This is a genomic window from Salibacterium salarium (genome assembly GCF_030813635.1).
GTDB lineage: Bacteria > Bacillota > Bacilli > Bacillales > Marinococcaceae > Salibacterium > Salibacterium salarium.
The window spans coordinates 230,687-288,357 of the sequence record NZ_JAUSUM010000003.1 but is presented as its reverse complement, the minus strand read 5'-3'; the positions used below and the strand labels follow the sequence as shown (position 1 = coordinate 288,357).

Below are 57,671 nucleotides of genomic sequence, written 5' to 3'. Positions count from 1 at the left end.
CTAACAACATTTGTTACCATGGCTTACATTATAGCGATACAGCCAAGTTTGATGAGTGATGCTGGTATGCCGGCAGGCTCTGTCATGGTTACGACCTTACTAGTTTCTGCAATATTTTCGATTATTATGGGTCTATTTACAAACCGTCCATTTGCAATGGCGCCTGCTATGGGTGGAAATGCCTTTTTTGCTTATACGATTGTAGCAAGTGGTGTAGCGACTTATCAGACGGCGCTGGGTATGGTATTTATTTCAGGAATGGCATTCTTTTTGCTTACTATCTTTGGTATAAGGGAAGCTATAGCTAATATGCTTCCTAAAAATATTAAACTAGCAGTTGGGGCAGCGGTGGGAATATTTATTACCGCAACAGGATTGAAAAACGCAGGGTTGATTACGGCTAATGATAGTGGAGACGGTCTCACTTTAGCTAGTCTTCACAATAGTTCTATTATGCTCTCCATCATTGGGTTAGTTATCATTTTAGGATTAATGGGTCGTCAGATTAAAGGAGCTGTACTTTATGGAATTGTTATAACAACTGTTATAGGTATCCCGCTTGGGTTAACGACAATGCCAGAAACATTTTTTCAAGCACCGCCTAACCCAGCCCCTATAATGTTTCAGGTAGACTGGCTGCAAGCTTTGCAATTTGCATTCATTCCGCTTATCTTTACATTTTTTACAGGAGACTTCTTCTCATCAATGGGAACGTTACTAGGTGTGGGAGCAAAAGCGGACTTGTTGGATAAAAATGGGGATTTACCAGGTATAAAAAAGCCGTTTCTTGTAGATTCGCTGGCAACGGTATTTGGTTCGATGGCAGGGTCTACTACTGTAACTACGTATATTGAATCAGCTAGCGGTGTTGATGCAGGAGGTAGAACAGGTCTTACAGCGGTGTCTACGGGAGCATTGTTTTTCGTTTCACTGTTAGTGACACCGCTATTTCTCATGATTCCAGGAGAAGCAACGGCACCGGCTTTGATTGTAATCGGGCTAACAATGCTCTCTTCCTTAAAAGATATTAACTTTGAAAATACGGAAGAATCTTTAGTTGCTTTTTTAACTGTCTTAATAACCGGTTTTACTTTCAGTATTGCGAACGGAATTGTCTTTGGGGTTTTGGCTTATGTTGTTATTAAAATATTAACTGGAAAAATAAAAGAGATACCAATCGGTTTATTTATTCTTTGTATACCGCTTGTTTATTATTTATGGCTTGTTTAGAGAAAAATCCATAAAAAGGAGGGTGTTGGATGGTCCAATATACGACTGCCGCAAGAGGTGGCGTGGAGTTAGATATTGCTATTGAAAATATTCAATTGGTGAACGTTTTTACCGGAGAGATTTATCCTGCGGCTATTGGCATGAAAGGTGAAAAAATTGCTCACGTTACGCAGCCGGGTGTGACGGAGTTAGCTGCTGCTAAACGTGTTGATGGTAAACAGCAATACGCCATTCCAGGGTTGATTGACACCCATGTGCATATGGAGAGCAGTATGTTAACTCCGGAAGCTTATGCAAAAGCAGTACTTCCACAAGGAACAACAACCGTGGTAACGGACCCTCATGAGATTGGTAATGTATTAGGAGAACGCGGCATTCGATATATGATTGAAGCAAGCCGTGAACTTGATTTACGGGTACTGACATTTTTGCCTTCCTGCGTTCCATCTGCCCCAGCTGTAGAAACATCAGGCGATGACTTCACCCCTGAGAAAGTAAGGGAATTATTGAAGATGGATGGCATAGATGGGCTGGCTGAAGTGATGAATTACTACGGGGTTATTCATGAAGATCCTCGTATGACAGGAATTTTAGCAGAATCCCGTCAGGCTGGAATGCTTGCTCAAGGGCATGCTCCCACTGTGAGTGATCGGGAATTGTCTGCTTATCTCATGGCCGGAGTTGATTCCGATCATGAAAGCAGGACAGGAGATGAAGCATTGGAAAAAGTTCGTGCTGGTATGTGGCTTGAAATTAGAGAAAGTTCTTTCGCTCATAATGCGGCGCCAATTGCTGAAAAGATACGTCATCTAGGATATATGCCTAATATTTGCCTCTGCTCAGATGATGTGAAGGCGAATCATCTTCTTACTCCAGGACATATGAATCACGTTGCTCGTACCCTGATTAAGAATGGGATTGATCCTATAACTGCGATTCGATTCGGAACCATTAACGCGGCCAATCGCTTGCGGCGAAGTGATATTGGAGCAATCGCACCTGGCCGGGATGCGGATGTTGCATTAGTGAATGATTTAGAAAACATGACCGTCACTGCAACATGGGCCCGGGGAAAGTTGGTGGGATCAGAAGGGATTTGTGTGAGATCGCAACCTCGCATAAATCCGCCTGAAGATTTTTTTAATACCGTGAAGGTGGAAAAAATAGTTCCCGAAGACTTTCATATTGGAATAGGTGATGGTGCAGAAAAGGCATCGGTTCGTGTCATAGAGTATGATTATGCGCCGGGCATACCGACGAACTTTTTTGAGACAACGTTGCCTGTTGAAAATGGTTTGTTGAAAATAGGTGCTTATGAAGGACGGAAAGCTCCTTTGAATGTGATTGGCGTGTTTCATCGTCATGGCAAAAATACTAATCGTACTTTAGGTGTCTTGGCCGGTTACGGTATTACGGATGGAGCGGTTGCAACAACGGTTGCCCATGATAGCCACCATCTAGCTGTTTTAGGTGTTGATCCGGGTGATATGGCTATTGCCGCGAATCATCTGCGTGACAGGCAAGGCGGAATGGTTGCTGTAAAAAACGGTGAAGTTATCGCTGAACTTGCTCTACCTGTTGCAGGATTAATGAGTCAAAAATCAGCAGATGAACTGGCACCTCTTATAGAAACGTTTGTAGAACGCATCCAAGAAACTATAATGCCTGGCTTAAATCCGATTCATCGATTGATTGCTGTAACGCTGCCGGTCATTCCAAAGGCAAAAATTTCGGATCAAGGATTAGTAGATGTAGATGAACAAAGACTTGTTTCACTTATCACAGAAGTTTATCCATACTAAATCTGACAGATTCCCTTTGTTTATACAGCAAGGGGAATTTTCATTTAGAAGGTATTGTGGTGGTTCACGAACCTTGTGCTTTTCTTGCTGATATTAAATAAGTTTAAAATGTTTAGTAAGAAAGAAGGAGGGGAATATAATACTGATTCTCTAATAGAAAGGTTGATTATTAGTATGTCAGTAAATATAGAAGATAAAGTAGTGATTCTAACGGGAGCTTCGAGTGGTATTGGAGAAGGTACGGCAAAAGAGCTAATCGAAAATGGAGCTAAGCTTGTACTTGCAGCACGTCGGGAAGATCGGTTGAAAGAACTGACAAACGAGATAAAAGAAAACGGAGGAGAAGCTATTTATAAAGTCACGGATGTAACGTCACGTGAACAAATGGAAGATCTCGCTCAAACGGCGTTAGAACATTATGGAAAAATTGATGTTTTGGTTAATAATGCTGGATTAATGCCACTTTCATTTATGAATAAACTAAAAGTAGATGAATGGGATAAAATGATTGATGTGAACATAAAAGGCGTTTTGTATGGTGTTGCAGCAGTACTTCCATCTATGAGGGAGAAACAATCCGGGCAAATTATAAACATTTCTTCTGTTGCTGGTCACACGGTAGGACCTGGCATGTCTGTTTATAGTGGAACGAAGCATGCGGTTCGAGTTATTACAGAAGGGTTGAGACAAGAGGAAGCCCTTGCTGAAAGTAATATACGGACGACAATTATCTCACCGGGAATGGTGGAAACCGAGCTTCCTCAGACAATTACTGACGATGATATTTTGCAAAGCATGAACTCTACAGAATTTACCCCGATTAAGCCCAAAGATATTGCAAGTACTATCCGTTATGCTATAGAGCAACCACAAGAAGTCGCTATTAACGAAATTTTGGTTCGCCCGACTGCTCAACAAGGATAACTGATGAAAATCTGCCTTTAAAGGCAGATTTTTTTTTATGTCTTCTCCATTACTTGGATATGTCGGAGAAGCGACAAACCTAAATCTAATTTCTGCTTCTATCTAACACTCAATAATCAGTTCCGCATGACGTAGTTCTTTTAAATGGTGAGAAATTATGTTCACACCCTTCAACGCTCGTACGCATTTCCTCCTATAGAATGAAAGGAGAATGGGAAGAGCAATAAGGAAATCATCTTTTGCAAATAAGTTGACTGTTAAGTCGAAACGGTCTAATATATACAAGGTGACTATATAATCACTTTAAGTGACTGGTTGGTCAAAAGGGGATTTTTCCATGTCTGACAGAAAGACAGAGATTATGGAGACAGCAATTAACCTGTTTTCAGACAAAGGCTATCATTTTACTTCTGTTCAAGAAATAACCGATGCATGTGGAATATCAAAAGGGGCATTTTATAAACATTTTGCTTCAAAAGAAAGTATGATGTTGGCATTGCTCCAAAGACACCATGATCATTTGCTAGAAGAAGCGAATGCTTACCAATTCGGTTACGGGCTTAACGCTCAAGATCGACTAATTCGAAAGGTCCAAGTGGAGTTAGAAAGATCTGTAGAATACCGTTCCTTTTTCAACGTGCTATTTACCGAATTTTTGCCGAATGAGTATAGTGAGGTCAATGTCAAAATGAAGCAAATTCAATATGCGCTTCGGAGTTGGCATGAACGTTCTTTAGTGGAAGCATTTGGTAATAGAGTGAAACCATATTTAAGTGATTTAACGACAATCATGGAAGGTATTATAAAAGAGTATTTAATGCTTATTTTATGGCAGCAACAAAAGCTCTCGGTAAAAAAACTTGCGGAATTTATCGTTCAGCAGTTAAGCGTGATTGTACAACACGATCAAGAGATTAACCCCGTACTTCCTGCTGATTTCAGCAATACATCGAACCAGTTGGAAGGAAAGGCCGCGGTTCAACATGAGGTGGAATCCATGTTGGTAGAAATAAAAACAAAGACAGCTGATGATGAAACAGTCGCACATGCTTTAAAACAGCAAATAGAAACGACAGAAATGTTGTTAAAGGAATTGCAGAGCGATATCCCAAGAAGTTTTTTAATAGAAGCTTTAACCAAATATTTAAGTCACTATCCTTCCTTAAGAATAGAATCAGAAAAAATATTAGCGCTTTGGAAAGATTGGAAAGGAGATTAGTAAAAATGAATTCACTTACAAACGACTCATGGAGTTTACCACCTGTACAAAAAGGTCTCATGATAGCAGCACTAATGGCTGGGGCTTTTATGGGTATAATCAATGAAACGTTATTAGCGACAGCACTTCCAACCATTATGGACGTTTTTAGTTTAGAAGAAAGTACGGTCCAATGGTTAACGACTGTTTTCTTACTTACAAATGGTATTATGATTCCGATTTCTGCTTTTTTAATCGAACGCTTTACAACAAGAGGATTATTTTTAAGTGCAATCGGACTCTTTGGGATAGGGACATTGGTTGCTTCATTGGCACCAACTTTCTCAGTCCTGTTATTGGCACGGGTGATTCAGGCAGCAGGATCTGGTATTATGCTCCCATTATTAATGACGGTGTTATTGGCTATTGTTCCGATTGAGCGACGTGGTTTAGCGATGGGGTTGGCTGGTGTTGTTATATCTTTCGCACCGGCAATCGGACCGACATTGTCTGGCTGGTTGCTCGAGCATTTTGAATGGCGCGCACTGTTCTATACTGTCCTTCCTATTGTGGCAGTCACGATAACATTAGCTTTCTTATGTATTAGAAATGTTACAGAGTTAAGTAAACCAAAAATTGATATCTTATCGATCATTTTGTCCTCATTTGGTTTCGGTGGTATTCTATATGGATTTAGTACAGTAGCAGAAATGGGATGGAACGGTTCGACTGTGTTATTGAGCATTATTGGAGGTTTTATCGTACTCTTCTTTTTCATCCGTCGTCAATTGCGGATTAAAGTGCCAATGTTAGAGTTTCGTATCTTCCAATTTCCGATTTTCACGATATCCATGCTCATTACGATGGCTGTTCTTATTTCAATGATTGGTGCGGAAACGCTGTTGCCATTATATATGCAAACGGTGATGGGTTTTTCCCCACTGGAATCAGGTCTTATGTTATTGCCAGGTGCGATTGTAATTGGAATTATGTCGCCGATTACCGGGCAATTGTTTGATAAATTTGGAGCAAAATGGTTGGCGATTTTTGGATTAACCATTGTGACTATTACTACGTTTTTATTCACAAATATTACCCTTGATACGTCATTCAATTATTTAACTACCATTTATGCGATACGGATGTTTGGTTTGTCATTTGCTATGATGCCGGTTGTGACATCAGCATTAAACCAATTGCCGAAGAAATGGTATGCTCACGGGTCAGCGATGATGAATACGATGCAACAAGTATCGGCATCGTTAGGTACAGCTATGCTGGTTACATTTGTTGGAATTGGGGCATCTCGATATAGTGAAGGGTCCGCTGTAGATGGTTTACCGCAAGAAGGAGCGGAGACACAAGCGATGTTGCTCGCCCAGTTAAATGGTTATCAGTGGGCCTTTATGGGAAGTACAATTTTAGCACTTGTTGCTTTACTATTATCTTTTCTACTACGTTCAAGAAAAGAAGAAAAAGCAGCGAATTATCAGGAAGATGAAGAACAAGCAACGGCAAATGGATAAAACCGTTGAAGTATAAAATAACCTCTTGCCTATCGTTAGGCAAGAGGTTATTTTATTTATTTTGTCCTCCCGTTCATGATGTACATTAAGAGACCGTATTTACATAAAAGTTAATTCATGTAGTCACATTGTGGTACTTTCGTGTGATAGACTACTAATAAATATGAACTACAACGGTGATGGTGTCTTAATCGAATGAATGTTGCTCTAATAGGGTGGGGGTCAGAATGAAGAATATAATTTATTTTTGGATTCTTTGTATAGGAAGTCTTTTGATCTCTGGATGTGGATTATTGGATAACAGTCAACAGACGCAAGCAGAACAAGGTGTACTTGATTTACAAGATACAACTATGCAACAAGATGATACTTATATTTTAGACGGAGAATGGGAGTTTTATTGGGAACGCTTGATGGAACCGTCAGAGTTGGATGATATTCAACCTAATGTTTTTTTGAACACACCGGGAAATTGGTATGATGATAATGTCCAGTTTTCAAATCATGGCTATGCAACATATCGACTGAAAATTCTGCTTCCGGACGGACAAGATGAAAAAGTACTGGGGATGCATATACCGGATATGAATACGGCCTACACAATTTGGGCAAATGGAAAAGAGTTAACATCTAGTGGGGCGGTTGGAACAAGTCAATCGGAAATGCAGCCTAAACATCACCCAGAAGTCACTTACTTTAAAACAGACAAAACATTAAATTTAGTTGTTCAAGTGTCTGATTTTCACCAAAGAAAATCGGGATGGTCCGATTCCATTCATATAGGACGCCCTGAAGCCATTCAAAACATGAGAGATGCAAATGTAGCAATGGAAGTGTTTCTTGTTGCCAGCTTATTGATGATGGGACTTTATCATATTGGAATATTTATTTTAAGACCTAAAGATAAATCTACTCTCTATTTTGGTGGTGTTTGTCTTGCAATTTCCATGCGGACGCTTTTGTTAGGGGAAGTATTACTGGTTCGTTTTATACCATCGATAAACTGGGAGCTATCATTAAAGTTAGAGTATTTGGGCTCATGTGTGGGAATGATTTTTTTCCTTTTATTTATACATACCCAATATCGAGAAGATATGAATAATCGAGTTAGAAATATATTTCTGTTATTTTTTGCAGGCTTTGCTGCATTTATTTTAATTACGCCAGCACGAATATATACTGAAGCGATGGTAGTATTACAATTTTTCTCAGGGTCTGCCCTTGTCTACTTGATTTTTGTGCTAATAAAAGCGCTGCGAAAGAAAAGAAGAGGTGCTTTGTTGCATATAACGGCTATGATTATTTTATTGTTTTTTGTCCTGAATGATATTTTATATTATAACCATGTGCTGGATACAGGTGAAACCGTCTCTTTAGGATTATTAACTTATTTGTTCGCCCAATCTTTTATTTTATCGAACGTATTTACTCGTGCATTAAACCAATCAGAACAATTGTCAAAGCGGTTAGAAAAAGTTAATCAGACATTGGAAGTGAAAGTAGAACAAAGGACACAAAAACTTTCCGAAACAAATAGGGAGTTGGAACAGGCAAACAGAAGATTAGAAAGTATGTATAAATCCAGACAAGAGATGATGTCAAATATTTCTCATGAATTGGGGACGCCGTTAACGTCCATTCAGGGGTATATAAAAGGGATGATGGATGGAGTGGTAGATCGAAATCATCCAAAATATTTACAACTCGTATATAATAAAACGTTGTTTCTTCGGCAAATCATTCAAGACTTAAGAGAGCTTGCACGACTAGAATCGGATAAAATGAAGTACCGATTTGTGAAGGAAAGCATTGGTACATTTGTTCAAAGTCTTGCGGCAGGCTACCGCCATGAAATAGAAAGAAAAGATATAAGCTTCTATTTTGAGAACCAGCTCGATTCGGATGAAGTAATGGTCTCTTTAGATTACATTCGAATGGAACAAGTCATTACAAACTTATTATTTAATGCACGCAAATTCACGCCGAGTGGCGGACGTATAAAGATGGTTCTAAGTACCATAATACAGAATAATGAATCGATGGTTAAAATAGCTGTACATGATACAGGGAATGGTATACAAGAAGATGATCTTCCAAAAGTATTTGATCGGTTTTATAAAGGGAAATCAAATGAAAATAGAAGCGAAGAAGGGGTTGGCCTGGGTTTAGCCATATGCGCAGAGATTGTTCGTGCACATGGAGGGCGAATGGGAGCAGACAGCCAGGAGAGAAAAGGAAGCACATTTTATTTTACTTTACCAATATTAGAACGGAATGTATAAAAAAGTGCGGGCGAGAAGAAATTTATTTTTTCTTCCTTTACGTATTTTATTTTGTGTCAATCGTGTGGTAAGGTCTTGGTTGATAGTACAAATGGGAGGGTTATGCCAGTGACGGACAAACAGCCGGAAGACATTGAAAACGTTCAAAGACAATTCGTAGAAAAGATTGCTGACAATATGCATTCTTTTGGAGTTTCGACAACAGTAGGACGTATTCTTGGCATTATTTATATGAATCGTGACCCGATGACATTGGATCAACTCTCAGAACAGACAGGCATGAGTAAAACTCGAATGAGCCAAGTGGTTCGTGATATGATTGACTTAAACATTGCAGAACGAGTGTTTCGAGCTGGGGTTCGTAAAGATTTATATCAGGTTGAGCAAGATTATTATCAGACCTTTATTTCACTTTTTACTTCAAATTGGAGAAAAGCTATATATAAAAGCAGGCATTTTGAGCAGAAACTGAAGGGGAAATTGGAAAATATTAGGGAATCAGAAACGTTAGAAGAAGGGATGGAAGAAGAAATTAATTCACTGCTTGCAGAAATTCATGAGTGGATGGATTATTATGACTGGATTCAACGATTAATTGAGTTTTTTGAAAGCGGCGAGGTTTTCGAACATGTGCCAAAGCGTCGATAAAATAATAGAATATTTGGAGGCTCATAGGTTGTTTTTGCAACTTGTGGGTCTCTTTTTATTATTTTAATGATGAAAAATCACCTTATTTATAGGGAATGAAACATCTATATTCTTATAAGAGTCGTTTTTAACAATTCACGTCAACGTATCTCCCTAATGCACTTGAATATCTTCTTAATACGCAAAATTTTCTGATATTTAATTGTGTTCACAAGAACTTGGTGTTATCATGTTCTTTAAATGAACATGTTCATAATAAAATCAAATTTTTTGGAGGTATTTTTTTGAGTATTCCAGTAGAACAAGTGAATCAACGCTTAAAATTATTTCGTGAACGAATGGACAAAAAAGAAGTAGGAGCAACGGTTTTATGGGATCCAGACAATCAATATTATTTAAGCGGATTTAAGGCCATTTCTTACTCTCGTCCTATTGTTTATTGGATTTATCCGGATAAAACGGCATATATAATTCCGGAATTGGAAGATTTACATGCTGAAGAAAACGCACATACAAAAGAGTTTTATGTGTACCACGAACGTTATAACAAAGGCAGTGAGGATACGTCATTTTTAGACCCTTTTAAACGTCTTATAAGAGATCTTCCAACCGGTACAAAGGTGGGGGTTGAACTTGAAATGATACCAGCCTATGTTTATCAGTTAATTATTGATAATGGATGTGATGTGATAGATATCGGGCAGGACTTAATTCAGTTACGCAGTGTGAAGGATGAAGAAGAACAAAAATGGTTGTATGAAGCCGGAAGATTGTCTGATGTAGCGTTGGAAGCTTCTTTTCGTCACCTAAGTACAGGAATGAGCGAATTAGAATTTGATTCATACGGCGATCAAGCTTTATTAAAAGCGGCTTCAGAAAAATATCCCGAGATAGTAGTGGGCTATGAAAACTGGACTTGTTCTGGAGTGAAACGCAGCGCGATGCCGCATCTATATTCTAGTACACGAACATATGAAAAGGGAGACCCAGTTGTTCATAGCAGGCAAGTTTGGATTAATGGATATCGTGCGGAGAATGAACGTACATTTTTATTTAAAGATGGGGCTAGTGATGAACAAAAGAAATTGTTAAGACTAGCTATTGATGCACAACAAGCAGGGATGGATGCGGTGAAACCCGGTGTTAGAGCTTGTGATGTTGACTTAGCAGCATATCGAGTAATACAGGAAGCTGGATATGAAGCGTATATAGACCATCGTATTGGTCATGGTCTGGGTCTTTCTGAACATGAGGAACCTTACCTTCGGTTTGATAATGATCTTATTCTTCAAGAAGGAATGGTATATACCATTGAACCAGGTATATATATTCCTGGTACGGGCGGCTTTCGACATTCGGACACCGTTATTGTTACAAAGCATGGTTCAAGAAGTATTACACATTATCCACGTTCTTATGAAGACATGTTAATAGAATAAAAGGAGGAATTATGAAACATAGTAAAATTGATCATTCGATATTTTGGCCAGCTATTATTCTCACGGTAGTAATTACGATTACATTATCTATATTTCAAAGTAGCGCAGAACCTATTTTAACAAGCATTTTAAATGATCTTACTTTTCGATTGGATTGGGTTTTTGAATTGCTGACGATTGGTCTGTTTATTCTACTCATTTGGCTCATTTTTGGTAGATTCGGTAAAGTACGTATGGGTGACGCGGATGATAGACCAGAATTTTCAAGATTTAGCTGGGGAGGTATGTTATTTTGTGCCAGCATGGGCACTAGTATCATGTTCTGGTCGATTGTAGAACCACTTTATTATTATACAGGTCCTCCGTTCGGTATCGAAGGAGAAACAGAAGAAGCAGCGGAATGGTCCGTTGCCTATGGGCTATTCCATTGGGGAATATCGGCTTGGGCTTTATATGCTTTGCCAGCAGTTGTTATAGCTTATTCCTTTTTTGTGAGAAAAGATCCGTCATTAAAAATTAGCGCAGCTTGTCGTGGCATACTAGGAAACAAAGCAGATGGATGGCTGGGGAAGGTTATAGACATACTTGTTATTTGGAGTATGATAGGAGGGCTTTCCACGTCTCTTGGTCTGGGTGTTCCTATGGTATCTAATGTGATGGCTGATTTATTAGAGATAGAGCCGACGCTACCATTAAATATTATTATCATTGTTATTTGGACAATAATTTTTAGTGCCAGTGCTTACATGGGACTTTATAAAGGAATTCGTAAATTAAGTGATTGGAATATATATTTGGCTATTATGATTGCGTTATTTGTTCTCATTACTGGTCCAACACTGTTTATTCTCACTTATTTCACTGATAGTTTGGGACTTATGATGAACAACTTTTTGCGAATGAGTTTATATACAGATTCGATTAATGAAGGTGGATTTCCTCAAGCATGGACTGTCTTTTATTGGGCTTGGTTTGCAGCCACGGCTCCATTTATAGGACTGTTTATCGCGCGTATTTCAAAAGGACGGACGATGCGGGAAATGATTACAAATATTTTACTATGGGGTTCTTTGGGGAGTTATTTATATTTTGCTGTTTTTGGAGGCTACGCGATTGACTTAGAATTGTCAAGCAAAGGAGCCTTGAGTTCAGTGCTTGCAGAAAGTGAACCTCAAGTTATTGTGGAAGTCTTACATTCCATGCCGCTTTCGACTCTGGTTATGATATTTTTTATGGTACTTGGTTTTATCTTTTTGGCTACATCTTTGGACTCGGCAACCTATATTATCGCAGGGATTGCTACTACGGACATACAAGCTGGCGAAGAACCCGCACGTTGGCATCGCTTATTATGGGGGATTGTACTTTCTGCATTAGCCATTTCTTTAACGATTGTCGGAGGACTTGATGTTGTACAAACATCATCGGTGCTGGTGTCTGTGCCTGTTTTAATTATGTACATTTTGTTGGCAGCATCATTAATTAGATGGCTTCATGAAAGCGAACGCACTGTAAAAGACTAGCCCTTTTCGATATAATCGAGTAAAGAAGGTGAATAGAGAGAAAGAAGGGACTGTCAATGGCCAAGACGAGAAAAGAGATTCAACGAGATCGTATGTGGCATTATTTCATTGATGCAACAGCTGCTTTGATCGAAGAAGAAGGTTTAGAACAAGTGACGATAAGAAAAGTAGCGGAACGCGCTGGTTTCACAAGTTCTACCGCTTATAATTATTTTGGTGAGTTATCACATTTAATATTTTTTGCGTCTATGCGTTTTATGCAAGGATATATTCAAGAACTGCCAAATTACATGAAAAAGGGAAATAATAAGGTAGAGACGTGGCTGCACGCGTGGCGTTGTTTTTCGAGCCATTCTTTTCGCAATCCTCATACGTATGCAGCTGTTTTTATTAATAATCTTGGAGCGTTTCCTGGTGAACTGCTACAAGAATATTATAACCAGTTTAGTAGTGAGTTGGTGGGGGTGCCAGATGAAATTATCCCTTTTTTGATGGAACATAACTTAGAAAAAAGAAGCAGTCTGTATTTGCAGGGAGCCGTAGAAGAAGGACTTATTTCTGCTGAAAATGTTGATATGATTTCTGATGTTACACTTATGATTTGGCGCGGCATGATGACAACCCTCTTAAATAATCGCCTTAGGGTAAGCCCAGAAGAGGCAGAAGAGCGAACGATGTCTTATGTCATTCATGTCACCACTCAGGCACTTAAACCCGGGATGGCACAATATATTGTAGATGAATTTTGATTAATGCCCCCCTTTTTGGTAATGACCGAAGGGGGTTTTTAAATCAAAATAGCGCGTAAAAGGGTATTAATTAAATTTAAATACAGACATAGATGTTTGGATAACTTGACAATCAAAGGATAAAATGTGAAATGATAGAGACGTTATGAACAGCTTCTAAAATGAGAACCATTTAAAAGGATAATCCTAGAAAGGGTAAGAATATGAAATGGAACGCGGGCTGGGATGTAGCATTATTAGTCTTATTTGCCGCTGGTCTGTTTTTTTATTGGCATAAAGAACAAGAACAAATAACGGAACAACTAGCAGAACAGAAGAAGCTGCATCCAAAAGTGGTGGAGATGAAAGAAGAACTTGTAGATCGGGCTGATAGTCAAGATATACAGGTTGTTGTCACAGAAGGTTATAGGTCAGAAAAGAAACAAAACGAACTTTACGAAGAAGGCCGGTCTAAAGAAGGATCGGTTGTTACTCATGCAAAGGGCGGAGAATCGTACCATAACTATGGATTGGCCATAGATTTCGCGCTCGAGCAAAACGATGGTGAGCTAACTTGGGATACAGAGTATGATGGCAATGAAAATGGCCGATCAGATTGGATGGAGACGGTTGATATTGCTAAAAATCTGGGTTTCGAATGGGGAGGGGATTGGAATCATTTTGAAGACCCCGTTCATCTTCAATGGAATCCTGGTGTGAGCATAAGAGAACTTCAACGTGAAAACAATAAATGACAAGTGAACCTGCTATAGGAGCGTTGGATGTATCGTTGATATCTGAAGACTTCAGTATAGTTTAGGAAAGCCCCCTTCAAAGGATAAATCCTTTCTGAAGAGGGCTGTTTTTTTAGCGTTTAAAAGCCGAATCCTCCACCGCCGCCAAATCCCCAAGAAGCGCCGACGATAATAATCAAGATAAACAATACAACAATTAACGCAAAACTACTTCCGTATCCACCACCTGCATAACTCATACCAATCTCTCCTTAATAAATTGTAGTATCCACTGACTCTATATGCATATGTAATAAATGATAATCGGGTAGGGCGAATGTCAGTGAGAAAGAGTAAAGAAATTTCGGAAGATGAAAGAGAATTAATGTTACATATGCTGCAAAGAGTTGCTGATAATGCGGTGGATTATATTCACTCAACGGAGTAATAAGATTTCAAAAACACTTTCGTTTATTGGAAGAAAGATAGTAATGTATGGTATAGTTTTCATTCATGCATATTTAGGGTAAAATGACATGTATCCTTTGTTACTAATTTGTTACGCAGCGAAGGGAAAGCAATGGAAACAATGTGTATGCTATACTCTTATATGTAAGTAAATAATCGGAGAGGTGGGTGTACTTATGAAGTTTGTAACTTTAAATAATGGTCTGGAAATGCCTCAACTTGGATTCGGCGTGTGGCAAGTGGAAGAAGACGCGGCAGTACCAGCTGTGAAAAAAGCTCTCGAAACCGGCTATCGTTCTATTGATACAGCAGCTGTTTATAAAAATGAGAAGGGCGTAGGGCAAGCTATTGCAGAGAGTGACGTACCGCGCGAGGACTTGTTTATTACGACAAAGGTTTGGAATGGAGATCAAGGTTACGACAATACATTGAAAGCTTTTGATGCAAGCCTTGAAAAATTGGGGTTAGAGTACGTTGACTTGTACCTCATTCACTGGCCGAATCCGGCTTATGACGATTATGTCGATACTTATAAAGCGATGGAAAAACTTTATCGCGATGGAAAAGTAAAAGCCATTGGAGTATGTAATTTTGATACAGACCACCTCCAACGCCTGCTTGATGAATGTGAAGTGACACCAGCAGTTAATCAAGTTGAGTGCCATCCTTATTTAGCACAGAATGAATTGAAGAAGTTTTGTGCAGACCACGATATCTATGTGGAAGCATGGAGTCCGCTTATGCAGGGGAAAACGGTTCTAAATGATGAAACCGTTAAGGAAATTGCCGAAAAGCATGCGAAAACCCCAGCACAAGTCATCATTCGCTGGCATCTCCAAAACAACTCGATTGTTATACCAAAATCTGTCACACCTTCTCGGATAGAAGAAAACTTTAATGTACTAGATTTTGAATTGTCGGAATCTGATATCGAAAAAATCAACACACTCGACCGTGGAGACCGTCAAGGTCCAGTTCCAAGTGAAATGAATCATCGATAGTATCCGAAAAATTTTATAAAAAGACAGGTATATTTCCTGTATATGTTGAAAGAATAGTAGGCAGAAAGTATTTTAGGAGGGATATTATGAATAAAACAGAACTTATCAATCAAGTATCAGAACAAGCAGGCCTAAGTAAAAAGGACACAGAAGCTGCAGTTAACGCAACATTAGAAACTATTGAAAATTCTTTAAAATCCGGAGATAAAGTCCAATTGATAGGATTTGGAAACTTTGAAATCCGCGAACGTGCTGCGCGCGAGGGACGCAATCCGCAAACGGGAGAAACGATGAATATTCCTGCAAGCAAAGTACCAGCTTTTAAACCAGGTAAAGGTTTAAAGGATGCTGTAAACAAGTAAAAATGAAAGCTGCTTTCCGACTATATTGGAAAGCAGCTTTTTGTCATTTTGGAATAATGTACATAAGGGTAAACGGGTTTTCGATCGATATCAATGGCAGCAAACTATTATCAATTCTAAATAGTAAATGATTACGATTTTCGTTGCTTTTCGCAGCATTTTATTAAATTTGAACATGTTTTTTCGATAATAATAAGTAGGCAGAACTTTTTTTATGTTACTTGCGATATGGTACTATGTAAGTAATATGAAGCTGAATGTAAGGGTAATTATTATTTTTAAGAAATCACAAATTAAAATTATTATAATTTAGTATTGATTTTTCATTAATAAATGTTATCATAGATTTGTAGAAAATAATGATGAGGTGATCATGTATGAGTGAAGATAACAAAAAGAATCTTACCACAGGCTCAGGTCAACCGGTTGGAGACAACCAACATTCAATAACAGCAGGATCTCGAGGACCAACAGTTATTCAAGACGTACATCTTTTGGAAAAACTAGCTCATTTTAACCGTGAACGTATCCCGGAACGTGTTGTTCATGCGAAAGGTGCTGGCGCACACGGTTACTTTGAAGTAACGAACGACGAGATTTCAAAATACACTAAAGCTGATTTCTTAAGTGAAGCAGGAAAAACAACGCCAATGTTTATCCGCTTTTCTACCGTTGCTGGTGAAGCAGGGTCTGCCGATACAGTACGTGATCCTCGCGGCTTTGCGGTTAAGTTTTATACCGAAGAAGGTAACTATGACCTAGTTGGAAACAATACACCGATTTTCTTTATTCGCGATGCTATTAAGTTTCCTGACTTTATCCACACGCAAAAGCGTAATCCAAGAACGCACTTGAAAGATCCGAACATGGTATGGGACTTCTGGTCTCTATCTCCGGAATCCTTGCACCAAGTTACTTACTTGCATGGCGACCGTGGTCTTCCAGCAACATTACGTCATATGAATGGTTATGGAAGCCATACCTTTAAATGGGTAAATGCGAATAACGAAGCATTCTGGGTGAAATACCACTTTGTAAGTGAACAAGGAGTTAAGTCATTGGATGACGCTACCTTCAATAAAATAGCAGGTGAAAATCCTGACTACCACACAGAGGATCTTTTCAACGCTATTGACGAAGGTGACTTCCCAGCATGGAAACTTTATGTACAAATCATGCCTTACGAAGATTACAAGACTTACAAATGGGATGCATTTGACGTAACAAAAACATGGTCTAAAGAAGACTATCCAAGAATCGAAGTTGGTCGCATGGTTCTAAACAAGAACCCTGAAAACTATTTCGCAGAAGTAGAACAAGCTGCGTTTTCACCAGGTCACTTTGTTCCAGGAATCGAAGCATCTCCTGATAAAATGTTGCAAGGTCGTTTGTTTGCTTACTCTGACGCACATCGTTACCGTCTAGGTGCAAACCACGAACAAATTCCAGTAAACCGTCCAGTTAGTGGTGCAAACAACTATCAACGCGATGGTTTCATGAGAACAGATGGCAATGGCGGTGGTTCTGTGAACTATGAACCTAATAGTTATGATGGACCTACTGAAACAGACAGAGGAAGAATTGACCCATTTGAAGTAGAAGGTCAAACAGATAGTGTGAACTATGACAGTGAAGATCACTACACTCAAGCTGGGGATTTATATCGTCTTATGGATGAGGATGAAAAGTCCCGTCTTATCGACGCTATCGTAGGCGACTTGGGCGCAGTAGAAAAAGACGAAATTAAGCTTCGTCAAATCAAGCACTTCTACAAGGCAGACCCTGATTATGGTCGCCGTGTTGCAGAAGGCGTTGGTCTACACGTTCCAGAAGAACAAGAAGTATAAGCAAGAAAAGATAAAACGTTCTCGATTTATTCTCACAAAAGAACCGGGCACTCGTTATAAAAAGGCGGGTGCTCGGTTTGTTTTATAATATCGCGGTCCCGCACTTTTTTTTAAAATTATTGTAAGGGGAGCATACCAAATGAGTAGGAAACTACCGGTATTTGTTTATGGAACACTAAGAAATGGATTGCATAACTATGAAAATATTTTAAAAGATCAAACGGCTGCAGAAAATAATGCCACCAGTGTTGGAAGTTTATATGCAGTGGACCACGAATCTTTTCCTTGTTTAGTCAGAGAAGGGCGCACTATCGTTCAAGGTGAAGTAATGTATATAAAAGAAGATAGATACGATGATATTTTAAAAAAACTAGATTACTTGGAAGGTTATGATGAAAGCGATATCCAAGAAAGTGATTATGTTCGCGAAGTCACAACGGTCACAGATGATAATGATCAAGATGTAGAAGTATATATTTACTATTGGAATCAGCCGCGCGGTCTTGGTGAATACATAACAAGCGGTTGTTGGAAAACCTATTTAAAAGAGAAGAGAAAAATACCAGACGCATAAAACAATCTGAAGGAATATGGATTCTTACCAAGTACTTTCATTAATAGTGAATATGAAACAGTGGTTGTACGTTGGTATAGCTGCTTTTGCACAGCACTACCACATACATTTACTTGTCTCCCTATGTGGCAATTGAGTTTAGAGAGGGAGTTAAGCGTTTTCCATTAGGGAGCGCTTTTTTTATAAATAAGAAAATATTGTGACTTTTTTGTAACATTTACAATATCATCACGACTCAAGGGTAGAAGATGAAGTTATTTATTTCTATGTTTGAAAGGAAGGAATTATCGTATGATGAAAAAAAGAGTGTATCAGGTGTTAGGTGTGATGTCAGCTGTGGTTGCTGGTGGGTTTCTTTATTCGGCTACATTTGGAGGGGATTCTGTTGATGAAGTTGATTTAGCTGCAGCTCAAGAAACTGTTCAAGAAGGGACATTGATTGTTAGAGGAGAAGGTAATGTCACGGCGGAACCAGATTTAGCACAACTACGGTTAGGAGTAGAAGCGACAGATACATCAGCAGACGCGGCTCAGAGTACAGTTAGTGAGAAAATGCAAACTGTTCGCGAACAACTGAATTCTTATGACATTCCAGAGGAAAATATTGAAACCGCAACCTTTGGGGTTCACCCCTACCGAACTGGTCAGGAAGGAGAGGAACAATTTCGCGCACAACATATCCTGTCTGTGGAATATAGTGAAATTGACAAAATCGGTGAACTGCTTGATGATGTAGCTGCTGCTGGGGCTAACCAAATCCAACAAACTCGGTTCACACTACAGGATAAATCTGAGTTGGAACAGCAAGCTCTCCAGCAAGCGATTGAAAATACGAGTGGAAAAGCGCAGGCCATGGCTGAAAGTGCCGGAAAATCAAGTGGAGATGTAATCCAGATATCTGAAAGCGGAACGCAAGTCGATATACCAATGCAGACGTATGAAACAGAAGAAAGTGCAGCCCAGGATTCTGCTTCTGGTGCTGGAACGTCGATTGAAGCGGGACAAGTTGAAATTACTCAAGAAGTAGATGTCGTTTATCAATTGAATTAAGGAAGAAAGGACTGCCCCCTTGAATGGATATGGGGCAGTCCTTCCTATGGGATAAGGTTTTTTTATTTTGAAGGAAGCAACAGTTGAAGTCCGATAAGTGTAAATAACACTCCTTGAATAATATTCATTTGACGGGAGACATTGGGATTATTTCTGATAAATTGACTAGCCTTATGAGCGAGGATGCTGACCGTTAAAAAAATAATAAGCGCTTGGGTAAGGAAAATAAATCCAAGCAACAGCATCTGCAATGCAATGGGTCCGTCAGAAGCATCGGTGAACTGTGGCAAGAGTGCGAGAAAAAATAAGGATACTTTAGGATTCAACAGGTTCATGATAATTCCTTTTTTATATAAATCTTTATAATGACTGACTGATGTACTCCGTGCAGAAAAAATAGCCTGTTCTTTGTTTCGAAAAGCTTTCCAAGCCAGGTATAAGAGATAAACGGCACCTGCATATTTAACAAACGAGAATGCGGCAGAAGATTGATAGATGACAGCGGAAACACCGATGGCCGCAGCAGTGATATGTACGAGGAGGCCTGTACAAAGACCACAAGCTGTTGTGATACCAGCTTTTATATCTTGAGATATGCTTTGTGCAATCACAAAAATAATATCAGGTCCTGGGGCAAGTGTTAAGGCAATAGATGTAGTAAGAAAGCTGATAATAACAACAAAATCCATGGGGTTATCCTTCCTTTACGTCTATTTTTCTTCTTTGGAGGAACGGGTTTGTAAGAATTGTTGGGAAAAACGACTGAATTGATCAATCGAATCCTTGGCAAATCGGCCATTTCACCAACTGGTCCTTTTTCTTACTTATTTTCAATTGTGAATTCCCTCCTTCCCATTTATAGCACAAAATAGTGTAAAACATAAGGAAGGAGAGGAATCGGAATAACGTATAACAGTTTGAAAGAAGAAAAATTACTTCCTTATTTCAATCTTCTACTTGTTGGTTAAGATGTTAATGTAATTCTTTTGTTAAAGTTTGCAAAATCCCATAATGAAAGTGTTTTAAATGCCTCTTGAACAGGCTCTCTTAACTGTTTAAAAGCAGTTTTAAACGGAATTCTTGAAGGGGGACCTTACCATAACGTGCAGTATGATATGTTATAAAAAGGAGATTGTCATTTTTGTCCTAACTTGAGAATTATGAGAAAGAACAGGAAAAGGACTGAATTTTTATCAGCCCTTTTTCCGTTAATCTTCTATCCATTTTTATTTGATTTCCAGTAATGGTAATCGTGTACCGCCACTCCTCCGTATCCTGGATGCCCTGAAAAATGGTTATCGAGTAAGTTCAATTCATGTTTCATGTATCCAATTGAATTATCATAGAAGGTAGTGTGGCTGCCTTCCTCTGTTTTAATGACATTTACTGCTATGACGACAGATTTACTGCGATTGGCTGCCTGTTCAACGAGGGGGGAAACGATTCCTTTTATTCCATTTTCCCCATCTGTGCGGTCCCGGTAGGCCATAATGGTGAGAGAGTCTAGTGTTGATATCATCCAGTCTCCAACATACCGATTTTTCCCAGGTATCTTCACTTGATTAATCCAAAATGGCACATCACCACTGACATTGAGTTCTGTATCGGCTTTTATTTGGTTTGTTAAATGGTTTATATTGTTCATCCACTGGGTGATAACTTTCTCTTTGTCAGTTTTCCAATCCGGCAACAGGTAGGGCTCAATATCGACATGGACGCCCTGGAACCTCTCCTCTTCTGATGATTGACGATTATAGTTTTTGACGATCGACATAAAATCATCCAAGCTTTTCTGATTTTTCGTCAAAGCCCAGTTGGGATCGCCGCCAAGCGCATAGACGTCAATATCTTTCTTAGATGCCTTTTTGATGAAAGATTGAAAGTCTTTTTTGCTAAATTCCTTTAGGTCAACGTGTAAATAAATTAAGTTAACACCTTGATTACTTGCGAAGGAAACGGCATCCTCATGGTTTTCGTCTAAATTCTCAATATCCCATATCCATGTTGCTTTCACTTGGTTGTTCTGATCCATGAATATTCCAAAGTACAACAAGATCGTCACTATGATGATAATTGTGATGATACTCTTTTTAGTGAAAAATAAAGATAAAACACGTTCTTTAACAGTAAATCCTCCTTCAGCCAGTGATGTGTTTTTTGATATTTAATTAACATAAGGAATGGTATGGGTATCATCGTTTGAAGGAGAATTAGGTATTTTTGTTTGATCAGTAGCCTTAAAGTCTATTAGGTCAACATTAGGACCAACGATACAATACTCTCCAATTTGTGTAGTTCCTCGTAGTTGGGTTCGAGGTTCGATGACGGTGTGTTTGCCTATTGTAACCCCCGCTTCTATCGAAGTAGAAGAGGGGTCGGTAATTGTAACGCCATTTTGTCTATGGTACTCCATGATCCGTGTTTGATAGATTTCTTCGACATGGGCAAGTTGTGAACTATCATTAATGCCGAAACTTTCTTCTACATTCTCCGCGCTGACAGCCGATATTTTTTTTCCTTGCCGTTTCAAAATTTCAATGACATCAGGTAAATAATACTCCTGCTGTTGGTTGTCCGTTGATACTTGGTCAAGAGCATGAAACAGGAGGTTATTATCAAAACAAAAAATACCTGAGTTAACTTCATGGATCGCTGTTTGTTCCTTTGTTGCATCTTTATGTTCGACAATTCGTTCGACTTGTCCATTTTTATCCCGGACGATCCGTCCATATCCCGAGGGATCATCCGGGACCATTGTTAAAATGGTAGCCGCTGAATTTGAGCTGCGATGGTATTCCAGGCATTTCCTGAGAGTTTTCCCTGTAATCAGGGGAGTATCCCCGGTGATGATGAGGGTGGAACCTTGTTGATCAGCAAGCTGTTTCTGGCACATCTTTACAGCATGAGCCGTGCCAAGCTGCTCTTTCTGATAAGCAAATTCAGAAGAGGTATCCAGTTGTTGTTTAATCATCTCCGACTTATGACCGACAACTGTAAAGATTCGATCTGCAGAAATGAACTGCAGCTGATCGATTACGTGCTGTACCATCGGTTTTCCACAAACTTTGTGGAGAACTTTTGGCAAATCTGATTGCATTCGTGTTCCTTTGCCGGCAGCTAATACAACTGCAAATGTCTGAGCCACTTGATGTTCCTCCTGTTCTTAGTTATTGGAGTTTGGGTAGGGTAGCAGCGGTTTAAGTCCATTTCTTACTTCAGTCATCAATTGTTGATCTGTTTCAATAGTTTGATCTTCAACCTTTTGATAGATGTTGAGCATGAGATCTATTAATTCATTTTCGTCCAACTTGGTTTCCTGCTGCTTTATTGTCTTCATTCTCAAGTACCCTCCTATTCCACCGTGACACTTTTGGCAAGATTTCTAGGCTTATCGACATCATTGCCAAGTGCCAGAGAAGTATAGTAAGAAATTAACTGTAATGGAACGACCGTCAATAATGGAGTTACAAGGGATAAAGATTCAGGAATGTAGCAGCCATCATCCACGTACTCCAAGATATCCATGTTTCCTTGCATGGAAACGCCAAGTACCTGGGCACCGCGTGCTTTCACTTCTTTTATATTGCCCATCATTTTCTCGCTAACTTCTTCCTGGGTGATAAGGGCAATGATTGGTGTTCCTTCTTCAATTAAAGCAAGGGTGCCGTGCTTCAATTCTCCTGCTGCATACGCTTCGGAATGAATGTATGATATTTCTTTGAGCTTTAGGGAACCTTCAAGAGCAACTGCATGATCCAAACCTCTCCCAATGAAAAATAGACTCGAGGCGTCCTTAATTGATTCACTGTAGCGGCGAAGGGCAGCTGAGTGTTCCAGTAATTCTTCCATTTGATTTGGAATGTCGAGAATCGATTGAAGCAGCTGTTGGCGATAGTCTTCGGTTATCGTTTGTTTTATTTGAGCAAGGTAAATGCCCAGTAAATAGAAGGACAGTACTTGGGTCGTATAGGCTTTTGTAGAAGCGACCGCAATTTCGGGACCTGCCATTGTTAATATCACTTCATCAGCTTCTCTGGCAATGGAGCTCCCTACCACATTCGTAATAGCAAGAACGTTGGCTCCAAGATGCTGACTTTGACGCAAGGCTGCTAATGTATCAGCCGTTTCCCCGGATTGACTAATAACTATAACCAGTGTTTTCTCATTAACAATCGGTCGACGGTAACGAAACTCAGATGCCACTTCTACATCAACCGGGATGCGGGTTAGTTCTTCAATCACGTGTTTTCCTATTAAACCAGCATGATAGGCTGTCCCGCAGGCAACGATTGTAACTTTATCCCATTGTTCTATACGATCTCGGGACCACTGCAATTCATCAAATTTCACCGTCTTTCTTTCTTGATTCACTCGTCCTGCCGTTGTTTTTTTCAGTGCCTCCGGCTGTTCATGAATCTCCTTTAGCATAAAATGGTCATACCCATTTTTTTCTGCCTGTTCTACATCCCAATCCACGCGGAATATATCACGACTTAACTGTTCGCCCGTACTGGTTTGCAGAAGCGTGATATCATCTTTCGTCAGAATGGCCATTTCTCCGTCCTCTAAAATGTAAATGTCGCGGGTGTGATCAAGAACAGCGGGAATATCTGAGCTGATTAATGCTTCTTCTTCTCCGGTTCCGATAATAAGAGGGCTAGCTTCTCTTACCGCATAAAGACGGTCTGGTTCATGTTCAGAAACTATCCCTAATGCGTAAGCTCCTTTTAATCGTTTGACTACCTGTTGAATGGTTGCAACCATGTCTCCGTCGTATAAGTGATAGAATAGGTGGGAAATGACTTCAGAATCTGTTTCTGAACTAAAGGTGTATCCTTTTTCTATAAGCTCTCGTTTAATTTCTAAATAGTTTTCGATGATGCCATTATGAACAATGGCAAAATCCTTATTTGCATCTGTGTGAGGATGAGAATTTTCATCCGACGGATGGCCATGGGTGGCCCAACGTGTATGGCCGATTCCCAGCATACCAGAAAAGGAGTGTTGATCGAGCTGCTGATGCAGCTCTTCCAGTCTCCCTTTAGATTTGTTTACTTGAACGGAGTCACCATTATGAACTGCGATGCCTACTGAATCATAACCACGATACTCTAATTTCTTTAGTCCTGTCGTTAATACTTTTTGAATATCTTTTTCTCCGATATAGCCAATGATTCCGCACATGTTAAATCTCCACTCCTTTATATTTAATTAATTTACAATGCAACGGATGTATGTTGCTTCTTGTGCACTTTTGAGGCGGTACCTAGTTTGTGAATGTGTGGTTGATCATAGTTTTTGAAAGCATTTCTAGTATCGACAATGGGGATACCAACGTTTGCCAATTCATCGTAATCAAACCCACTATGATTCGTAACCAGAACCATGCAATCATACTGTTTCAACTCTTCTTTACTGTATGATATCGAGTGAACGATATTATCATCTTTATCTATGAAACTATGAGCATGTGGATCGTAATAATTTACATTTGCCCCGTGTTCTTTATAGAGTTCATAAAGGTAAAGACCGGGAGACTCTCGTAAATCACTGATATTTGGTTTATATGCCATGCCTAATATAAGGATTTTAGAGGTGTTAATAGATTTGCCGTAGATGTTTAGTGCTTGAGATGTTTTGCTGACGACAACATCCGGCATGTTATTATTAATGGATTGAGCAAGATCGATAAACCTGCTGTAGAAGCGAAAACCTTTTGCTTTCCAGGAAAGATACATAGGATCTAGTGGTATGCAGTGACCGCCGATACCTGGTCCTGGTTGAAATTTCATAAAGCCGAATGGTTTGGTCGCGGCCGCATCAATGACTTCCCAAACATCGATATCCATACGCTCACTCATCATTGCAATTTCATTTACAAAAGCGATATTAATGCTGCGGAACGTATTTTCCAAAAGCTTGGACATCTCAGCAACTTTTGGGGAAGAGACCGGTACGACATGTTCAATATAATTACTGTAAAGAAGTTCACCGACAGCATTACAATTTTCTGTCATGCCTCCCATTACTTTAGGCATATTATTTGTACGAAATGACTCGTTGCCGGGGTCTACTCGTTCTGGAGAGTAACAAAGGAAAATATCTTTTCCAGCTTCATACCCTATTCGCTTAAATTCTTTTAAGATTAGTTCTTCTGTTGTTCCTGGATACGTCGTGCTTTCCAAGGTGACAAGCATACCTTTCTTCATAAAAGGCTTGATATTCTCTATCACTCGAGTAATAAAGGAAGTATCTGGGTCCTGATTTTCACTAAGCGGTGTTGGAACACAAATACTAAGGGCATCTAGTTCCTTAACAATTTCGTAGTTATTGGTGGGATAGAAATGATCTGTATTTAAGCTCTCTTGCAATTCTTGATTAGAAATATCATTGATATAAGAACGTCCTTTTCTTAAGGAGTTGATTTTTTCTTCGTTTAAATCTATTCCACATACGGAGAATCCTGATTTTACCATTTCCATCGCAAGCGGGAGGCCGACATAACCCAAACCAATAACACCAATGTGCGCTTCTTTCATTTCAATTCTTTGACTCAGCTGTTCAAAATATCCCATCTTAACATCCCTCTTTTTCATAGAATTTAAGTACGTTTATTCCATAACTTCAACGAGTCGTTTAATCCGTGCTTCTAGTTCAATCAGTGAAAATGGTTTAGTAATATATTCTGCCACTCCATATTCAAAGGTTCGTTTAATATCGTCTTCCAGCTGTTTATTTGTCAACACCATAATTTCTGAATGACCGTTCGACTGTTTATCAATGTTTTTTATTTCATGAATAAATTGATATCCACCGATGCCGGATAAGTTTATTTCTGTGATGACAAGATCGGGGAGCAATTTTTTATATTGTTCCAGCCCTTTTTTGCCATCTGTTGCAACATGAACAATGTAGCCTTTTCGCTGTAAATAATTACCTAAAAGATGAATTATACTAGTATCATGGTCTACAATAAGTACGGAGTTTTTTTCCGTTTTCTTTATTGTTTGGTTATCAAACACTCGAATTTCCTGTTGATTTCTTTGATCAATAACCATTTCGTTAATCATGCGAGAGAGCATCTGCTCTGCCTGATCGCTGTTTTCAGGGAAATTACCCACGATCATCTCACCGATTAGCCGATCTTCGCCATCTAAAAAGTCTTTCACATGTAAGGCATAAAAATGAGTGTAACCGAGGTTACAATCATCCAGTAATAGACCGAGAATGTTGTTTTGGGCATCATAGTTTATTTGAAAGGCTGTAGCAGGTTCTTCTTTCTCTAAGTGTGCTTTCAGGGAGTTGATCGATGGTTGGTCAAGTGTTGCATGAGCAATAATCACACCGCAGGGCAAGTTACTTGCCTGATAATAATGCAGAAATTGTTTAAAAGATTGTCGAATACTGGAACTCGCATGTGTCTCTGTCATTTCTGATTCCTCCTTAGTATTATGCAGCTTCATCTTTTTCCTCATCATTCCAACTGGTTCGGGTCATGGTGCCCCAAGAATTATTTTTCCGCATGAAATCAATGTGACCCAGAAATCTCCACAATATCCCGAGTTGTCGATAACCAAAGAACATTAAAATGGTATAGAATACCATTTTGAAATAGTCTCTGATCCTCGGGAACCGTCGGAATGCCAATTCCTCAATCAATAAAGAGCCCATTCCAAGCAATGTCCCATATAATACGTTTATGAGCATAAAAACAGCTACAATTTTCCATCCAGTCATATCAACCAAACTGTAACCAACAAGGGATAAAAAACCAGTGATTCTAAAATAGGGGCTTAATGTTTCAAAAATGATGTTATAAGGAATTGTCAGCCATCCCATTATTTTATATCTGGGACGCATGAACATGCCTGCTCCTTCTTCCATCATGTTTTTTAAATTTCCTCTGCCCCAACGTTTGCGCTGACTGCCTAGAATCTTAAAAGTGTCAGGTGCTTGCGTCCAACATACGGCATCCGGACAAAAGTCGATTTTGTAAGGAAGTTTATTATCTAGCATGTAGCGGTGCAGTTTGATGATGATGTTCATATCTTCTCCCGGGTATCCTCCTCGATAACCCCCGACTTTGACGACATAGTCTTTTCTAAAAACCCCAAAAGCACCGGATACGATGATTAATCCATTAATGTCACTCCAGCCGATTCTTCCTCCCAAAAATGCTTTCAAATATTCAACCGTCTGGAGCATAGGTAATAGTTTCCTTGGCAATCTAGCTTTTTGTACCATGCCGTTTGAAATCTTGCACCCGTTAGCAATCCGTACATTTCCACCGATGGCTACGTATTCATCTGGATTCTCCATATACTTTCTTGCGATTCGAATCAGAGCATCATTCTCCAGCAACGAATCCGCATCGATAGAAGAAATAAGCGAGTAGTGGGAGAAATTAATTCCTGCGTTCAAGGAGTCTGCTTTTCCTCCATTTTCTTTATCGATAAGATAAAGATTAGGGAATTCAGGATTATAATAGACACCTTTTACCTCTGCCGTAGCCACGGTATTATGTTCAATGGGAGTTGGTTTATAATAACTCAAGCGGAATTCATCAATTAATACTTTGGATGTGTCGTCTCCAGAACCATCATTTACGACAATCACTTCGTGTGTAGGATAATGCAGGGCCAACAACGATTGAACGTTTTCTTTAATAGTCAGCTCTTCATTAAACGCCGGTACAAGAATTGAGATGGGCGGCATATGTTTAGAGCCTGAAAGAAAATCATATTTTGAATAGAATGTTTCCTTCATGATTCGAGTTATTTTTCTGAAGGAAAACAAAATAATTCCAAAATAAATGGTATTAATCACGACTACGTAATACATGGCGAATATCCCATAAGCTAGTAGCAAATCTCTCACTGTCGTTCCTTCTTTCTATAGAGCTTTGGTCAAATCATGACGTTTCCCAAAAAACTTCTGATAGATAAATATTTTTTGATTATATTCCGTAATATCATCTACATGGGAAAAGGTATTTATTGTTTGTTTGAGTTTTTCATCGATATATTCTTTAGCCACTTCTCTTCCTTGCTCTCCATGGATTCCGGCTGCTAGTTCGCAGAGAATCTCAAATCCGTATTCTCCTAATTGTGCCAAGCTTTTTGCACTGGTACGAGAAACAATCCAATTGGACTCCTGAATTGGTACTTTTAATAATCCAGTATATTGGGTTAGTCCTGAATAACCGATCCAATCCGCCAACATGTTGCGAATCTCCCAATCTGGAAATTGAAGATAGTAGTGGACGTCCTTTTCTGTTAGATCCATAGCAAACATAAGTAATTGTACGGCAAGAATTCTTGTTTCCTTGTCATCGGAGTGAACGAATGAGCGAACTGTTTCTGGTATATTCTGGTCTACCTGGTCCTGGAGACCAATCAGCCCGATCTTATTTAATTTTGAGTGATCTTCATAAAGAAAGCTGATGTATACCGACCTTAAATCTAAAGAAGATTCTTTAGAGATATCTGCGATTAAGTGGAGGTGATATTTTGTATTATTAACAAGATATTGAATAAGATTTTTAATTTCATTCGGGTATTCCGATGTTTGGGCAATCGAGCGAGCTATGATACAAATGGAAGAATCAAAATTGCTGCGATGTAACATGGAAATTAATTGAGATGTCACCTCCTTGTCCCGAAGTATTCCGAGGTGGTACGCAGCATCAAGACGAACAATGGACCAGGGACTTTGCAGCCGTTTTTTATTGTATTCATTTAATCCAATGGCTTCACATAAAATAAGAAGTTTTTCCCTGTGCACGCCTTTCAATCGCTCAACCCATGGTAATAATGTTTTTTGTAGTACCTTCTTTTCAAAAGAGCGTAGCGATTTGTTAGGTGGTCTCAACATTGCCTCATTATCCAACTCAACTTGGAGATAATAAAGATAACTATGGAAATTGGCCAGGCAGTCTTTTTCTTTTTTAGCGCTTATTATCTTACTCATTTTGATGCTTAAAGTAAGGGACATAAAGATTATCATTAGAATGAGTAAGATTGCTATCATCCAATAAGCAGCTTGTAAATTAATAAACAAAGATGATCCCTCCCTCCTTTAATCTTCGATGTTTTCGAAGATGTCTTGTACGATATAGTAGCTTTGTTTTAACTGTTCGTCGTATTCTACCTCCTGCCAGTTCTGCCAGTCATAAAGCGGATAGTCTTTTACGGAAATAGGGGAGGATTGATTTTCTAATCCATGCGCCGTATCGGATTCGTTATTAACGATCCATGGAATGAAGCGAATCCCATCAGTATTCTCTACAGGCATTTGTTCTGCCTCTTCTTTTACAGGACTGTAACTCACCACCTCCTTGGTACTGGGATCCGTGAAACCAAGTAACGCCCAAGGAATTTTCATTTCGATGACTTCCCCCTGATGCTCCCAGGCTGCCTGGGAATTTTGAGAGGAAGAAGCTTGATTTATTTGGCCTACAGGGACTTCTTCAAATGGTAAAACGTTATTTGTGTTAGGAAGTTCCATCTCATGATTGACGACAAGCTGCCATGGATGCATGCTTTCGTCCTCATCTATTTCAGCAGCATAGCCATACAGCCGTTGATGAAAATCATAGCTCGGGGCAATGAGAACTTCACTTTCGGTTTCTTCTCCCAGCCGGACTACTGTCTCCATCCCTTCATCAAGGCTTTTACCTTGCAAAAGGTCTGGTTTCTTCGCCCCTCCGGAGGTTGTATTTACACCAAGATAAAATGTATCCTCTGCCAAATCGAAATTTTCAGGAAGTCGAGCTGCTACATAGATGTACCCTTCATCCTTGGTAATTGTTAAATTAGTAAGAGGTGTCGGGAGTTTTTCAATTTCACTCTGCTCTAACGTTTCCCAATCTTCTAATTCTCCATCTATGGTGAGGGTATTATTTTTACTCGGATACATTCCCAGCAAGCCGTAGGACATTTCAGCAGATAATGGATTAAACCAAAAAGGCCGACGATTTGCATTTTCAAATGGCAAAGTGTTCCAAGTGTTTTTAAACCATTCGTCCTGCCATGTGAAAACGAGTGCGCCTGCATAATTTTCTTGATGGATATGCTGCAACATATCTGCGTTGTATTTCCCTTGTTCTGTTTCGGTATGCCCTCCCTGATCCCGTCCGAGCGGTCCGAGATGGGCATTGCCCCGAGAAGAAGGGACTCCGAACTCTGTGATCATAACTGGCATATCTTTGTGATAATTTTTAAGTTCCTGCAAGTAACCTTTGTATGTATCGATTTGCCCCTCCTCGTTTTTGACATCATCATACTTATCAGTAATTCTTAAGAAATCCGGATAATAAGGATAAGCATGGAAGGATGCAAAATAACCGGCTTCTCCGATCTTCCTCTGAATTTTTGTTGCATCTACACTGACAGCATCCTCCAGTGCCAACGGTTCATCGGGGTGACTGAGTGGATCGGTTGTTATCCAATTGGTAAATGTAATCGGATGCTGCCACCCTATTTTTTCTTCTTCCTCCGCAGTATAATTCATAAGTTCAGCCAACCAACTTTCAAATGGGGAAGCATCCGAGGCTGTTTTAAAATAATCACCGTCGAAATCTGTACTGTTGTTGTGCTGCTGATTCGTATTCTCCACTATTTCAGGGTTCCACTCTGTACCAAGGTGCCAGGCAACTAAAAAGGAACTCGCATCTGTCGTATATTCACCACTTGCTTTACCATTTTCAGACGGAATGGTGGTTTCCCCGTTAATGGCTCCGATTGCACGAGATATTTCTTCTTTGAATTGTTTCGTCACTTCAGGCGACCATGCATCTTTTTTCTCTTCCAGCACGTTAACTGGTGACCACACCCCCTGCATAAAAAAGAGAGGGTTCTTTGGGTTGTCCTGATTGTGTTCTACCAACGCCTCGTAAAATTCCGGCTCGTGAATAGTGTATATTCGAATCGTATTAGCTCCCAGCTGTTGAATCATGTCAAACCAACGGAGATAATCTTCTTTTTTAATCGACAGCTGACCAGGAAAGTGTCCGGGTAAAGAGGCTCCTAAGTTAACACCTTTCACAAAAAAAGGGGACCAGCTGTTATTTTTGTAAATTTCGATTTGATTTTCATTGGTACGGAATTTAATATGTGTTCCATTGTCTAATTGTTCGCTTTCAGCCTCTGTCAAGGAATTAGATGAGTCACACCCCCCGAGAATAAGAAACAGAAGGAGCATTAGAGGTACGTTAACTTTCCATTGCATCCTTAAAAAAATACCTCCTTCAGTATTTCAAATTTGTGTCACGAAAATACTTTTTTTGTTGAAAACTTAAGGTTTAAGTGATTAAATAGTTATGTGCTTTGTCCCCCTACGTTTTTCACGCTAACATGAGGGCATTCTGTCTTCATCGAAAACTATATTTCGGAATTACGAATATATCTTTCGGTAACCCCTGGATTTTTCGGCAAGATGTTATATTTATGCTCCCTAATTAATCATCGAAAGTGTGAACCGGAAAGGCTGGCTCACATTTATAAGGGACGTTGTATAAACACGCGAAAAATGGTTGCGCGATACCCTTAAAACACTGGGATGTACCCCGGGGTCAAGTAGTAAAACATAGGGAGGACTAGAAATGAAGAAACAAGTATCGTACTATCTGCTAACTATTACTGCCCTCATACTTCTAATGGGCTTTTCTGATTCTGATGAAGTTCAGAAAGCCATGTGGGTGGAAAACATAGACATTAGTGAAAAGAGGGATTCAATCTTAAATGAAGCGGAAGAAAAGGGTTTCAACGTGTTGTATGTGAGAATGGACCCAGAAACACCTTCCAATGCGTACTCCAGTCTCATCCGTCAGGCAAATGAGAACGATATAGAGATTCATGCCTTAGGAGGGGAGCCTTCATGGGCTCTGGAGAAAAACCAACAGCAAAACCTTGACTTTATTCAGAGGGTGAAGAATTACAATGAAGACGTCTCTAAAGAGGAACGATTTGAAGGAATACACCTGAAAATACAGCCTCAATATCTACCTGAATGGTATGAGGGACAAACCACTGTTATTAAGGAATGGAAACAAAACCTGAACGCTGTTTTAGACACCTTTCCTGAAGATGATTCTCTGGAGCTAAGTAGTTCTATTCCTTTTTGGTTGGACGAAGTGGAAACGCCGGGTGAGCCTGAGACACCATTTAGTACATGGTTGATAAGTCAATTTGATCATACGACAATTCTTGCTTACCGCGATACACTAGAAGGGCCAAATGGCATTGTAAACTTAACAAAAGATGAATTCGAAGCTGCTGATAACCTTAATAAACAAATTTTAATAGGAGTAACAATTTCAGATACAGGGCAGGACTACACTACATTTTTCGAAGAAGGTATTTCGGATATGAATATGCATCTCAATCTTGTTGATAAACATCTGGGAACGCATGACTCCTATAGAGGAAAAGCAATAGATGACTTTTCCAGCCTGGAGGCACAGGAGGAACAGTCTTCCGCGCAACCGGAAGAAGACGAGAACGAGAACTATCGAGGAACGTATATATGGGAAGCGGAAACACTAATCAATGAAAAAGACAGAATTATTGAATTTGCCACTGAAAAAAATATAAATCTATTATATACACGACTGGACCTCACCCAGCCATATAGCGCTTATTCTGATTTTGTGGAAGAGGCAAACGCCAAGGGGATTGAAGTACATGCAATGGGCGGGCACCCTTCCTGGGCTCTCAAGAAAGAAAAATCCCGGATGCTGAACCTCGTAGATTACGTAAAAACGTATAATCAATCTGTCGATAAGGAACAGAGGTTTTTGGGAATTCATCTTGATGTTGAGCCGTATACAGAACCATCATGGGCGGAAGATCAACAGGAGATACTTTCACAATGGATGGACAATATTGAGTTGTTTGTGAACGAAACCAAACGAGAGTCAAATCTGGAAGCCAGTATGGACCTAGCTATGTGGTTTGATGATACGGAAACACCGGGCCATCCTGATACGCCTTTTAACGAATGGGTGATCAACAAAATGGATCATACCTCTGTCATGGCGTTTCGTGATCATGCTGAAGGATCTGGAGGAATTCTGAATGCAGCCCAAAATGAAGTGAATTATGCAGAAAGCATAGACAAAAATATCATTATTTCTGTGGAAATGAAGAAAAACACAGCGAACCCCCATATTTCCTTTTACGATGAAGGAGAAGATGTAATGGAAGAAGAATTGGACATAGTGAATGAAGAACTGGGCTCTTATTCCTCCTACCAGGGCCATGTTGTTCATGCCTATCGCTATTGGAATAACGATTAAATATAAGAAAATAAATCCGTAAAAAAGCCAGTCAGATTTGGTACTCTGACTGGCTTTTTATTTCGCTTCCTCCGGGATAATCCCCCATTGCTTGGATTTCAACACGGCTTCAGCTCTTGTTTTCACCTGAAGCTTTTTAAAAATATCCGTTAAATTATATTCAATGGTGCGGGGACTATTGTAAAAGAGGCTGGCAATTTCTTTATTGCTTTTTCCTTTTGCCACTTCTATGAGAATCTCCTGTTCCTTTGAATTGATTGATATTTCTTGTTGCTCTTCAGTGGAGGACGTTATTTCTGTTTCTTCTATCCGTACTTCCATTTTTCGTAATTGCCGTAGCAAAGAAGCCGGGACCACTGCTTTACCGTCCACTCCATAGCGGATGGCCTGAATCAGTTCCTCCCGGGAAGATGTTTTACTGATGAATCCAGATACCCCTGCTTCCATTAACGTATTAAAATAAGGTCCAACTTCATGGCCTGTGTAGATTAAAACAGGGGCAGTCTGTCCTATAGAACGAACATGTTTCGTCAACTCAATCCCATTCATTCCTTTCATACGTAAATCAAATAACATGAGCGAAAAGTGTTCGTCATGAAGAATATCGATGGCCATGCCCGGACTTTCCACAATGGTCACTTTCATATCTTCTTCCTTCTCAATCATTAATTTAGAACCTTCTCCAACTGCTGGATGATCATCGACTAACAAAATTTTTATCATGTTTGTCCCTCCGTTACATTACTTCAAAGTAATTCATAAATTCTTGATGTGATGGAAGTAGTATAACAACTTCTACCCCGGTCCCTTCCGGTGAAAGAATCTCAATTGATCCATGAACACTGTTGACACGCTGCTGTATCCCCGCCAATCCCATACTTTGAGTGGAGCGGTATTCATCCTTCGGCGGCAATCCTACTCCGTTGTCTTTGTACGTCATAATAAATTGATTTCCTTCACTTCTCATTTCAATGTCAATATGACTGGCCCCGGAATGCTTTGATGCATTATTTAATAATTCCTGAACAATTCTATAAAGGGCCAGAGACTGTTCATCTCCAAGGTTGGAATTGAAATCCCAAGAGTTAAAATAGATGTTAAATTCTTCACGTTCCTGATAGTACTGAATTAAATAGGATAGAGCCTCAACAATTCCGGTGTCTTTTAAAAAAGGAGGTCGTAATAATGTACAAGTTTCCCGAACTTGGTTAACTACTCCTAGCAACCCCTCCCGCAATTCCGATAACTGAACTCTTAATTGAGCAGAATGCTGTTCTTGATCAAGCAGCTCTTCTACTTTGCGATACCAAATTAATTGTTCTTGTAATGCGGAATCATGTAGGTCATAAGACAGCCGGGCCCGCTCTTTTTCGGATAGTTTAAACAGTAATCTTAACATCCACGAAGGCATGGTCTGATTGTTATAAAAGGACTTATTTAATTCTTCTGAAACACCTTCCATTAGTTGAAGATTTTCATAAACAATGCTCGTATAGTGAACAAGAGCTTTTATCCAGTGTTGTTCGTCTTGATTAAATGGCGTGTGGTTCACTTTTTGTTCAATCCAAAGAATATGAATGGTATCATACTCATCACTAATAACGGAGCATAGCCCGTCTTCAATTAAAAATTGGGAGCCAATGGATAACACGGACTGATGATGCATCACATACATTTCAATGAAGTGTCTTGAATACTCTTGATCTCCAGAGGATAAATTCACGACACCTTTATCCTTGGCAAACGTTACGATAGAGGCATTTTCAATCGGCAGTACCTCTTTAATCTCTTGAATCAATCTCTCGTTTAATTCCTCTTTCTTTAATATTTTCGCTATATCATAAGAAAAGCGGTCAAGACTAATTTTGTAATTGTATTGACCTTTAAACAGGCTACGGACATTTAGTTTCTCTTCTAAATAGAAAAATAGAATGAACGAGCCATACGTTAAAATAATCAGTCTGGCCCATTGGATATACGTCAAATTTGTAAAAAACACCACCATCGCGATAACCATCCCGGTTAATATCAACGATTTAAAAGCATAATATCGGAACCGGCTACTGATAAAATCAACATCAAATACTTTATTCGTCAAAACTAAATAAAGAAAGAAGACCGGCAGCACAATAAGGAATGCAGCTGTAACAGGAGCCGGAAGCAATTCTATTTCAAATAAGGTTTTTGGTAAGGCCGTTAGAAAAATAAATGGAAAAAAGGAGACAATTATGCTTAAGATTGTATTCTGAAATATAGGTTTATGGATGGTTTTGCGAAATTTAAAGTAATAGTAAATAAGTATACAAAATCCAAACAAGATTTCAATAGAAAACAGGAGCAGCTGAGAATTTCGAACCCACTCATACATCCTGCCAATATCTTTGAAGTTCGATAATGCATCTAGGAAAACGACAAATATGTTTACTCCATAAAATATCGCGAGCATGATCCAATTTATCAATTGAATCCGGTATTTTAATAAATACTGATAATGCAAATGCAAAAATAAAACAGGGACCATCATGAGAGAAAAACTGTTCACGATTCGAGCAAATGAATCTAGTCGTGCGGAAGCTCCTGCACTTAAATAGCAAAAACCAACTGCTGACAGAAAAGCAATTAAATAGAGAGCAATAGGTTCTCCGCGTTTTTTTGAATAAATATAAAGCGAGAATCCAAACAACACCATAAATACGGTTATAGGCAGTAGCATATGGTACAAAAGAGTGTTGAAGTTTCGTGAAACTTGAACCTTATATTCGAGTTGGTTGCCATTATGAACAACTTTCATTTGTTCCAGCTTGCCAATCACTCCGTAATGTTGGATGGAAGAATAAGAGGTCGGTGATTGTTCATTAACTTCTATGACAATGTCACCCGTTTGAATATTCCTTTGCCCGGCCCATCCAATTGGGTCTACTTTTGTAATTTCCCATTGCCCCTTGTCATTCTTCTTTACGTCCAAACCTATGTAGGTTTCGGTGATCGTTGCGTAAACCATATAGAAAGCAATCAGGGCGATGATGATTAAAAAAAAACCCACTTGCAGCGTTTAATATATTCCATACAGACTCTCATCCCCTCTAAGGAATCTTTACGTAAAAAAACCAGAGTAACTCTGGCTTTTTTACACTGATAGGAAAGCATTATTTTTTTGAATCAGTTTGAGAAAACTTCGGGATTCGCCATAAGACTCGGCGAACAGTTGGTCTTTCTAAAAGAAAGGTTAGGTAAGTTATGTTTTATTTCCAGTAACCATTCTTTACGTCTATACCATGAAATTCCTTATCGGTCAATACATCCAGCACAGCCGCTTTTTCTGTTTCTGAAACGCCGGCTAGATTCAATTTATCCTCTTTCAACTTTTCCAAAAGATGGGGCTGTTTAGCTAATTGTTGCACTGCTTTTTGTAACATTATGATATTCCTCCTTGAATTTGAATAAGTTTTTTTAAACTTGTTCTATATACTCTCGCATACAGTCTTTCCATTCCTGGCTCACATGCAGTTCATTCATTTTATAAATAGCGCTTCTTTGGTATACACGTTTTAGAACGCGTACATATAAAAGGACTGGCGACTGATGTATCCACTGAAACAGAGACTCTTCCTTCTCCATCATAAACGCTTGATCTATGTTGCCTGCATAATAATCCTGAATCCATTGTGCTTGTTCATCATTTTCTTTAGAAAGTAACATGATAGGCAGCGTCCATTGTTTCTGCAGTAAATCATTCTTGGTATCCATACGTAAGAGTCCGTGTATATCATTAGCTAATTGTGCTGTCACTCCAAGACTTTCCGAATACTCCTGAATGATGGCCAGCTGATCCTTCGTTGTTTCACGAAGTGTTGCACCGATGAGGGTTGAGCAAGTCATCAATGATCCTGACTTGTACTTGATCATCCGTAAAAAATCGTCCTCCGTGTCATAGACATGTTTAAGATCTTGATGTTGGCCTTTTACTGCGCGTAAAACTTGGTGGTAGAGGTGGTGAAGAGCTGCTGACTTCAAATCGTCACCATAAGGAGCTTGTTTTAGAACAAGCATACTTAAAGTAAAAAAACCTGTTGATAGATTCATCGAAGTAGAAAAAGGAAAAGTAGACCATGGCTTATCCATGTCATCTTGATCCTGCAGGTCATCCAGCATGTCCAGAGCTAGAATTAAAAACTCCACCGCCGCAGATACATGAAACATTCCATGACTCTTCTCGCTTTCCTCGAGGTGATAATGCAACTGAGTTAATTCCGAAAACAAAAAGCCTTCCTTCATCTTGTACATTATGAACAGGGCAGCATTCTCTCTAAGATCTTCATCATCCAAATGGGTATTGACCATTTGAAGCATAACCTCTGTTATCTCTTGAGATGAATAATATGGAATTTGTTCCATAAACCACTTCCCTTTCAAAAAATTATGTGTGTTTGTATAATTCGGGTTTAGCTTATCATAAAGTAAGGACAGCGTGAAATGGTAATATAGTATTGCGCAGATACTTCAAATACCTTGCTAATTCAAGTATTTAAATCCTTTAGACACACACTTTGAAATGTTACAAAACTGTTCCGTATTTGTTATATTTAAAAAGTATTAAATGTATCATAAATAAGGGAAAAAATGGGATTGTATTTAACGACAAGCAGGCAACATATGTGAAATTTTACTCTGAAGTCTAATTTCTGTTTTTTTACAAGGTTTTTATCAAAATTTAAATAAATTTTTAAATATATGTAATAATACTTTTTATTTTATTAATTATAAATAAGATATCAAGGATGATGTAAACCCGGAAGAAGGTAGCAAAACGTTATATGTATTTTTTCCATAAAACGGGACTTAAGTAATATTTAAAGTATGAAAGATTGGTAAAAAATGAAATATGAATTTTTTATAAATTTTGTTTTTGTTGCTGATAAAAATGTTCAGCTTCTGCTTAATCAGAATAAAAATTTTTAAAAAGCAAATCAGGTATTCACGGTTTTAACTAAAATAAGGGAGGATATTTACTTATAATCAATATATATTGATTCAACAGTGATAAGAACCAGCTGGAAGTCTCAAGCTGGTTCTTTTTTTATAGGATAGGGAAGTATAAAATGTTGGCGTTTTCGGATCCAGCTTCAGCGCCCAGCCGTTCGGAGGCCTACACGGGGCCTGCATGACACAGGTCAGTTCGGCGTTTCCACAGGACGCTAGTGTTATCTTTCTCCAATCACTGTAAAACGTTCATTGATATGTTCTTTGTTTTCTATTTCATCGAGCACGGCGATGGCGTAATCGGCGTAGCTGACGTAACTGTTTCCTTCAGAATTGGTGATAATATGGTCTTTGCCTTTCTGATAAGTACCGGTGCGTTTACCTTCTGAATCAAATTCGACAGCCGGGCTTAGAAAGGTCCAGCTAAGATTCTCCGCATTTTGCAGAGCATTAAGGTTTTTGACCTGGCCCCCTGCCATTGGTTTGATTTCATCGGGAAAATCCGGTGTATCGATAAGCTGTGTTGTTTTGTTATCATCCACATACAGGCTGGCGGCGCCTCCGACTACAAAAAGACGAGTATTTGTCCCTTGCAGTGCATCGCTCAGTATGCGTCCGGATTCGATATGAGGCTGTTCTTCGTCAGGAGCGGACCCAAATGCATTTACTACAACATCGAAGGTTGATAAATCATCACGTGTCAGGTGGAAGATATCCTGCTCTAACACAGGTACATTGTGCTGTAATTTTGAAGGGTTCCGCACAATTGCTGTCACGTTGTGCCCTCGTTCTAATGCTTCCATTAAAATAAGATGTCCCGCTTTTCCAGTTGCTCCTATAATTCCAATATTCATGAAAATAACCCTCCTGTTATAGAATGTAACTGTTTTTGTTACAGGGGAGTGGTAAAAAAACACCTCTTTATATAATAAGGTGTTCTATGACATCCTGCAGCGTTTGATTGGCTAATTCATTTTTCATGGCATTTTCTACTCGTTCGAAACTGTCATCCAAGGTTTGTTGAATTTGTTTCCCTACTGGACATGCAGGATTAGGGTTAGCATGGACAGTAAATAAAACTTCTTCTTGAAAAACTGCATGATAAATATCCAATAAGGTTACATTCTCAGGTTTTTTCATAAGAAAAGCTCCTGAGATACCAGGTTGAGTTTTAATCAGTCCTCCTTTTCGGAGCATTCCTGAAATCCGTCTGATAACAACCGGATTTGTTTGAACGCTAGCGGCCATAAATTCAGATGTAAGTTTGTCGTGAGGATGAGTAGCGAGTAATGATAAAATATGAATTGCCACACTAAGCCGACTGTTAACCATGTTGTCTCCACCTTGTAACCAAATTTGTTACAAATATATAATCACAGATTAATTCCGATTAGTCAACTCATGGATATAAAAAAGCTGCTGTACAGCAGCTTTTTTATACTTAGGTTGTTTGATGAAAATGTTCACCAATCTGATTTAACCGCTCTTCCCAATCATCATTTGTCAACGAATGCTCAACAATATAACGGTTCTCGGGGTCAACACGACATTCTGGTGTGCAGCCGCGTAAATATTTATGCTCGTTCTCTTCAGAGCAGAGAATTTGGTCGTTGCACTCAGGGCTCGCACAGTTGACGTATCGTTCACACGGTTCACCGTCAAAATGGTCACGTCCAACAACAACGTGTTCTTCTTGGTTAATTGGTACACTAATTCGTTCATCGAAGACGTAGCATTGACCGTCCCACAGCTTGCCTTTTACTTCATCATCTTTCCCGTAAGAGACAATCCCGCCATGCAATTGGTTAACATTTTCAAACCCTTTATTCTTCAGCCAGCCGGAGAATTTTTCACAGCGAATACCTCCGGTGCAGTACGTTAAAATTTGCTTTCCATCAAGCTCTTCTTTATTTTCTTCAATCCAGTCCGGAAGTTCTCGGAAGGCATTTATATCGGGGCGGATTGCACCGCGGAAATGGCCTAGGTCGTATTCGTAATCATTGCGGGCATCGATAATTACGGTATCTTCTTCCTGCATCTTTTCAAAGAACTCCTTGGGGCTTAAATGATTGCCAGTCAGTTCGTTTGGGTTAATATCTTCTTCCAGTCGGAACGAAACGATTTCGTCCCGGTGGCGAACATGCATCTTTTTAAAGGCGTGCCCTTCGGCTGGATCGATTTTAAACTCCATGTCAGCAAATCGAGGGTCACTCTTTATGTCTGCCATATACTGATTTGTTTGTTCGATTGTTCCTGAGACGGTACCGTTAAGTCCTTCTGAGGCAACCAAAATACGTCCTCTCAAGCCTAGGTTTTTACAGTAGTCGAGATGTTCCGTTGTGAATGTCTCCGGGTCATCGATTTCCACATACTTGTAGTAAAGCAGTACTTGATAATTATTTTCCATTTTCATCACCTATTTGTGTTATATTTGCAAGATATACACGCGTATAGGCTTATACGGGTTTCTTACAATAGTCTATTGTAAAGAGAAACCCCATGCTTTCGCAACTGTTTTCTCTTAAAAGTAATACAGAGTTTTAAAGTAAAATAAAAAAATGAAAATTTATGAAAATGTTGACAACGCTTTCAAGGTTATTGTAAGGTGTTATTAGGTTAATAAATGTGATGGAGATTCTGAGATCCACGCCAGCTTTTAGACACTAGGGAGAAGTCTATGTCTAAAAGGACAGGTGTGGATTTTTTGCGTTTGAGGCCTCAAACTGTTGCTCCCATCAGAACCACTTTAACCATATGGCTTAACCAATTTGGAGGGATAGTTTATGTCACCATTTCTTGGTGAATTAATCGGTACGATGATACTGGTCATTTTAGGCGGCGGTGTTGTTGCTGGTGTTGTATTAAAAGGTTCAAAAGCAGAAGGAGCAGGTTGGATTGTCATTACAGTAGGATGGGGTCTAGCTGTTGCCATGGGAGTTTATGCCGTTGGTAATTTTAGTGGAGCTCATATCAATCCTGCTGCTACGTTGGGATTGGCAGCAGCGGGTGATTTTCCTTGGTCGGATGTGCCGATGTATATTTTAGCTCAAGTGATTGGGGCTATGTTAGGGGCATGTGTTGTCTATTTTCATTATTTAGCGCAATGGCGCAAAACAGAAGACAAGGCAGCCAAATTGGGAGTATTTGCTACAGATCCGGCGATTCGAAATTATTCTGCAAATCTAGTTAGTGAAATGATTGGAACCTTTATTCTTGTGTTAGGGTTAGCGTTTATTGGTGCAAATGAATTTACGGAAGGATTAAATCCACTTATTGTTGGTCTTTTAATTGTAGCGATTGGTGTATCACTTGGCGGAACAACTGGATATGCAATTAATCCTGCTCGTGATTTAGGACCGAGAATTGCTCATTTTCTGTTACCGATTCCGGGTAAAGGCTCCTCTGATTGGAAGTATGCTTGGGTACCAGTTGTGGGACCGATTATCGGCGGCATATATGGAGGTGTTTTTCACCAAGCTATTTTTCTTGGAGAAGTTACACCGCTATTTTGGATATTCACAGGTATTGTGGCCGCCATTTTTATTTACGCACAAATTCAAAATGCCCGAAAATACAAGCAAGAAATGGCGACCTATCAATATAATCAAATAGAGAAAAAGGAATCTTTGTCTAATTAAACGTAAAATCTAGTATACAATGAAAAAAGAGGTGCTTATATATGGAAAGATTTGTGTTAGCTTTAGATCAAGGAACGACGAGTTCAAGAGCGATTCTTTTTAATCACGCGGGAGAAATTGTAAAAACGGCACAGAAAGAGTTTACCCAGTATTTTCCGAAGCCGGGTTGGGTAGAGCATGATGCTACCGAAATATGGGGAAGTGTCTTAGCGGTAATAGCAACAGTTCTAACAGAAACAGACACTAAGCCTGAACAGATAGCGAGTATTGGGATAACAAACCAACGTGAAACAACGGTCATTTGGGATAAAGAAACAGGTAAACCTATTTATAACGCTGTTGTGTGGCAGTCACGTCAAACAGCGGAAGTGTGTGAAGAGTTAAGAGAAAAAGGATTAAACGATATTTTCCGAGAGAAAACTGGTTTGTTGATTGATGCTTATTTTTCCGGAACAAAAGTAAAATGGATGTTAGATAATGTGGATGGTGCACGCGAAAGAGCGGAACGTGGAGATCTATTATTCGGGACGATAGACACGTGGTTAATTTGGAAATTATCTGGTGGTAAGGCACACGTGACGGATTATTCTAATGCGTCCAGAACTTTAATGTATAATATTCATGAATTAAAATGGGATGAAGAACTATTAAATATTTTGGATGTACCAGAGTCCATGCTTCCAGAAGTTCGTCCATCGTCGGAAGTTTACGCCCATACGGTAGATTATCACTTTTTCGGGGCTAGTGTTCCAATTGCTGGTGCGGCAGGTGATCAGCAATCAGCGTTGTTTGGCCAGGCTTGTTTTGAAAAAGGGATGGCTAAAAACACTTATGGAACAGGCTGTTTTATGTTGATGAATACAGGGCAGGAGGCTATTCAATCAGAGCATGGATTGTTAACAACGCTCGCTTGGGGGCTGGACGGAAAAGTAGATTATGCGCTTGAGGGAAGTATTTTTGTTGCAGGTTCTGCTGTTCAATGGCTTCGAGATGGATTGCGACTTCTAAGCAATGCATCGGAATCTGAAGACTATGCTAAACGGGTAGATTCAACAGATGGAGCTTATGTTGTTCCTGCTTTTGTAGGACTTGGTACGCCTTATTGGGATTCAGATGTTAGAGGTGCCGTTTTTGGTATTACCCGCGGGACTGAAAAAGAACACTTTGTACGTGCTACCCTTGAATCCCTTGCTTATCAAACGAAAGATGTATTAGATGCGATGACAGCAGACTCCAATATTAATTTAAAAACCCTCCGTGTTGATGGAGGTGCGGTAAAAAACGATTTTCTCATGCAATTTCAAGGTGACTTGTTGAATGTACCAGTAGAGCGTCCTGTTGTAAATGAAACAACTGCACTTGGAGCCGCCTATCTTGCAGGGCTTGCTGTCGGGTATTGGGAAAGTCGTGAAGAAATAGCGAAACAATGGAACGTTGAAAAGACATTCACTCCTGCTATGGATGACAAACAAAGAGAAAACCTTTATAATGGATGGAGAAAAGCAGTACACGCAGCAATGGCGTTTAAATAACAAGTTAATACGCATGGTTGGAGAATATGAGAAACCAGAAAACCCTTTTTGATAACTTGAAAAGGGATTTTCTGGTTTCTTTTTTTAAATAAGGAAGGGGTCACATCAATGAATAATTTTTCTGGTAAACAACGCAGTCAAATCAAAGAACAGTTATCACATGAAGCGTTTGACGTGTTAGTGATTGGAGGAGGAATTACAGGATCTGGTATTGCCTTGGATGCAACGACGCGAGGAATGAATACAGCTCTTGTTGAAATGCAGGATTTTGCAGCGGGTACATCAAGCCGTTCGACGAAGCTTGTCCATGGAGGACTTCGTTATTTAAAGCAATTTGAGGTCAAAATGGTAGCGGAAGTAGGGAAAGAGCGGGCGATTGTGTATGAGAACGCTCCTCACGTCACAACCCCTGAATGGATGTTGCTCCCTTTTCATAAAGGAGGGAATTTCGGTCCGTTATCTACGTCGTTTGGTCTGCGTGTGTATGACTTTTTAGCAGGAGTCAAACGGAGTGAACGGAGACAGATGTTTAGTCGCGAAGAAACGTTGAAAAAAGCTCCCCTTATAAAAAAAGATGGTTTGCGCGGCGGCGGATACTATGTTGAATATAAGACGGACGATGCCAGACTGACAATCGAAGTTGCAAAAGAGGCGGTTCAAAACGGAGCAACTCTTATTAATTATACAAAAGTCATTGATTTTCTGTATGAGAATGGCAAAGCTTCCGGAGTTATGGTAGAAGATCAACTAACGGGAGAGACATATTCCATTCGAGCAAGGAAAATTATTAATGCAGCTGGCCCATGGGTGGATCAAGTACGGGAAAAAGATAATGCTAAAAAAGGGAAACACCTTCGCTTAACGAAAGGAACTCATCTTGTTTTTGATAACAGTGTGTTTCCTCTTCATCAAGCGATATATTTTGATACACCGGATGGACGCATGGTGTTTGCCATACCAAGACAAGGGAAAACCTACATCGGAACGACGGATACGGTGTATGAAGGTGATATTGCTAATCCGAAAATGACCGAACAAGATCGGGATTATCTATTAGAAGCCGTGCGTTATATGTTCCCGGACGTTCATGTAACAGCTGAAGATGTGGAGTCTAGTTGGGCAGGCTTACGTCCGCTTATTTCAGAAGTAGGAAAAGACCCTTCTGAAATATCTAGAAAAGATGAAGTGTGGGAGCACGAATCCGGTATTTTGTCCATTGCCGGCGGAAAACTGACGGGTTATCGAAAGATGGCAGAAGATGTAGTTAACAAGGTGGCAAGACTATTTAAAGAAGAAAGGGATGTAGCATTTCAGTCTTGCCAGACCAAACATTGGAAGCTGTCAGGCGGAGATGTTGGCGGATCTAGTCACTTTTCAGCTTTTGTTAAAGAAAAGGTGAGGGAAGGAAAGGAACTTGGTTTAACAGAAGAAGAATCGGCGGATATGGCAGACAAATATGGATCAAATGTAAACCGTTTATTTGAAATATTAACGAACCGTGATGAATCGGTTATGGAAAAATACAACTTATCACCACTTGTTTATGCCCAAGTGAGATATGCTATAGAAGAAGAAATGACAGAAACCCTGTTAGATTTCTTTATACGCCGAACCGGGGCTTTATTTTTCCAAATTCAATGGGTGCACGATTGGAAAGATGCTGTTCAAGATTTTATGGCTGATGAATTGGGTTGGTCCACCGAACAAAAACAGTCCTTTCGTCAAGATTTGGAAAAGGAATTGCGGGATGCCGTAGTGACAGTAAAAGCATAAATGATAGTCAGCAGCTCTCTTTAGTTGCTGACTTTTTGTTTGAAAAAAGGCTTCGTGAGGTATAGTTGTATGGTGGATATGGGAAGTTATACGTAGGAATAAGCTTACTGACATTGGTCATTTTTTGCGAACAATAAATAAACATGTTTAGTGGAAGGTTTTTATACCTAAGATTAACTTTTCTGAGATACACCGTTCATGCAAAATTAGAGAAAAGACAGGTGATAGAATTGAGTAAATATGAAGATACTTTATTCGAGCAAGGTCATATTAGTAATCATATTTTTAAAAATCGATATATGGTTGCACCGATGACAAGAGTGAGCTCTGAAGAGGATGGGACTCCGAATGAAAGAGCACATCAATATTATAAACGTTTTGCGGTCGGCGGTTTTGCTGCCGTTATTACAGAAGGTATCTATCCTGACACCGCGTATAGCCAAGGCTATGAATATCAGGCAGGTTTAGCAACGGAAAATCACAAAGAAGCATGGAAACCAATCGTTGCGGATGTGAAAAAGCATGGCGCAAAAATGATTGCCCAGTTAATGCATGCCGGAGCACAGTCTCAAGGAAATTATTATAAAGATCATTCGGTCGGTCCTTCACCATTCCAGCCGCCAAGTGACAAAGTTTCTGTCTACGGCGGAGAGGGAGCTTTTCCTGTAGCAGAGGAGCTATCTAAAGAAGGCATTGAACAAGTGAAGCAAGGATTTGTACAATCCGCAATTTTTGCTAAAGATGCGGGGTTTGATGGTGTTGAATTACATGGTGCTAATGGTTATTTGCTGGACCAATTTTTATCAGAAACGATAAACGAACGTCAGGATGAATACGGTGGCTCTGTTGAAAATCGTTTACGATTGTTACTTGAATTAATACGTGAAGTAAGGAAAGCGGTTGGAGAGAATATGATTGTTGGGATTCGTATTTCTCAATTGAAAGCAACCAACCCTCACTTCCGTTGGTCTGGTGGGGAAGAAGATGCCAGAGTCATTTTTACGGCGCTGGGCCAATCCAATGTGGATTATATCCATTTGTCTGATGATGATGCGACAACACCAGGTTTTGGAGAAGGAACAATGACTATGACGGAAGCGGCGCAAAGATTTTCCTCCGTTCCGATTATAAGTTGCGGCAGCCTTGCCGATCCTGAAAAAGCGTCCACGTTGATTGAAAATAATGTGGCCGATTTTATCGCAATCGGGCGCCAGGCATTAGCGAATCCTGATACTCCGCTAAGGGTCCAACAAGGACTGCCATTAAGTGAGTTTAATAAAGAAGGCATTATGCTTCCGAAAGCTTATGTGAAAGATTTTGAATTGGAACAAGAACTAATTGAAGATTAATGATGAAGAAAGCACGAGTCCAAGAATGGATTCGTGCTTTTTGTTGTATAGACAAATCATTGATATTTCTCCTACAACCCATAAATTTTCAAGGATTTCATAAAGTCAAATAGAAGATAATGCCGAAAAAAAAAGATATTTCCCAAAAACAAAAGAATATAATAGATGATTACCGCTTTCATATTATATGTTTTCGTTTTCATGCATTTTCCTGCTATTTGAGATAATAATAAAAACATTTAATAATGAAAGTATTAATAAAAGGAAAGCAGGGATTTATCATGAAACAATTCTTTAAAACGGTAAAAGATATTATTATCGAAGCAAGTGAACTACAAAAACAAGCAAATGAAGGTATAGATAAAAATAAGTTATAAGAAAACACGGTTCTTGAAAAAATCGCCCAAGATTCTTGCTTTTTAAAAAATGCTTTGTCCTAAATGAGGGCAAAGCATTTTTTGTTTATATGGCTGTTACACGTATTTGTCCGTCAATAAATAATTGATACAACCTGTAAGGTATTCACAAAATGTCTATCATTCGGACTTTTTTATAATTAAAACACTTTTGTTCCAACCTCTTTCATTTAAAAAAGGAATTTATGAGGATGATGCAGAAAAAGTAAGAAAAATAAAGGATGTGATCACAATGAAAAGCGATGGGTTCATATATGCCGCTGACATGACAAATCAGTTAGCTGAAGAACTGCCAGAACAGTTGTGGGACAAGCCGTTGATTGACGAGTTAGGAACGATAAGGAAGTTGTTTAAGCATATGATACGGGTCAGAGGTGTATATAGAAGTGCGTTAAAAACAGGGAAAGTGGAATTTCCAGGTCATCTTATTCCAGAAGAGGCCAATATCAGTTATGAGTTAAGGAGGAGTACAGAGGAATTAGCACTAGCGTTTGAACAAACAAACCTTACAAAAATATTATTGTATCAGGAGAATATTACGCCTGTTGAATTGCTGCACAAAGTCATTCAACACGAGGGAATACATCAAGGCCAGTATTATATTGCCTTTCAACAAGCAGGCATAAGTGTGCCTGAGCAGTGGAAAATGGATTGGAATATGTAGCGTGCCCGATGTTAGTATCTCCGTTTGTAAACGGTATCAATCTTTGGTAATATAAATATAATATCGTTAGTCATCAGATGACCATATCTGTGAAGTGGTCAAGGAGGTCATAAAACCTATGAAAATATCATTATTTATCACATGTTTAGGAGATGTATTTTATCCTGATGTCGGAAAAGATATGGTCGAACTGTTAGAACGGCATGGTTGCGAAGTAGATTTTCCCGAGAATCAAACCTGTTGTGGACAACCGGCGTATAACAGCGGATACCATAAAGACACAAAAAAAGCAGCCAAGCACATGATTAAAACATTTGAAAATGCAAATGCGGTAGTGACACCTTCTGGTTCATGTGCAGGAATGTTAAAGGAGTATCCATCGTTATTAAAAGATGAACCAAAATGGAAGGCAAGAGCCAAAGACTTGGCAGACAAAACATATGAATTAACGCAATTTTTGTACCGTGTGCTTGGTGTGACAGATACAGGGGCTACATTAAATACAAGTGCAACGTATCATTCCTCCTGTCACATGATGAGACTGCTAGGAGAAAAAGAAGCTCCTTATAAACTACTTGAGAATGTGAGAGGTCTCGAATTAAGAGATTTGCAGAATAAACAAGATTGCTGTGGATTTGGTGGTACGTTTGCTGTGAAAATGACACCAATTTCTGAACAAATGGTTGATGAAAAAGTAGAACATATTGAAGAAACAAACGCGGAAATACTTATTGGTGCAGATAGTGGTTGTCTCATGAACATAGGGGGACGAATACAGCGCCAAAATAAATCAGTAAAAGTGATGCATATTGCACAAGTATTGAACAGTAGAGAAAAAGTATAAGGAAAGGAGGTCGTTTGTATGCCGATGAAAATAGCTCCGGAAAAATCATTTGATGAACGAGTGCAAACAGGACTTGATGACTCTTACATGAGGGAAACTGTGCGCTCTGCGCAGGAGAGGCTTTATACAAACAAGTCGAAAGCAGAAGAGGATCTTGGTCATTGGGAAGACTGGCGTACCTTGTCAGAAGAAATTCGTTCACATACTCTTGAAAATCTCGACTACTATTTAGAACAACTAAGTGAAAATGTAGTGAAAAATGGAGGGCATGTATTTTTCGCCCAAACTCCAGAAGAAGCGAATCAATATGTGAAAGAGGTTGCTGAAAAAAAAGAAGCGAAGAAAATTATAAAATCGAAATCAATGGTGACTGAAGAAACAAGTATGAACGAAGCCCTCGAAGAAATAGGCGTAGAAGTAGTTGAATCAGATTTAGGGGAGTATATCCTGCAAGTAGATGATCATGATCCTCCTTCTCATATCGTAGCGCCGGCTCTTCATAAAAATAAAGAACAAATCCGGGAAACCTTTGAACATCTAAAGGGTTATGATAAGACATCTAAACCGGAGGAATTGACGCAATTTGCCCGCGAACAACTACGGGAAGAGTTTCTCGATGCTGATATAGGTATTACAGGTTGTAATTTTGCCGTAGCAGAATCAGGCAGTGTCTCTCTTGTAACGAATGAAGGGAACGCAAGGTTGGCTACTACTGTTCCGGATACACAAATTTCTGTGATGGGGATGGAACGGATTGTGCCTACTTGGGAAGAGTTAGATGTTATGGTCAGTATGCTTTGCCGCAGCGCAGTTGGTCAAAAACTGACTAGTTACGTGACAGGTCTGACAGGTCCGCGGGAAGAAGGGGATTTAGATGGACCAGAAGAGTTTCATCTCGTCATTTTGGATAATGGGCGTTCTAATATATTAGGAACAGCTTTTCAATCTGCCCTTCATTGCATTCGTTGTGCTGCTTGTATTAATGTATGTCCCGTATATCGCCATGTGGGCGGTCATTCGTATGGATCCATTTATCCTGGACCAATAGGAGCAGTCTTGACACCGTTGTTGGAAGGCTATGAGGAGCACAAAGATTTACCATATGCCTCCAGCCTTTGTGCTGCCTGTACGGATGCTTGTCCGGTGAAAATTCCGCTTCATGAGCATCTTATTGAACACCGTAAGATTATTGCAGAAGAAGAAAAGAAAACGTCCCTTGGGGAAACATACGCTATGAAAGGTTTTGGACTTGCTGCTAGCTCTCCTGGTTTATTTCAAATGGCTACAAAAACAGCACCTTACATGCTTTTCCCACTTACCAAGGACGGAAAGATTGATAAAGGGCCGGGTATGATGAGCGGATGGACAGATATTCGCAGTTTTCCTGCCCCAGAAAAAGAGCGGTTCCGTGATTGGTTTAAAAACCGAAACACAAAGGGGGAATCCTGATGAGTCGAGGAACGATTTACAATCGTGATTCCTTTTTGAACAACATTGCGGAAAAACTAGGGAGAAAAAGGCGTAGTACTGGCGTTGAACGACCGAATTATGAAATACAACCACAGTGGGATGTTATGGCTGATTACTCCACAGATCAACTGATAGAAGTATTAAAACAACAATGTACGGTTATTCATACTGATGTGAAAGAGACGGATAAAGAAGGACTCACTGATGTCATAGAGAGTATTATGAAAGAATATGGAGCAGCTAAAGCAGCAACGTGGGATGATACTCGTTTTTCCGAATTCGGGCTTGATTCATTTCTTCTACGAGACGATGTGAGTGTGTGGGGATCGGCTCCTGAAGAAGACGATGTAAGAATAACAGAGCAAGCTGATATAGGTATAACATTCGCTGACTATACGTTAGCAGAGTCCGGTACTGTTGTGTTAATGAATGGTGGGGGAAAAGGACAGTCTGTCAGTTTACTGCCAACTTATTATATTGCATTGATTCCTATAAGCACCATTGTACCTAGGATGAGTCAAGTAACATCTGTTATTCATGAACAAGTTGCTGCTGGACAGCGCGTGCCTTCTTGTATCAATTTTATTTCTGGCCCTAGTAATAGTGCTGATATCGAAATGAGCTTGGTTGTTGGCGTTCACGGTCCAGTGCGAGCTACTTACATTTTAATCGATGATCGGTAAAGAGTGCCCGGTGCTTTATTGTATTATGTTATAATGAACGCTAATTCGTACAGAAGGAGCACGTTTGTATGACGTTAGAGCAAATTGAATCAAAAAAAATATCCGAGATTGTTCGGGAGCAAATAGAAGAAAGTATTAAAAAAGGGGAGATACAGCCGGGTTCTAAACTTGATTCCGTGGTGCAATTATCTGAACAGTTTCAGGTGAGTCGTTCCGCGGTTAGAGAAGCGTTGAGCGCGCTAAGAGCTGTTGGAATTGTTACGATTAAGCAGGGAGAAGGTACATTTGTAAATAATTATGACTTTTCTAGTGTCCTGGATCCGATGAAACCAAACCGCATTATTTCCAAAAAAGAGATGTTAGAGCTATTTGAAGTTAGAAAAATGATGGAAGTAGGAGCTACAGAATTGGCGGCGGAAAAAAGAACATCGGATTTATTGAAAGCACTGAAAGATGCCTTGTTTGAAATGAAAGAGGCATCGATTGAAAACAATGTGGGAGAAGCCGCAGATGTTGCTTTTCATATTGCGATTGCCGAAGCATCACAAAACGGATTAATGATGGATATGATGAATCAGCTCTCGGATACGTTACGTAAGACGATGTTTGAAAGTCGCCGTGTTTGGATTTTTTCAGAAAAAAGAACTCTAGAACGCTTGTATGAAGAGCACGAACGAATTTATAATGCAATTGAAAAACAAGATGCTTCGCAGGCAAGGAAAGCAATGCTCGAACATTTGTCAAACGTAGAACAAACGTTAATAACAGGCTTGGAAAGTTAAAACGTGGGGATTGAAACTGTAATGAATGAAAAGGATTTGTCTCAAGATAGAAGACAAATCCTTTTTTTATATACTGAGAATCAGACAGGACGAGTTTTGGGATATTTTCCCAAAAACGTCCTCTTTCTTATTGGTTTCTTTTGATAATAACGGGGAGAATCCAGAATAGAATAGTACATATTGCAAGTCCTGTAGTAACAGGTCCCAAGGCTAATGTGATTGCTTGATACGTCCAATGGAAGAACAAGCTTATAAGGTATACAGCTAGTGTCAGCAAAATACTAATAAGACCTGGGATGTAAATACCTATAGGTTTTTTACGGAAATGAAACACGAATAATCCGCCAACCAACACATAAAGTCCAGCACTTGTATAATCATTGGTGAGAGCATTTGCTGCAGCCCCGATGATTTGCTTTTCCGGTTTGGGCATTTGTAAATCAATGGTTGTCGTGTCTTTATTACTCAAATCTATAGATATAAGAGAATAATCCGTCGGTTCTTGCGGCCAATTGTGATCTTCATAATACAGCAGTTCATTTTTGTCGTGATAAAAAGCCGGTGATTCGACATTGCTGTTTACCGTAGTTAAACGTTCACTCTGACCAGATTCATTATCGTAAAGAAAAAGCTCATACTCGTACGTACCGCTAGTGGATAAGTCACTCATCGTACTATATGCCACTTGCTGCCCATCAGGAGATAGAACAGGACCATATATACCTTCAGGAAATTGTTGATAGGCGGACGGAATATCTGCTTCTTGACCTAATGGATGAGTTATTACTTTTTCTTCCCCATCTTCCATAGCATTAAATAGTGCATAGTCCCCTGAAGGTGAGATGGATAGGCTGCTCATCAACATATAATTTTGTTCTGTTAATCTCTCTACTTGTTCTGTCTCACGATCGAATGCATATAGATCGAAGCCTCCGACGTTTTGCTCGTTTGCCATCCAATCTTTTGCATCAATCCCTAGAAAATAGATAGTGGAGTTGTCCTTTGAAAACACAGCATCTCTAATATGTAATTGTTTATCTGTCAATTGCTCAGGCTCAGCGTCTTGATTTGTCCTGTCAACCGTAAACAAAGAATAAATACGATGTTGTGTTTCAGATAGAAATAAAATGTCATCACCATCAGGAGAATAAGTAGGGCTTTCCTCATCTGCATTATTTTGTGTCAATCGTTCGATATTACTGCCGTCTGGGTTTCCAGTATAAATATATGTACTTCCGTTTTCATGATAGGAAAAAGCAATCTCAGAATCATTAGGAGCAATGGATATATTATTGCTTGGTCCGGTATAAAAACTATAAGCATCAAGCGTAAATGAAAGAGTGACTGAGATAGAAAGTATTAGAGCTGTTACACCTGTGAGAATACGAAGCCAAAAGGATGTTTTCATTGTACCGCCTACCCTATTTTTTATATAAATTATCCTTTGGATATCATACCATGTATTGTGTTATATCAATAGATTCAAAAAGGAAATTAATGTTACGGTTACATATGAATCAGAGTAGGAGGAGAGTGGAAATCCACGCTTGAGCTGGATACTACACTTCACATGATAAAAGGAAATGAACATGGAGGGAAGAGATTTCAATGGGTGATATTGAGACGAGGCGATTGACTGTGGAGGATGCAGAAGAATGTGCGGAACTTCGAAAAGAGGCACTGTTAGTCTCGCAAGAACACTTTGCGGTCACGTACGAGGAAGAAGTGGTCGAGGGAGATTTCATAGCAGTGGTGCAACAAAGATTATTATGGAGAAACAGCGTCACGATTGGAGGTTTTTACAACGGAGCATTAGTAGGTACTGCGATGTTGTTAAGAAAACCATTGCAAAAAATGCAACATAAAGCAGACATAGAGGGAATGTATGTGGCAGAAGAATTTCGAGAGAAAGGTATAGGAAAAAGTATAATGAATGCCATTTTGGCCCAAGCAAAGATTTGGGAGGTGGAACAACTTCATCTTTCTGTAGTCAAGAATAACACTGCAGCCAAGTCCTTTTATCAATCAGTTGGGTTTCAACCCTATGGGATTGAAAAAGCTGCTTTAAAATATAGAGGAATGTATTGGGATGAAGAATTTATGGTCTTATTTTTAAAAGAGTAAAGTATGGGTGATTCTAAGAGCGTACCTTAAAAGTTAACATTTTAATGGTACGTTTTTTGTATGAGTTTTAAATGATGTCAACATCATTGTTGCCGTATCCTATTTTTTAAGGTGTTGATACCAGTATTGATAACGCTTTAATATGAAAAGTATAGAGATGTCATCAAGCATCTAAAATTTAGGAATAATATTTTTTAAATCATGTCAACATATTTATTAGGAGGGGTCAACATGAGTACAGAAGAAAGGAAAGCGAAGTCCGGCACTATTAGGTCAAAAGTGCAGCGCTTCGGCAGTTTCTTAAGCGGTATGATTATGCCGAACATTGGGGCTTTTATAGCGTGGGGGCTTATTACAGCATTATTTATTGAAGATGGTTGGACACCAAATGCAGATATCGCCACGTTGGTTGGTCCAATGATTACCTTTTTGCTGCCACTCCTTATTGCTTACACAGGCGGAAAAATGGTCCATGATACTAGAGGCGGCGTTATTGGCGCACTAGCCACGATCGGTGTAATTGTCGGAACGGATATTACGATGTTTTTAGGTGCCATGATAATGGGGCCTTTTGCTGGTTACATCATTAAAAAGTTTGACCAATTGATAGAAGGAAAAATTAAACAAGGGTTTGAAATGCTTGTTAATAACTTTTCTATTGGTATTATAGGCGGCGCATTAGCGATTTTTGGACTATATGCTGTTGGTCCGTTTGTTGCAGGATTTAATAATATCCTCGCAGCAGGAGTGGAAGTGATTGTTAATGCAGGATTGCTTCCGTTAGCCAGTATTTTTATTGAGCCTGCAAAAGTTTTGTTTTTAAATAATGCTATTAACCACGGTATCTTAACACCGCTTGGAACGAATGAAGCGACAGAAACAGGGACGTCTATATTATTCATGCTTGAAACCAATCCTGGTCCCGGACTCGGTGTCCTTTTAGCATACTGGGCTTTTGGAAAAGGAATGTCAAAGAGTTCGGCACCAGGGGCTGCACTTATTCACTTTGTCGGAGGTATTCATGAAATATATTTCCCTTATATTCTTATGAAACCCCAATTGCTGTTAGCTGTTATTGCCGGCGGCATGAGCGGAATATTTACGTTTGTGTTATTTGATGTAGGTTTACGAGCAGCTCCTTCTCCGGGAAGTATTATAGCATTTGGAGCTATGACGAACCCGGGAGATTATGTAGGAATGATACTCGGTGTTATTATTGCAACCGCGATATCCTTTATAGTAGCTTCTGTAATCCTTAGATTAAGCAAAGCGGATGAAGAAGATCTTGGCTCAGCTGCTTCGAAAATGGAAGATATGAAAGGAAAAGAAAGCAGTGTAGCTTCCAACTTGAAAGAGGGACAAGAAGAAGGTCCTCTTCATGCAAAAGATGTTAACAAAGTAGTGTTTGCATGCGACGCAGGTATGGGATCGAGTGCCATGGGCGCTTCTGTTCTGAAAGAAAAAGTGAAAAAAGCAGAATTGGATATGGAAGTAACAAATGCGGCTATTAACCAAATTCCTGATGACGCTGATGTTATTATTACACACAAAGATTTAACAGAACGTGCGGAAGCGAAAAGACCCGATGCAGAACACGTATCGGTAGACAATTTCCTTGGCAGCGAAAAGTACGATGAACTAGTTAATCGTTGGAAGTCAGAACAAGAATAATGATACGCTAGTTTGCAAAAGGGGGAATGCCCTTGTCTATCCAATATATGACTGCCCGCGAGCGGGAATTAATCCATTATTTACTGAGATGTGAAGAAGAAATCCCTGTTTCAACCGTTGCTAAAGAATTGAATGTCAGCTCTAGAACCATTCATAGAGATTTAAAAGCAATAGAAAAAACGTTATCAACTTACAATCTAGAGCTGATTAAAGCAACCGGTAAGGGGGTTAAAATTCAAGGATCACCCGAAAATAGACAAGAACTTGAATTGGCTTTACTGCAGCCCTCTACTGTTGAATATACTGGAGAAGAACGACGAACATTAATTCTGTGCAGTCTGTTGGAGAGTGCAGAGCCTATAAAATTGAACAGTCTTGCGATTGATCTCAAAGTTACGGTAGCAACGATTAGTTATGATCTGGATAAATTAGAGGAATGGTTTTCTACAACTAATTTAGAATTGGTTCGAAGGAGAGGTTATGGTGTAAAAATCGATGGCACAGAATCTGCTAAACGATCGGCAATGAGCCATTTAATAGCGGAAAACTTCATGGAATCAGATTTATTTCGTGTGATGAGGGAAAGTATTAAGAATAAATCCCCCTTATCTTCAGATACAAACACCATTTCCAACCGGCTTCTAGGAATGGTCGAAAAAGACAAATGGGTGACGGTGGAAAAAATATTGGCAGATATGAGTGATGAACTTCCATATACTTTTGCCGACAGCGCCTATATTGGACTTGTCGTCCATCTGACGCTTGCGATGGAAAGAATTTCGAAAGGAGAAAATATCGAGATTAATGAAGCGTATCTGGATTCTTTAAAAGATACGAAAGAATTTGATGTAGCACAGTTAATCATTGAGAAGCTCGAAAAAGTATTTCAATTGACTGTGCCTGAAGCAGAAATTGGATATATTACCATGCACTTACGAGGGGCAAAGCTAAGAGAGGATCAAGATCATCGGCTCGATCTTGATCATTTCTCATCGGCTGTCTATGCCAGAGCTTTAATGAAGTATATTCAAGATGAAACAGGCGAGCCGCTGCAAGAAGATGATTCTCTTTATCAGGGGTTGGTGGCCCATCTAGAGCCGGCACTATATCGGATTCATGAAAATATGACGATTCACAATCCTCTTTTGAAAGAAATAAAAAGAGACTACTTCGATCTTTTTCAAATAGTGAAAAATGCAGCAGATAAGTCTTTTCAGGAAATAGAGTTACCTGATTCCGAGATTGGATTTTTAGTTTTGCATTTTGGATCTGCTTTAGAAAAAATACAAAATGCCCATAAAGTAAACGCACTTGTAGTATGTTCGAGTGGTATCGGCTCATCAAAAATGCTCGTGACTCGTTTACGAAAAGAAGTTCCCGAAATCGATGAACTTAAAAATATTTCAATGATGGAACTAGAGCAAGAACATGAAGGTTATGATTTAATTATATCTACGTTAGAATTAAACAATAAAGAATATCCTAATATTGTAGTTAACCCGTTTTTAACAGAAAAAGATGCAGGTAGAGTCAGACAATACATTAAACAAATGACAGAAGGGCGTCACCCTCGAACAAGGCAAAAAGATAACACTCAAACCTTAGAGGATACCGGGGAATACCGTGGTTATGAAAAAATGGTACAAGAAATAGAAAGTTTTCAGCTGTACAGTAAAACTATTGTTCAGCTGTTAAAAACGTTTCGTGTGTTATCCAGGACCGGATCAACAGAGGTGTATAGTATCTTAAAAGAAGCTTGCACAGCAATAGAAAGTTCTTACTCCTCAAAAGATGAGATAACGGATAAGTTGTGGGCACGATATGAAATAGGAGGGGTGGCTATACCTGATTCCATGTTAGCTTTGTTTCATACAAGAAGTGACGTGGTACGTGAACCATGTTTTCAAATAAAGCCACTATCCACTGCGGTGCCTGTACATGCAATGGATGGTTCTATAACAAATGTCAATTGTTTCTTAATACTGTTGGCGCCGGAAAATGAACCAGTAGAAGTATATGAGGTTCTAAGCGCAATCAGCGAACAGGTTATTGCCAGCGAAGAAGCCCTGACACTGTTTGGATCCGCAGATGAAACTAGAATTAAAGAGCAAAT

48 protein-coding genes (2 of these 48 running past the window's edge) are annotated in these 57,671 nt (G+C 39.4%); 29 read left to right on the top strand and 19 right to left on the bottom strand.

What is annotated here, in order from left to right; all coding sequences use genetic code 11:
* The 11 genes from J2S78_RS13035 to J2S78_RS12985 form a co-directional block, all read left to right on the top strand.
* On the top strand, positions 1 to 1,230 hold the 3' portion of the coding sequence (locus J2S78_RS13035) for an NCS2 family permease (RefSeq protein ID WP_306899216.1). 75 nt of this gene lie to the left of the window's left edge; 1,230 of the gene's 1,305 nt are visible here — the last part of the coding sequence; its start codon lies off the left edge, out of view; the stop codon is at positions 1,228 to 1,230.
* A gap of 29 nt (positions 1,231 to 1,259) precedes the next feature.
* Entirely contained in the window at positions 1,260 to 3,032 is a 1,773-nt protein-coding gene (gene ade / locus J2S78_RS13030; RefSeq protein ID WP_306899214.1) for an adenine deaminase, read from the top strand.
* Positions 3,033 to 3,206: 174 nt separating this feature from the next.
* Positions 3,207 to 3,956, top strand: a complete 750-nt coding sequence (locus J2S78_RS13025) for an SDR family oxidoreductase (protein WP_306899212.1) — start codon at positions 3,207 to 3,209, stop codon at positions 3,954 to 3,956.
* Between the two features lie 337 nt (positions 3,957 to 4,293).
* Complete coding sequence (locus J2S78_RS13020) at positions 4,294 to 5,175, top strand: TetR/AcrR family transcriptional regulator (RefSeq protein ID WP_306899209.1); 882 nt, start codon at positions 4,294 to 4,296, stop codon at positions 5,173 to 5,175.
* A 5-nt stretch (positions 5,176 to 5,180) separates the two neighbouring features.
* Complete coding sequence (locus J2S78_RS13015; RefSeq protein WP_306899207.1) at positions 5,181 to 6,680, top strand: MDR family MFS transporter; 1,500 nt, start codon at positions 5,181 to 5,183, stop codon at positions 6,678 to 6,680.
* A gap of 227 nt (positions 6,681 to 6,907) precedes the next feature.
* Positions 6,908 to 8,962 (top strand): sensor histidine kinase, encoded by a 2,055-nt coding sequence (locus tag J2S78_RS13010; RefSeq protein WP_306899206.1) that lies wholly within the window; start codon positions 6,908 to 6,910, stop codon positions 8,960 to 8,962.
* A gap of 102 nt (positions 8,963 to 9,064) precedes the next feature.
* On the top strand, positions 9,065 to 9,610 hold the full coding sequence (locus tag J2S78_RS13005; RefSeq protein WP_370871565.1) for a GbsR/MarR family transcriptional regulator: 546 nt from the start codon (positions 9,065 to 9,067) through the stop codon (positions 9,608 to 9,610).
* Between the two features lie 284 nt (positions 9,611 to 9,894).
* Positions 9,895 to 11,049: a M24 family metallopeptidase gene (locus J2S78_RS13000; protein ID WP_306899202.1), complete on the top strand. Its 1,155-nt coding sequence runs from the start codon at positions 9,895 to 9,897 to the stop codon at positions 11,047 to 11,049.
* Between the two features lie 11 nt (positions 11,050 to 11,060).
* Entirely contained in the window at positions 11,061 to 12,572 is a 1,512-nt protein-coding gene (locus J2S78_RS12995; RefSeq protein WP_306899201.1) for a BCCT family transporter, read from the top strand.
* Positions 12,573 to 12,628: 56 nt separating this feature from the next.
* A complete protein-coding gene (locus J2S78_RS12990; RefSeq protein ID WP_306899200.1) occupies positions 12,629 to 13,321 on the top strand; it encodes a TetR/AcrR family transcriptional regulator in 693 nt (230 codons plus the stop codon).
* 203 nt (positions 13,322 to 13,524) lie between these two features.
* Complete coding sequence (locus J2S78_RS12985; RefSeq protein ID WP_306899198.1) at positions 13,525 to 14,055, top strand: M15 family metallopeptidase; 531 nt, start codon at positions 13,525 to 13,527, stop codon at positions 14,053 to 14,055.
* Positions 14,056 to 14,174: 119 nt separating this feature from the next.
* Here J2S78_RS12985 and J2S78_RS12980 read toward each other — a convergent pair whose 3' ends face one another.
* Positions 14,175 to 14,294, bottom strand: coding sequence for a YjcZ family sporulation protein (locus J2S78_RS12980; protein WP_306899197.1), 120 nt, complete (start codon positions 14,292 to 14,294; stop codon positions 14,175 to 14,177).
* A gap of 384 nt (positions 14,295 to 14,678) precedes the next feature.
* Between J2S78_RS12980 and J2S78_RS12975 the strand changes: the two genes are divergently transcribed.
* The 5 genes from J2S78_RS12975 (at position 14,679) to J2S78_RS12955 (ending at position 19,336) form a co-directional block, all read left to right on the top strand.
* A complete protein-coding gene (locus tag J2S78_RS12975; RefSeq protein WP_306899194.1) occupies positions 14,679 to 15,503 on the top strand; it encodes an aldo/keto reductase in 825 nt (274 codons plus the stop codon).
* A gap of 86 nt (positions 15,504 to 15,589) precedes the next feature.
* Positions 15,590 to 15,865, top strand: a complete 276-nt coding sequence (hbs, locus tag J2S78_RS12970; RefSeq protein ID WP_306899192.1) for a non-specific DNA-binding protein Hbs — start codon at positions 15,590 to 15,592, stop codon at positions 15,863 to 15,865.
* A 377-nt stretch (positions 15,866 to 16,242) separates the two neighbouring features.
* Positions 16,243 to 17,712: a catalase gene (locus tag J2S78_RS12965; RefSeq protein ID WP_306899191.1), complete on the top strand. Its 1,470-nt coding sequence runs from the start codon at positions 16,243 to 16,245 to the stop codon at positions 17,710 to 17,712.
* 139 nt (positions 17,713 to 17,851) lie between these two features.
* Entirely contained in the window at positions 17,852 to 18,286 is a 435-nt protein-coding gene (locus J2S78_RS12960) for a gamma-glutamylcyclotransferase family protein (protein ID WP_306899190.1), read from the top strand.
* Positions 18,287 to 18,577: 291 nt separating this feature from the next.
* Complete coding sequence (locus tag J2S78_RS12955; RefSeq protein WP_306899188.1) at positions 18,578 to 19,336, top strand: SIMPL domain-containing protein; 759 nt, start codon at positions 18,578 to 18,580, stop codon at positions 19,334 to 19,336.
* 62 nt (positions 19,337 to 19,398) lie between these two features.
* Here the strand turns inward: J2S78_RS12955 and J2S78_RS12950 are convergent, their stop codons facing one another.
* The 10 genes from J2S78_RS12950 to J2S78_RS12905 all read right to left on the bottom strand — a co-directional run bounded on the left by J2S78_RS12950 (position 19,399) and on the right by J2S78_RS12905 (position 31,564).
* The gene (locus J2S78_RS12950) at positions 19,399 to 20,025 is read right to left on the bottom strand and encodes a LysE family translocator (RefSeq protein ID WP_306899187.1); all 627 of its coding nucleotides are present in this window, start codon (positions 20,023 to 20,025) and stop codon (positions 19,399 to 19,401) included.
* 527 nt (positions 20,026 to 20,552) lie between these two features.
* On the bottom strand, positions 20,553 to 21,368 hold the full coding sequence (locus J2S78_RS12945) for a hypothetical protein (RefSeq protein ID WP_306899185.1): 816 nt from the start codon (positions 21,366 to 21,368) through the stop codon (positions 20,553 to 20,555).
* Positions 21,369 to 21,500: 132 nt separating this feature from the next.
* Entirely contained in the window at positions 21,501 to 22,481 is a 981-nt protein-coding gene (locus J2S78_RS12940) for a sugar phosphate nucleotidyltransferase (protein ID WP_306899184.1), read from the bottom strand.
* 18 nt (positions 22,482 to 22,499) lie between these two features.
* Positions 22,500 to 22,673, bottom strand: coding sequence for a hypothetical protein (locus J2S78_RS12935; RefSeq protein ID WP_306899182.1), 174 nt, complete (start codon positions 22,671 to 22,673; stop codon positions 22,500 to 22,502).
* Between the two features lie 14 nt (positions 22,674 to 22,687).
* The gene (gene glmS / locus J2S78_RS12930; RefSeq protein WP_306899179.1) at positions 22,688 to 24,520 is read right to left on the bottom strand and encodes a glutamine--fructose-6-phosphate transaminase (isomerizing); all 1,833 of its coding nucleotides are present in this window, start codon (positions 24,518 to 24,520) and stop codon (positions 22,688 to 22,690) included.
* 32 nt (positions 24,521 to 24,552) lie between these two features.
* On the bottom strand, positions 24,553 to 25,911 hold the full coding sequence (locus tag J2S78_RS12925; RefSeq protein WP_306899177.1) for a nucleotide sugar dehydrogenase: 1,359 nt from the start codon (positions 25,909 to 25,911) through the stop codon (positions 24,553 to 24,555).
* Between the two features lie 36 nt (positions 25,912 to 25,947).
* Positions 25,948 to 26,766, bottom strand: coding sequence for a response regulator (locus J2S78_RS12920; RefSeq protein WP_306899175.1), 819 nt, complete (start codon positions 26,764 to 26,766; stop codon positions 25,948 to 25,950).
* 19 nt (positions 26,767 to 26,785) lie between these two features.
* Complete coding sequence (locus tag J2S78_RS12915; protein ID WP_306899174.1) at positions 26,786 to 28,213, bottom strand: glycosyltransferase family 2 protein; 1,428 nt, start codon at positions 28,211 to 28,213, stop codon at positions 26,786 to 26,788.
* A 15-nt stretch (positions 28,214 to 28,228) separates the two neighbouring features.
* A complete protein-coding gene (locus J2S78_RS12910; protein ID WP_306899173.1) occupies positions 28,229 to 29,395 on the bottom strand; it encodes a hypothetical protein in 1,167 nt (388 codons plus the stop codon).
* A gap of 18 nt (positions 29,396 to 29,413) precedes the next feature.
* A complete protein-coding gene (locus J2S78_RS12905; RefSeq protein ID WP_306899172.1) occupies positions 29,414 to 31,564 on the bottom strand; it encodes a hypothetical protein in 2,151 nt (716 codons plus the stop codon).
* A 373-nt stretch (positions 31,565 to 31,937) separates the two neighbouring features.
* On the opposite strand from J2S78_RS12905, the gene J2S78_RS12900 reads away from it, so the two are divergent.
* Complete coding sequence (locus J2S78_RS12900) at positions 31,938 to 33,632, top strand: hypothetical protein (protein ID WP_306899170.1); 1,695 nt, start codon at positions 31,938 to 31,940, stop codon at positions 33,630 to 33,632.
* A gap of 57 nt (positions 33,633 to 33,689) precedes the next feature.
* Here the strand turns inward: J2S78_RS12900 and J2S78_RS12895 are convergent, their stop codons facing one another.
* The 7 genes from J2S78_RS12895 to trhO form a co-directional block, all read right to left on the bottom strand.
* Positions 33,690 to 34,355 carry a response regulator transcription factor gene (locus J2S78_RS12895; protein ID WP_306899168.1) on the bottom strand — a complete coding sequence of 222 codons (666 nt, stop codon included), beginning with the start codon at positions 34,353 to 34,355 and terminating at the stop codon, positions 33,690 to 33,692.
* A gap of 13 nt (positions 34,356 to 34,368) precedes the next feature.
* Positions 34,369 to 36,633 carry an ATP-binding protein gene (locus J2S78_RS12890; protein WP_306899167.1) on the bottom strand — a complete coding sequence of 755 codons (2,265 nt, stop codon included), beginning with the start codon at positions 36,631 to 36,633 and terminating at the stop codon, positions 34,369 to 34,371.
* Positions 36,634 to 36,874: 241 nt separating this feature from the next.
* Positions 36,875 to 37,048 (bottom strand): competence pheromone ComX, encoded by a 174-nt coding sequence (gene comX / locus J2S78_RS12885; RefSeq protein WP_306899166.1) that lies wholly within the window; start codon positions 37,046 to 37,048, stop codon positions 36,875 to 36,877.
* Between the two features lie 34 nt (positions 37,049 to 37,082).
* Positions 37,083 to 38,027, bottom strand: a complete 945-nt coding sequence (locus J2S78_RS12880) for a polyprenyl synthetase family protein (RefSeq protein ID WP_306899165.1) — start codon at positions 38,025 to 38,027, stop codon at positions 37,083 to 37,085.
* A gap of 806 nt (positions 38,028 to 38,833) precedes the next feature.
* Entirely contained in the window at positions 38,834 to 39,466 is a 633-nt protein-coding gene (locus J2S78_RS12875) for an NAD(P)-dependent oxidoreductase (protein WP_306899163.1), read from the bottom strand.
* Positions 39,467 to 39,533: 67 nt separating this feature from the next.
* Positions 39,534 to 39,944: an Rrf2 family transcriptional regulator gene (locus J2S78_RS12870; RefSeq protein WP_306899161.1), complete on the bottom strand. Its 411-nt coding sequence runs from the start codon at positions 39,942 to 39,944 to the stop codon at positions 39,534 to 39,536.
* A 109-nt stretch (positions 39,945 to 40,053) separates the two neighbouring features.
* Positions 40,054 to 41,019, bottom strand: a complete 966-nt coding sequence (trhO, locus tag J2S78_RS12865; RefSeq protein WP_306899159.1) for an oxygen-dependent tRNA uridine(34) hydroxylase TrhO — start codon at positions 41,017 to 41,019, stop codon at positions 40,054 to 40,056.
* A 376-nt stretch (positions 41,020 to 41,395) separates the two neighbouring features.
* Here trhO and J2S78_RS12860 point away from each other — a divergent pair, with 376 nt between their 5' ends.
* The 9 genes from J2S78_RS12860 to J2S78_RS12820 all read left to right on the top strand — a co-directional run bounded on the left by J2S78_RS12860 (position 41,396) and on the right by J2S78_RS12820 (position 51,763).
* Positions 41,396 to 42,250 (top strand): MIP/aquaporin family protein, encoded by an 855-nt coding sequence (locus J2S78_RS12860; RefSeq protein ID WP_306899157.1) that lies wholly within the window; start codon positions 41,396 to 41,398, stop codon positions 42,248 to 42,250.
* A gap of 41 nt (positions 42,251 to 42,291) precedes the next feature.
* Entirely contained in the window at positions 42,292 to 43,782 is a 1,491-nt protein-coding gene (gene glpK, locus J2S78_RS12855; protein WP_306899156.1) for a glycerol kinase GlpK, read from the top strand.
* Between the two features lie 108 nt (positions 43,783 to 43,890).
* Positions 43,891 to 45,555: a glycerol-3-phosphate dehydrogenase/oxidase gene (locus J2S78_RS12850; protein WP_306899154.1), complete on the top strand. Its 1,665-nt coding sequence runs from the start codon at positions 43,891 to 43,893 to the stop codon at positions 45,553 to 45,555.
* Between the two features lie 230 nt (positions 45,556 to 45,785).
* Positions 45,786 to 46,904 (top strand): oxidoreductase, encoded by a 1,119-nt coding sequence (locus J2S78_RS12845; RefSeq protein ID WP_306899153.1) that lies wholly within the window; start codon positions 45,786 to 45,788, stop codon positions 46,902 to 46,904.
* Positions 46,905 to 47,552: 648 nt separating this feature from the next.
* Positions 47,553 to 47,984 (top strand): DinB family protein, encoded by a 432-nt coding sequence (locus J2S78_RS12840; RefSeq protein ID WP_306899151.1) that lies wholly within the window; start codon positions 47,553 to 47,555, stop codon positions 47,982 to 47,984.
* Between the two features lie 118 nt (positions 47,985 to 48,102).
* Positions 48,103 to 48,828 (top strand): (Fe-S)-binding protein, encoded by a 726-nt coding sequence (locus J2S78_RS12835; protein ID WP_306899149.1) that lies wholly within the window; start codon positions 48,103 to 48,105, stop codon positions 48,826 to 48,828.
* An 18-nt stretch (positions 48,829 to 48,846) separates the two neighbouring features.
* Positions 48,847 to 50,277 (top strand): LutB/LldF family L-lactate oxidation iron-sulfur protein, encoded by a 1,431-nt coding sequence (locus J2S78_RS12830; RefSeq protein ID WP_306899147.1) that lies wholly within the window; start codon positions 48,847 to 48,849, stop codon positions 50,275 to 50,277.
* A complete protein-coding gene (locus J2S78_RS12825) occupies positions 50,277 to 50,981 on the top strand; it encodes a LutC/YkgG family protein (protein ID WP_306899145.1) in 705 nt (234 codons plus the stop codon). The genes J2S78_RS12830 and J2S78_RS12825 overlap by 1 nt, the downstream gene beginning before the upstream one ends.
* A gap of 68 nt (positions 50,982 to 51,049) precedes the next feature.
* Positions 51,050 to 51,763 carry a FadR/GntR family transcriptional regulator gene (locus J2S78_RS12820; RefSeq protein ID WP_306899143.1) on the top strand — a complete coding sequence of 238 codons (714 nt, stop codon included), beginning with the start codon at positions 51,050 to 51,052 and terminating at the stop codon, positions 51,761 to 51,763.
* A 127-nt stretch (positions 51,764 to 51,890) separates the two neighbouring features.
* Here the strand turns inward: J2S78_RS12820 and J2S78_RS12815 are convergent, their stop codons facing one another.
* Positions 51,891 to 53,171 (bottom strand): TolB-like translocation protein, encoded by a 1,281-nt coding sequence (locus J2S78_RS12815; protein ID WP_306899141.1) that lies wholly within the window; start codon positions 53,169 to 53,171, stop codon positions 51,891 to 51,893.
* A 200-nt stretch (positions 53,172 to 53,371) separates the two neighbouring features.
* Between J2S78_RS12815 and J2S78_RS12810 the strand changes: the two genes are divergently transcribed.
* The 3 genes from J2S78_RS12810 to J2S78_RS12800 all read left to right on the top strand — a co-directional run.
* Entirely contained in the window at positions 53,372 to 53,887 is a 516-nt protein-coding gene (locus tag J2S78_RS12810; protein WP_306899139.1) for a GNAT family N-acetyltransferase, read from the top strand.
* A gap of 231 nt (positions 53,888 to 54,118) precedes the next feature.
* Positions 54,119 to 55,558 carry a PTS mannitol transporter subunit IIBC gene (locus J2S78_RS12805; protein WP_306899137.1) on the top strand — a complete coding sequence of 480 codons (1,440 nt, stop codon included), beginning with the start codon at positions 54,119 to 54,121 and terminating at the stop codon, positions 55,556 to 55,558.
* Positions 55,559 to 55,590: 32 nt separating this feature from the next.
* On the top strand, positions 55,591 to 57,671 hold the 5' portion of the coding sequence (locus J2S78_RS12800) for a BglG family transcription antiterminator (protein WP_306899135.1). It continues 40 nt past the right edge of the window; only the first 2,081 of its 2,121 coding nucleotides appear in the window; the start codon lies at positions 55,591 to 55,593; the stop codon falls past the right edge of the window.

Excerpts from the sequence above, each read along its gene's own strand:
- ade (WP_306899214.1), top strand. The coding sequence starts at position 1,260 with ATGGTCCAATATACGACTGCCGCAAGAGGTGGCGTGGAGTTAGATATT.
- J2S78_RS13025 (WP_306899212.1), top strand. The coding sequence starts at position 3,207 with ATGTCAGTAAATATAGAAGATAAAGTAGTGATTCTAACGGGAGCTTCG.
- J2S78_RS13020 (WP_306899209.1), top strand. The coding sequence starts at position 4,294 with ATGTCTGACAGAAAGACAGAGATTATGGAGACAGCAATTAACCTGTTT.
- J2S78_RS13015 (WP_306899207.1), top strand. The coding sequence starts at position 5,181 with ATGAATTCACTTACAAACGACTCATGGAGTTTACCACCTGTACAAAAA.
- J2S78_RS13010 (WP_306899206.1), top strand. The coding sequence starts at position 6,908 with ATGAAGAATATAATTTATTTTTGGATTCTTTGTATAGGAAGTCTTTTG.
- J2S78_RS13005 (WP_370871565.1), top strand. The coding sequence starts at position 9,065 with ATGCCAGTGACGGACAAACAGCCGGAAGACATTGAAAACGTTCAAAGA.
- J2S78_RS12995 (WP_306899201.1), top strand. The coding sequence starts at position 11,061 with ATGAAACATAGTAAAATTGATCATTCGATATTTTGGCCAGCTATTATT.
- J2S78_RS12990 (WP_306899200.1), top strand. The coding sequence starts at position 12,629 with ATGGCCAAGACGAGAAAAGAGATTCAACGAGATCGTATGTGGCATTAT.
- J2S78_RS12985 (WP_306899198.1), top strand. The coding sequence starts at position 13,525 with ATGAAATGGAACGCGGGCTGGGATGTAGCATTATTAGTCTTATTTGCC.
- J2S78_RS12980 (WP_306899197.1), bottom strand. The coding sequence starts at position 14,294 with ATGAGTTATGCAGGTGGTGGATACGGAAGTAGTTTTGCGTTAATTGTT.
- J2S78_RS12975 (WP_306899194.1), top strand. The coding sequence starts at position 14,679 with ATGAAGTTTGTAACTTTAAATAATGGTCTGGAAATGCCTCAACTTGGA.
- hbs (WP_306899192.1), top strand. The coding sequence starts at position 15,590 with ATGAATAAAACAGAACTTATCAATCAAGTATCAGAACAAGCAGGCCTA.
- J2S78_RS12965 (WP_306899191.1), top strand. The coding sequence starts at position 16,243 with ATGAGTGAAGATAACAAAAAGAATCTTACCACAGGCTCAGGTCAACCG.
- J2S78_RS12960 (WP_306899190.1), top strand. The coding sequence starts at position 17,852 with ATGAGTAGGAAACTACCGGTATTTGTTTATGGAACACTAAGAAATGGA.
- J2S78_RS12955 (WP_306899188.1), top strand. The coding sequence starts at position 18,578 with ATGATGAAAAAAAGAGTGTATCAGGTGTTAGGTGTGATGTCAGCTGTG.
- J2S78_RS12950 (WP_306899187.1), bottom strand. The coding sequence starts at position 20,025 with ATGGATTTTGTTGTTATTATCAGCTTTCTTACTACATCTATTGCCTTA.
- J2S78_RS12945 (WP_306899185.1), bottom strand. The coding sequence starts at position 21,368 with ATGGATCAGAACAACCAAGTGAAAGCAACATGGATATGGGATATTGAG.
- J2S78_RS12935 (WP_306899182.1), bottom strand. The coding sequence starts at position 22,673 with ATGAAGACAATAAAGCAGCAGGAAACCAAGTTGGACGAAAATGAATTA.
- glmS (WP_306899179.1), bottom strand. The coding sequence starts at position 24,520 with ATGTGCGGAATCATTGGCTATATCGGAGAAAAAGATATTCAAAAAGTA.
- J2S78_RS12925 (WP_306899177.1), bottom strand. The coding sequence starts at position 25,911 with ATGGGATATTTTGAACAGCTGAGTCAAAGAATTGAAATGAAAGAAGCG.
- J2S78_RS12920 (WP_306899175.1), bottom strand. The coding sequence starts at position 26,766 with ATGACAGAGACACATGCGAGTTCCAGTATTCGACAATCTTTTAAACAA.
- J2S78_RS12905 (WP_306899172.1), bottom strand. The coding sequence starts at position 31,564 with ATGCAATGGAAAGTTAACGTACCTCTAATGCTCCTTCTGTTTCTTATT.
- J2S78_RS12900 (WP_306899170.1), top strand. The coding sequence starts at position 31,938 with ATGAAGAAACAAGTATCGTACTATCTGCTAACTATTACTGCCCTCATA.
- J2S78_RS12895 (WP_306899168.1), bottom strand. The coding sequence starts at position 34,355 with ATGATAAAAATTTTGTTAGTCGATGATCATCCAGCAGTTGGAGAAGGT.
- J2S78_RS12890 (WP_306899167.1), bottom strand. The coding sequence starts at position 36,633 with ATGGTTTACGCAACGATCACCGAAACCTACATAGGTTTGGACGTAAAG.
- comX (WP_306899166.1), bottom strand. The coding sequence starts at position 37,048 with ATGTTACAAAAAGCAGTGCAACAATTAGCTAAACAGCCCCATCTTTTG.
- J2S78_RS12880 (WP_306899165.1), bottom strand. The coding sequence starts at position 38,027 with ATGGAACAAATTCCATATTATTCATCTCAAGAGATAACAGAGGTTATG.
- J2S78_RS12875 (WP_306899163.1), bottom strand. The coding sequence starts at position 39,466 with ATGAATATTGGAATTATAGGAGCAACTGGAAAAGCGGGACATCTTATT.
- J2S78_RS12870 (WP_306899161.1), bottom strand. The coding sequence starts at position 39,944 with ATGGTTAACAGTCGGCTTAGTGTGGCAATTCATATTTTATCATTACTC.
- trhO (WP_306899159.1), bottom strand. The coding sequence starts at position 41,019 with ATGGAAAATAATTATCAAGTACTGCTTTACTACAAGTATGTGGAAATC.
- J2S78_RS12860 (WP_306899157.1), top strand. The coding sequence starts at position 41,396 with ATGTCACCATTTCTTGGTGAATTAATCGGTACGATGATACTGGTCATT.
- glpK (WP_306899156.1), top strand. The coding sequence starts at position 42,292 with ATGGAAAGATTTGTGTTAGCTTTAGATCAAGGAACGACGAGTTCAAGA.
- J2S78_RS12850 (WP_306899154.1), top strand. The coding sequence starts at position 43,891 with ATGAATAATTTTTCTGGTAAACAACGCAGTCAAATCAAAGAACAGTTA.
- J2S78_RS12840 (WP_306899151.1), top strand. The coding sequence starts at position 47,553 with ATGAAAAGCGATGGGTTCATATATGCCGCTGACATGACAAATCAGTTA.
- J2S78_RS12835 (WP_306899149.1), top strand. The coding sequence starts at position 48,103 with ATGAAAATATCATTATTTATCACATGTTTAGGAGATGTATTTTATCCT.
- J2S78_RS12830 (WP_306899147.1), top strand. The coding sequence starts at position 48,847 with ATGCCGATGAAAATAGCTCCGGAAAAATCATTTGATGAACGAGTGCAA.
- J2S78_RS12825 (WP_306899145.1), top strand. The coding sequence starts at position 50,277 with ATGAGTCGAGGAACGATTTACAATCGTGATTCCTTTTTGAACAACATT.
- J2S78_RS12820 (WP_306899143.1), top strand. The coding sequence starts at position 51,050 with ATGACGTTAGAGCAAATTGAATCAAAAAAAATATCCGAGATTGTTCGG.
- J2S78_RS12815 (WP_306899141.1), bottom strand. The coding sequence starts at position 53,171 with ATGAAAACATCCTTTTGGCTTCGTATTCTCACAGGTGTAACAGCTCTA.
- J2S78_RS12810 (WP_306899139.1), top strand. The coding sequence starts at position 53,372 with ATGGGTGATATTGAGACGAGGCGATTGACTGTGGAGGATGCAGAAGAA.
- J2S78_RS12805 (WP_306899137.1), top strand. The coding sequence starts at position 54,119 with ATGAGTACAGAAGAAAGGAAAGCGAAGTCCGGCACTATTAGGTCAAAA.